Source organism: Novosphingobium album (ex Hu et al. 2023) (assembly GCF_022832385.1).
GTDB lineage: Bacteria > Pseudomonadota > Alphaproteobacteria > Sphingomonadales > Sphingomonadaceae > Novosphingobium > Novosphingobium album.
In genome coordinates this window covers 1-57,671 of the sequence record NZ_JALHLE010000013.1, presented here as the reverse complement: position 1 = coordinate 57,671, position 57,671 = coordinate 1, and the positions used below count along the sequence as shown (strand labels likewise).

General features: G+C 64.3%; 45 protein-coding genes (1 of these 45 running past the window's edge). 22 read left to right on the top strand and 23 right to left on the bottom strand.

Annotated elements, in window-relative coordinates:
• Window positions 1–552, top strand: partial view of a 4-carboxy-4-hydroxy-2-oxoadipate aldolase/oxaloacetate decarboxylase gene (locus tag MTR64_RS10290; RefSeq protein ID WP_243993479.1) — the 3' portion only. Its footprint begins 171 nt before the window's first position; 552 of the gene's 723 nt are visible here — the last part of the coding sequence; its start codon lies beyond the left edge, outside the window; its stop codon occupies window positions 550–552.
• Between the two features lie 48 nt (window positions 553–600).
• Here the strand turns inward: MTR64_RS10290 and MTR64_RS10285 are convergent, their stop codons facing one another.
• Genes MTR64_RS10285 through MTR64_RS10270 form a run of 4 tightly spaced genes read right to left on the bottom strand, consistent with a single transcriptional unit; the run spans window position 601 to window position 4,906 of the window.
• Entirely contained in the window at window positions 601–2,394 is a 1,794-nt protein-coding gene (locus MTR64_RS10285) for a DUF389 domain-containing protein (protein ID WP_243993477.1), read from the bottom strand.
• Window positions 2,391–3,668 (bottom strand): cation:proton antiporter, encoded by a 1,278-nt coding sequence (locus MTR64_RS10280; RefSeq protein ID WP_243993475.1) that lies wholly within the window; start codon window positions 3,666–3,668, stop codon window positions 2,391–2,393. The genes MTR64_RS10285 and MTR64_RS10280 overlap by 4 nt, the downstream gene beginning before the upstream one ends.
• Before the next feature lie 59 nt (window positions 3,669–3,727).
• On the bottom strand, window positions 3,728–4,153 hold the full coding sequence (locus MTR64_RS10275) for a nuclear transport factor 2 family protein (protein WP_243993473.1): 426 nt from the start codon (window positions 4,151–4,153) through the stop codon (window positions 3,728–3,730).
• Window positions 4,154–4,171: 18 nt separating this feature from the next.
• Window positions 4,172–4,906 (bottom strand): enoyl-CoA hydratase/isomerase family protein, encoded by a 735-nt coding sequence (locus tag MTR64_RS10270; protein WP_243993471.1) that lies wholly within the window; start codon window positions 4,904–4,906, stop codon window positions 4,172–4,174.
• Window positions 4,907–5,223: 317 nt separating this feature from the next.
• Between MTR64_RS10270 and MTR64_RS10265 the strand changes: the two genes are divergently transcribed.
• Genes MTR64_RS10265 through glgX form a run of 5 tightly spaced genes read left to right on the top strand, consistent with a single transcriptional unit; the run spans window position 5,224 to window position 14,400 of the window.
• Complete coding sequence (locus tag MTR64_RS10265) at window positions 5,224–7,653, top strand: glycogen/starch/alpha-glucan phosphorylase (RefSeq protein ID WP_243993469.1); 2,430 nt, start codon at window positions 5,224–5,226, stop codon at window positions 7,651–7,653.
• Window positions 7,650–9,815, top strand: a complete 2,166-nt coding sequence (glgB, locus tag MTR64_RS10260) for a 1,4-alpha-glucan branching protein GlgB (RefSeq protein WP_243993468.1) — start codon at window positions 7,650–7,652, stop codon at window positions 9,813–9,815. Before MTR64_RS10265 ends, glgB begins: the two co-directional genes overlap by 4 nt.
• Window positions 9,816–9,846: 31 nt before the next feature.
• Complete coding sequence (glgC, locus tag MTR64_RS10255) at window positions 9,847–11,109, top strand: glucose-1-phosphate adenylyltransferase (RefSeq protein WP_243993466.1); 1,263 nt, start codon at window positions 9,847–9,849, stop codon at window positions 11,107–11,109.
• A gap of 10 nt (window positions 11,110–11,119) precedes the next feature.
• Window positions 11,120–12,583 (top strand): glycogen synthase GlgA, encoded by a 1,464-nt coding sequence (gene glgA / locus MTR64_RS10250; RefSeq protein WP_243993463.1) that lies wholly within the window; start codon window positions 11,120–11,122, stop codon window positions 12,581–12,583.
• Window positions 12,580–14,400, top strand: coding sequence for a glycogen debranching protein GlgX (gene glgX / locus MTR64_RS10245; RefSeq protein WP_243993461.1), 1,821 nt, complete (start codon window positions 12,580–12,582; stop codon window positions 14,398–14,400). Before glgA ends, glgX begins: the two co-directional genes overlap by 4 nt.
• Window positions 14,401–14,409: 9 nt before the next feature.
• On the opposite strand, the gene MTR64_RS10240 is transcribed toward glgX, so the two are convergent.
• Window positions 14,410–15,882 (bottom strand): oligosaccharide flippase family protein, encoded by a 1,473-nt coding sequence (locus MTR64_RS10240; protein ID WP_243993459.1) that lies wholly within the window; start codon window positions 15,880–15,882, stop codon window positions 14,410–14,412.
• A 126-nt stretch (window positions 15,883–16,008) separates the two neighbouring features.
• Here MTR64_RS10240 and MTR64_RS10235 point away from each other — a divergent pair, with 126 nt between their 5' ends.
• Together MTR64_RS10235 and MTR64_RS10230 are read left to right on the top strand one after the other, a co-directional pair.
• Complete coding sequence (locus MTR64_RS10235) at window positions 16,009–16,854, top strand: sulfotransferase family protein (RefSeq protein WP_243993457.1); 846 nt, start codon at window positions 16,009–16,011, stop codon at window positions 16,852–16,854.
• 239 nt (window positions 16,855–17,093) lie between these two features.
• Window positions 17,094–17,864 (top strand): sugar transferase, encoded by a 771-nt coding sequence (locus tag MTR64_RS10230; protein ID WP_243993455.1) that lies wholly within the window; start codon window positions 17,094–17,096, stop codon window positions 17,862–17,864.
• A gap of 156 nt (window positions 17,865–18,020) precedes the next feature.
• On the opposite strand, the gene MTR64_RS10225 is transcribed toward MTR64_RS10230, so the two are convergent.
• From MTR64_RS10225 to MTR64_RS10215, 3 genes are read right to left on the bottom strand one after another with little or no spacing between them, the layout of a single operon-like run.
• Window positions 18,021–19,268: a TolC family protein gene (locus MTR64_RS10225; protein ID WP_243993453.1), complete on the bottom strand. Its 1,248-nt coding sequence runs from the start codon at window positions 19,266–19,268 to the stop codon at window positions 18,021–18,023.
• Entirely contained in the window at window positions 19,261–22,395 is a 3,135-nt protein-coding gene (locus tag MTR64_RS10220) for an efflux RND transporter permease subunit (RefSeq protein ID WP_243993451.1), read from the bottom strand. The genes MTR64_RS10225 and MTR64_RS10220 overlap by 8 nt, the downstream gene beginning before the upstream one ends.
• A gap of 4 nt (window positions 22,396–22,399) precedes the next feature.
• Window positions 22,400–23,509 (bottom strand): efflux RND transporter periplasmic adaptor subunit, encoded by a 1,110-nt coding sequence (locus tag MTR64_RS10215; protein ID WP_243993450.1) that lies wholly within the window; start codon window positions 23,507–23,509, stop codon window positions 22,400–22,402.
• A gap of 116 nt (window positions 23,510–23,625) precedes the next feature.
• Between MTR64_RS10215 and MTR64_RS10210 the strand changes: the two genes are divergently transcribed.
• The 4 genes from MTR64_RS10210 (at window position 23,626) to MTR64_RS10195 (ending at window position 28,446) form a co-directional block, all read left to right on the top strand.
• Window positions 23,626–24,282 (top strand): response regulator transcription factor, encoded by a 657-nt coding sequence (locus MTR64_RS10210; protein WP_243993448.1) that lies wholly within the window; start codon window positions 23,626–23,628, stop codon window positions 24,280–24,282.
• A complete protein-coding gene (locus MTR64_RS21470) occupies window positions 24,279–25,658 on the top strand; it encodes a sensor histidine kinase (protein ID WP_243993446.1) in 1,380 nt (459 codons plus the stop codon). Before MTR64_RS10210 ends, MTR64_RS21470 begins: the two co-directional genes overlap by 4 nt.
• A gap of 178 nt (window positions 25,659–25,836) precedes the next feature.
• Complete coding sequence (locus MTR64_RS10200) at window positions 25,837–27,927, top strand: phosphocholine-specific phospholipase C (RefSeq protein ID WP_243993444.1); 2,091 nt, start codon at window positions 25,837–25,839, stop codon at window positions 27,925–27,927.
• Between the two features lie 27 nt (window positions 27,928–27,954).
• Entirely contained in the window at window positions 27,955–28,446 is a 492-nt protein-coding gene (locus MTR64_RS10195; RefSeq protein WP_243993442.1) for a DUF123 domain-containing protein, read from the top strand.
• A gap of 27 nt (window positions 28,447–28,473) precedes the next feature.
• Here the strand turns inward: MTR64_RS10195 and MTR64_RS10190 are convergent, their stop codons facing one another.
• On the bottom strand, window positions 28,474–30,183 hold the full coding sequence (locus MTR64_RS10190; protein ID WP_243993440.1) for a CHASE4 domain-containing protein: 1,710 nt from the start codon (window positions 30,181–30,183) through the stop codon (window positions 28,474–28,476).
• On the opposite strand from MTR64_RS10190, the gene MTR64_RS21345 reads away from it, so the two are divergent.
• On the top strand, window positions 30,172–30,300 hold the full coding sequence (locus MTR64_RS21345) for a hypothetical protein (RefSeq protein WP_268740853.1): 129 nt from the start codon (window positions 30,172–30,174) through the stop codon (window positions 30,298–30,300). The genes MTR64_RS10190 and MTR64_RS21345 overlap by 12 nt on opposite strands.
• A gap of 43 nt (window positions 30,301–30,343) precedes the next feature.
• Here the strand turns inward: MTR64_RS21345 and MTR64_RS10185 are convergent, their stop codons facing one another.
• Window positions 30,344–32,212, bottom strand: coding sequence for a putative bifunctional diguanylate cyclase/phosphodiesterase (locus MTR64_RS10185; RefSeq protein WP_243993438.1), 1,869 nt, complete (start codon window positions 32,210–32,212; stop codon window positions 30,344–30,346).
• A gap of 186 nt (window positions 32,213–32,398) precedes the next feature.
• Window positions 32,399–33,784: a PLP-dependent aminotransferase family protein gene (locus tag MTR64_RS10180; protein WP_243993436.1), complete on the bottom strand. Its 1,386-nt coding sequence runs from the start codon at window positions 33,782–33,784 to the stop codon at window positions 32,399–32,401.
• A 102-nt stretch (window positions 33,785–33,886) separates the two neighbouring features.
• Here MTR64_RS10180 and MTR64_RS10175 point away from each other — a divergent pair, with 102 nt between their 5' ends.
• Window positions 33,887–34,216, top strand: a complete 330-nt coding sequence (locus MTR64_RS10175; protein WP_243993433.1) for a UrcA family protein — start codon at window positions 33,887–33,889, stop codon at window positions 34,214–34,216.
• Between the two features lie 15 nt (window positions 34,217–34,231).
• The gene (locus MTR64_RS10170; RefSeq protein WP_243993431.1) at window positions 34,232–35,068 is read left to right on the top strand and encodes a PhzF family phenazine biosynthesis protein; all 837 of its coding nucleotides are present in this window, start codon (window positions 34,232–34,234) and stop codon (window positions 35,066–35,068) included.
• 12 nt (window positions 35,069–35,080) lie between these two features.
• Here the strand turns inward: MTR64_RS10170 and MTR64_RS10165 are convergent, their stop codons facing one another.
• From MTR64_RS10165 to MTR64_RS10145, 5 genes are all read right to left on the bottom strand, one after another.
• Window positions 35,081–35,782, bottom strand: a complete 702-nt coding sequence (locus tag MTR64_RS10165) for a 2OG-Fe dioxygenase family protein (protein ID WP_243993429.1) — start codon at window positions 35,780–35,782, stop codon at window positions 35,081–35,083.
• Between the two features lie 355 nt (window positions 35,783–36,137).
• Window positions 36,138–36,923, bottom strand: coding sequence for an SDR family oxidoreductase (locus MTR64_RS10160; protein ID WP_243993427.1), 786 nt, complete (start codon window positions 36,921–36,923; stop codon window positions 36,138–36,140).
• Between the two features lie 13 nt (window positions 36,924–36,936).
• A complete protein-coding gene (locus MTR64_RS10155) occupies window positions 36,937–37,692 on the bottom strand; it encodes an SDR family NAD(P)-dependent oxidoreductase (protein ID WP_243993424.1) in 756 nt (251 codons plus the stop codon).
• A gap of 13 nt (window positions 37,693–37,705) precedes the next feature.
• Window positions 37,706–38,491: a carboxymuconolactone decarboxylase family protein gene (locus tag MTR64_RS10150; RefSeq protein ID WP_243993422.1), complete on the bottom strand. Its 786-nt coding sequence runs from the start codon at window positions 38,489–38,491 to the stop codon at window positions 37,706–37,708.
• A gap of 12 nt (window positions 38,492–38,503) precedes the next feature.
• Window positions 38,504–39,976 carry an aldehyde dehydrogenase family protein gene (locus MTR64_RS10145; RefSeq protein WP_243993420.1) on the bottom strand — a complete coding sequence of 491 codons (1,473 nt, stop codon included), beginning with the start codon at window positions 39,974–39,976 and terminating at the stop codon, window positions 38,504–38,506.
• A gap of 154 nt (window positions 39,977–40,130) precedes the next feature.
• On the opposite strand from MTR64_RS10145, the gene MTR64_RS10140 reads away from it, so the two are divergent.
• Entirely contained in the window at window positions 40,131–40,844 is a 714-nt protein-coding gene (locus MTR64_RS10140) for a FadR/GntR family transcriptional regulator (protein ID WP_243993418.1), read from the top strand.
• Here MTR64_RS10140 and MTR64_RS10135 read toward each other — a convergent pair.
• Window positions 40,841–41,884, bottom strand: coding sequence for an AraC family transcriptional regulator (locus MTR64_RS10135; RefSeq protein ID WP_243993416.1), 1,044 nt, complete (start codon window positions 41,882–41,884; stop codon window positions 40,841–40,843). The two genes, MTR64_RS10140 and MTR64_RS10135, sit on opposite strands and share 4 nt — an antisense overlap.
• Before the next feature lie 181 nt (window positions 41,885–42,065).
• Here MTR64_RS10135 and MTR64_RS10130 point away from each other — a divergent pair, with 181 nt between their 5' ends.
• From MTR64_RS10130 to MTR64_RS10115, 4 genes are read left to right on the top strand one after another with little or no spacing between them, the layout of a single operon-like run.
• Complete coding sequence (locus MTR64_RS10130) at window positions 42,066–42,605, top strand: nuclear transport factor 2 family protein (RefSeq protein ID WP_243993414.1); 540 nt, start codon at window positions 42,066–42,068, stop codon at window positions 42,603–42,605.
• A complete protein-coding gene (locus tag MTR64_RS10125) occupies window positions 42,602–43,498 on the top strand; it encodes an SDR family NAD(P)-dependent oxidoreductase (protein WP_243993412.1) in 897 nt (298 codons plus the stop codon). Before MTR64_RS10130 ends, MTR64_RS10125 begins: the two co-directional genes overlap by 4 nt.
• Window positions 43,488–44,042 carry a nuclear transport factor 2 family protein gene (locus MTR64_RS10120; RefSeq protein ID WP_243993410.1) on the top strand — a complete coding sequence of 185 codons (555 nt, stop codon included), beginning with the start codon at window positions 43,488–43,490 and terminating at the stop codon, window positions 44,040–44,042. Before MTR64_RS10125 ends, MTR64_RS10120 begins: the two co-directional genes overlap by 11 nt.
• Before the next feature lie 7 nt (window positions 44,043–44,049).
• A complete protein-coding gene (locus MTR64_RS10115; RefSeq protein ID WP_243993408.1) occupies window positions 44,050–44,982 on the top strand; it encodes an SDR family NAD(P)-dependent oxidoreductase in 933 nt (310 codons plus the stop codon).
• 21 nt (window positions 44,983–45,003) lie between these two features.
• Here the strand turns inward: MTR64_RS10115 and MTR64_RS10110 are convergent, their stop codons facing one another.
• Both MTR64_RS10110 and MTR64_RS10105 read right to left on the bottom strand, forming a co-directional pair.
• Window positions 45,004–46,623, bottom strand: coding sequence for an alkaline phosphatase D family protein (locus MTR64_RS10110; protein WP_243993405.1), 1,620 nt, complete (start codon window positions 46,621–46,623; stop codon window positions 45,004–45,006).
• A 21-nt stretch (window positions 46,624–46,644) separates the two neighbouring features.
• The gene (locus tag MTR64_RS10105) at window positions 46,645–48,852 is read right to left on the bottom strand and encodes a TonB-dependent receptor (RefSeq protein WP_243993631.1); all 2,208 of its coding nucleotides are present in this window, start codon (window positions 48,850–48,852) and stop codon (window positions 46,645–46,647) included.
• Window positions 48,853–49,115: 263 nt separating this feature from the next.
• On the opposite strand from MTR64_RS10105, the gene MTR64_RS10100 reads away from it, so the two are divergent.
• Complete coding sequence (locus MTR64_RS10100) at window positions 49,116–49,985, top strand: ROK family protein (protein ID WP_243993403.1); 870 nt, start codon at window positions 49,116–49,118, stop codon at window positions 49,983–49,985.
• A gap of 124 nt (window positions 49,986–50,109) precedes the next feature.
• Complete coding sequence (acpA, locus tag MTR64_RS10095) at window positions 50,110–51,762, top strand: acid phosphatase (RefSeq protein WP_243993401.1); 1,653 nt, start codon at window positions 50,110–50,112, stop codon at window positions 51,760–51,762.
• Between the two features lie 50 nt (window positions 51,763–51,812).
• Here the strand turns inward: acpA and MTR64_RS10090 are convergent, their stop codons facing one another.
• The 4 genes from MTR64_RS10090 to MTR64_RS10075 form a co-directional block, all read right to left on the bottom strand.
• The gene (locus MTR64_RS10090; protein WP_243993399.1) at window positions 51,813–53,684 is read right to left on the bottom strand and encodes an AMP-binding protein; all 1,872 of its coding nucleotides are present in this window, start codon (window positions 53,682–53,684) and stop codon (window positions 51,813–51,815) included.
• 25 nt (window positions 53,685–53,709) lie between these two features.
• Window positions 53,710–54,219 carry a GNAT family N-acetyltransferase gene (locus MTR64_RS10085; protein ID WP_243993396.1) on the bottom strand — a complete coding sequence of 170 codons (510 nt, stop codon included), beginning with the start codon at window positions 54,217–54,219 and terminating at the stop codon, window positions 53,710–53,712.
• Window positions 54,220–54,303: 84 nt separating this feature from the next.
• On the bottom strand, window positions 54,304–55,971 hold the full coding sequence (locus MTR64_RS10080; RefSeq protein ID WP_243993394.1) for an MFS transporter: 1,668 nt from the start codon (window positions 55,969–55,971) through the stop codon (window positions 54,304–54,306).
• A gap of 56 nt (window positions 55,972–56,027) precedes the next feature.
• Window positions 56,028–57,434 (bottom strand): DcaP family trimeric outer membrane transporter, encoded by a 1,407-nt coding sequence (locus MTR64_RS10075; RefSeq protein WP_243993392.1) that lies wholly within the window; start codon window positions 57,432–57,434, stop codon window positions 56,028–56,030.
• Between the last annotated feature and the right edge of the window lie 237 nt (window positions 57,435–57,671).

The following is a 57,671-nucleotide window of genomic DNA, read 5'->3' as shown; positions in this document are numbered from 1 at the left end:
AAAGTCTGCGGGCCCGCCGTGACCGCGTGGAACTTCCCCGGAGACAACCTCGCCATCCATGCCGCGCTTTACACCGCGCAGGCGGGCGACGTGCTGGTGCTGACCAATGGCGGCGGCCATCAGGGTGCGCTGTGGGGCGATGTCGCCTGCACCTTTGCGAAGAAGAAGGGCCTCGTCGGCACCGTCGTCCATGGCGCCACGCGCGATGTCGATGCGATCCGCGCGCTGGGTTACCCGGTCTGGTCCACCGCCGTCTCGGTTGAGCACCCCAAGAAGCGCGGCCCTGCCGCCGTTAACGTACCGGTGGTGATTGACAACGTGCTGGTGGAACCGGGCGACGTGATCGTGGGCGACAGCGATGGTGTGCTGGTGATCCCGCAGGCCCTGCTGGAAATGGCCGTCACCAATGCAGAGACTCGCGCGGCCAAGGAAGTCGAATTCCGCCGCCGCATCGAGGAAGGCGAGGTCCTGTTCGACGTGCTCGGCATGCGCGCCGTGATTGAGGACCTCGGCATCGAGATCAAGGACTGCACCTGGGAGGAGGACCGCTAATGTCCATGCAGCGGACCGGGGCTGCCCGCTGCGAGCAGTCCCGGTTCGTTACTCCCGCTGCGCCTCTGCCGCTTGGGCGGCGGCTTGTTCTGCTGCGGCCTTTTCCTCAGCAGCTTTCGCTGCTTGTGCGGCCGCGATCTGCGACGGGCTCTGGGCATAGACGCCGATCGTGGCGACAGGCGCGGGTTCGGGCGTGAGATCGCTGCCGTCATTCTCGTCCGCTTCGCTTTGCGGTGGTGCGATGACGCGCGCTTCGATGCCGGCATCCGAAAGCAGCTTGGTAAGGCTGCCCACATAGGCGGGGTCTGCGCCGGAGATCGTCACTTTGCTGATTCCCCAGCGGGCCAGCGCCCATAGTGCCAGATCGGTGCGAATGGCATTGGGCGGCGGCGGGGCGACGGCTTCGCCTTCGGCCGGTGTGGCCCTGGCAAGGAGCACGGTCAGGTTGGGCTGGGGAGGTGGCACGATCCGCACGGTCCAACCGGTTATGCCCTTGCTGGCCTGGCTTTCGACGATGCGGTAGTCGTTCAGCGTCCAGCCGGGCGCGGGCACGGGATCGACATAGACCATGCGCTGGGCCCGGTCGCTCCAGAGCGAGCGGGTTGGCAGGCCCACGGCTTCGCGAATCGTCTTGAACGGGGGGACATCAGCGGCGATGCCGGCCGTGGTCCGTTCCATGGCGGCGTCCACCATCGCGCGGGTCTGGGCCTGCACGTCGGCGGCGAGCACCTGCTGCAGATTGATGGTGACCTCTTCGCCGAGGCTTTGCCGGAGCAGCGCTTCGGCCTGCTTGGCTGCGTTGGTCGTGTAGCTGGGGGCAATGACAAGCGCATCGACCGTGGGCAGGCTGAACATCCCGGTCTTGACGTCGAGCTGCGCGATGGTGACGCCTTGCTTGCCGCAGGCTTCCGCGATCGCGCTGCGCGCGGCGATGCGGATGCGGGCTTCGTTCGAGAGCTTCATCAGCGTCATCGACAGTGGTGTCGCCAGCGCGAGAAACGCAGCGATCAGGATCGCCACGTAGCGCGGTGTCCATTCCACTTTGCCGAGCGGGCGGGCGGCGCCGGACAGGCGCGCCACCAGCGCAAAGGCGAAGGTGATCGCGGCAAGGTTGGTAAGGAACAGCAGCAGCGCGCCCATCGCGAACATCGGCTGGAACACGCCGATGCCGTATCCGATCACCGTGAGCGGCGGCATCAGGGCGGTGGCGATGGCCACGCCAATGGCGGTGCCGCCTTTGCCGATGACGGTCGAATAGCCGCCGGCAAGGCCTGAGAACAGCGCAATGGCAAGGTCCAGCAGGTTGGGCTCGGTGCGGGCGAGAATTTCCGGCGTGGCGTTGCGGATCGGCGAGAGCCAGGTGAGCAGCATGCCGGTAGCGATGCCGATCAATGCGCCAATCGCGACGACCTTCACCGCGTCGCGGATGCGGTGGCCGTCGAGCGAGGCGAAGCCGAATCCCATGGCGGCGATCGGGCTCATCAGTGGCGAGACGAGCATCGCGCCGATGACCACCGCAGTGGAGGACTGCAGCAGGCCGAGCATGGCGATCCCGGCGGCGAGCGCACACATCAGGATATAGCCATTGGTCAGTTGCCCGTCCCTGCGCACCGTCTGGCGCAGGTCATACGCCTGATCCGGCGTCAGCTCGGGAAGCAGGACGGCGTGGGCGAAGCGAATGCGCATGAGGTGGAAAAGGGCCTGGGCGCGGCGGACCCAGATCGGGCGGCGGTGCCACATCGCATCGATCTTGGCCGCAAGATTGGCGGGGGGCGGTGGTACTGCATCGCCGGCTGCGTCGGGCTCCGCGCCGGGATCGGGGGAGGGGGGCGCATCGCTCACGCGTTCAACTCCAGTTCCGGTGCAAACTTGTCCTTCATGCGGCGGATCAGCCAGCCGATCGAGCCGCCCTGAACCACCACGGCGAAGATCACCACGATATAAGTCGCCACCAGCAGCTCGGTGCGGATGTCGGATGCGGGCAGGGCAAGGGCCAGCGCGACGGAGATGCCGCCGCGCAATCCACCCCAGACCAGCGTCGGAATGGCCATCGGTCCCATGTTGATGATCCGTGTCATCGCCACCAGCGGAACCCCGACCGAGATCATGCGCGCGGCCAGCACGATCAGGATCGCGCCTGCGCCTGCCGCGATGTAGCCAGGCTTGAATTCCAGCGCGATCACTTCAAGGCCGATCAGCAGGAACAGCACGGCGTTCAGGATTTCGTCGATCAGCGCCCAGAACTTGATGACATGATCGCGCGTCACGTCGCTCATGGCGTGGGCGATCCCGGCATTGCCGATGATGAGGCCGGCAACCGCCATGGCAACCGGGCCGCTGACGTGCAGGCCCATGGCCAGACTGTACCCGCCCATCACCACGGCAAGGCTGATCATGACCTCGATGATGTATTCGTCGATCGATTTCATGGCTACATAGCCGATCCAGCCCACCGCCAGACCCAGCGCGGCGCCGCCCAGCGCCTCCTGCAGGAAGTGGCTGACGGCGAAAGACCAGCTGAAGGTCTCTGTACCGGTGGCGATGGCAATCAGGATGGTGAAGACGACGACACCGATGCCGTCGTTGAACAGGCTCTCGCCCGCGACCGTCGCCTGCAGCGTATCGGGCATCGCTGCCCGCTTCATCACCGCCATCACCGAGACCGGATCGGTCGGGCTGATAAGGGCGCCGAACACGAGGCACCAGATCAGCGGAATCTCGACTCCGAGCGCGCGGGTCAGGAATTGAAAGGCGAAGCCGACGATCGCGGTGGAAAGCAGAACGCCCACCGTGCTGAAGACCAGGATTGGCCAGCGCCCCTTGCGCATGTCGGCCCAGTTCACGTGCATGGCGCCGGCGAAAAGCAGGAACGAGAGCATCCCTTCCATCAGCGTCGTCGAGAAATCGACGTCGGCGAGAAACCCGCCCAGTTGCTCTGCCAGCGTGCTGGAGGGCACCAGCCGGTCGTAGGCCACCACCATGAGCGAGGCGAGCGTGCCCATCACGGTCAGGCCGACTGTCGATGGCAACCCGAGCACACGGTGGTTGAGATAGCCGAGACCGGCGGCAAGCACGATGAGGATGGCGGCCGCGTCGAACGCTGTCAGGTCATGCATGAGCCGATGCTTAGCGGCACCGGTTCCGATTTCCTAGCTTTCTCGGGAAGTGTCAGGATCTAACTCCAGGGAAGCGCCTCGGCGCGGGCTTCCAGCAGCGGTCCGATCGCCGCATCGGCGAGGATCGTGCAGTAGTATTCGTTGACGCTGACGATCCGTCCTTCGCGCAGGGTGAAGACCATGCAGTACTGGTTGCAATAGGGCGTGCCATTGGCCAGCACGGCATTGCCTTCGAATTCCACCACCACGCGGTCGTTCTCCGACGTCACAGAGTGGATTACGGGATTCATGCCCTCGGGCATCAGTTCGCGGAAGGCGCCGATGGTCCCGACAATGGTGCCATAGCGGCGTTCGCCCGAGAGCTTGCCGAAGCCCTTGGCGATCGTGACCGCTTCCGGATCGAGGCAGCGCGCCGCGGCTTCCGTGTCGCCCTTGTCCATGGCCGTGATGAAGGCCAGCGCGACGTCCTTGTTGCTTTCAGTCATCGATTTCTCTCCCTTATTTTATTTCCTAGCAAATCGTGCCAGCCGCTCGGCGTGGTCGGGCGCGAAGCCGGGGTAGTGCTCGAACTCCCAGGCGAGCCCGGCCTCGAGGCTCATCCCCTCGGTGGCGGCCAGCAGTTTCTTGGTCTCGAAATTGGTGTGCCAGGAATTGGAAAGAGCCTGCGATGTGAATTCGCCCACGGTGGCGTCGAGCGCATCGTCGTCGGCCAGTATGTCGACAAGGCCAAGATCGCGGGCCTCCACAGCGTCGACAGGCTGCGCGGAGAACATCATGCGCTTCGCCTGGCTCATGCCCACGCGGCGGGGCAGGCGCTGGGTCATGCCCCAGGCGCCGACGAGGCCCCACTTGCCGTGGGTGTCTGCAAATCGCGCCGAGCGCGCGGCAATGATCACGTCGGCCGCCAACGCCAGTTCCAGCCCGCCGGTGAAGCATACGCCGTGGATCGCCGCGATCACCGGCTGTGGCAGGCAGGCGAGGCGGGCGATGACGCCGGGCTTGAAGCGGCTATCGGTAAAACCGGCGTCGATCCCGGTAATGTCGGCTCCGGCACAAAACGCCCGGCCGTTCGCCTTCAGGATGACGCAGCCGGTGCGGTCCGTTTCCTGCTCGAGCGAGGCGCATAGGGCGTCGAGTTCTTCGAATGTCCGGGTGTCGAGCGCGTTGAGCTTGTCCGCGCGGTCCAGCGTCAGCGTGCACAATCCGCCATTGTCCTCTCGCCGGATGCGTGTGCTCATGGCTGTCCTCCTCACCTGTCTTGTCAGGCGTACCCTATCCGGCAGGGCCTGCAAGGCCCGTTGCCGCAAGAAAAACGCCTTCATCCGCCGACGGGTTTTACAGCAGTTTGCCGAAACGCGAGCCTCGAAGACTTGACCGCAGCAGCGAATATTTTTTGCGGCGCAGCACAATCAGTCTTGCCGCGATCCGGGCCTGTGCTAGCCATGGTTCAGAAGATTGGGAAGAGAGCGGGATGTCGCCCCCGCTAAGGCGATAACCGGTGCCGCATGCGGGGCCTGCGACAGGTCATCGGGGCGGTCTGTCAAGGAGTGCTTTCGTGGCTACCGATCCCGTCTCCTCACCGAAGGTCTCTGCTCCGTCCGAATTCGATCAGCATATCGTCCGTGTCCTGCGTCACCGTGTGGGCAAGGATGAACGGGCTGCCAAGCAGCATGACTGGTACACCGCCTCGATCTATGCGCTGCGCGATCAGATCATCGACCGCTGGATCGCCTCCACCCGGCGCACGTACGACGAGGGTGGCAAGCGCGTCTATTACCTCTCGATGGAGTTCCTGATCGGGCGGCTTCTGCGCGATGCGCTGTCCAACATGGGCATGACCCGCGAGATGGAAAAGGCGCTGGCGGCCCATGGGCTGGACCTTGCGGCGATCGAGGAACTGGAGCCGGATGCCGCGCTGGGCAATGGTGGCCTGGGCCGCCTTGCCGCCTGCTTCATGGAAAGCCTCGCGACGCTCGACATTCCGGCCTACGGTTATGGGATCCGCTACGTGAACGGTATGTTCCGCCAGCGCATCGACGATGGCTGGCAGGTGGAACTGCCCGAGACCTGGCTGGCGCACGGCAATCCCTGGGAATTCGAACGCGTCGAAAGCACCTACCGCGTTGGTTTTGGCGGCTCGGTCGAAGCCGAAGGTGATGGGGTGATCTGGAGCCCTGCCGAAGAAGTCGATGCGACCGCGGTCGATACCCCGGTCGTCGGCTGGCGCGGGAAGCGGGTAAACACCTTGCGCCTGTGGACGGCCAGTCCGCTCGACCCCATCCGCCTCGATGCTTTCAATGCCGGCGATCACGTTGGCGCGCTGGAGGAACAGGTGCGGGCGGACAGCCTTGTGCGCGTCCTTTATCCCGCGGATTCCAGCCCTGCCGGGCAGGAACTGCGGCTGCGGCAGGAATATTTCTTCACCGCCGCGTCGATCCAGGACATCGTGCGGCGCCACGTCCAGTACGAAGGTGATATCCGCACGCTGCCGGAAAAGGCTGCGATCCAGCTCAACGACACGCACCCATCGGTCGCGGTGGCCGAACTGATGCGCATGCTGGTGGACGCCCACGGCCTCGAATTCAACGAGGCCTGGGAAATCTGCAAGCAAACGGTCAGCTATACCAACCACACCCTTCTGCCCGAAGCGCTCGAGACCTGGCCGCTGCCGCTGTTCGAACGGCTGCTGCCGCGCCACATGCAGATTATCTATGCGATCAACAGCCGTATCCTTCGCGAAGCGCGCAAGGCCGGTTGCACCGATGAGCAGATCGCCGCGATCTCGCTGATCGACGAGGGTGGGGAGCGCCGCGTGCGCATGGCCAATCTGGCATTCGTGGGCGCTCATTCGGTGAACGGCGTGGCGGCGTTGCACACCGACCTGATGAAAGAGACGGTCTTCGCCGATCTCCATGCGCTCTATCCCACGCGGATCAACAACAAGACCAATGGCGTCACGCCGCGCCGTTGGCTGCAGCAGTGCAATCCGGGCCTGACCAAGGTCATCCGCGATGCAATCGGCGATGCCTTCCTTGACGATGCGGAAAAGCTCACCGATTTAAATGCCTTGGCAGACGATGCCGCGCTGGGTGAACGGGTGCACGAGGTCAAGCGCGCCAACAAGGTGGCACTGGCCGACTACATCAAGAAGACCATGGGCATCCGGCTCGATCCCGACGCCCTGTTCGACGTGCAGATCAAGCGCATCCACGAATACAAGCGGCAGCTTCTCAACCTGATCGAGACCGTGGCGCTCTATGACCAGATCCGCAGCCACCCGGAGCGGGACTGGGTGCCGCGCGTGAAGATTTTCGGCGGCAAGGCGGCGCCGAGCTATCACAATGCCAAGCTCGTCATCAAACTGGCGAACGACATTGCCAGAAGGGTCAACAGCGATCCTTCGGTTGGCGGGCTGCTCAAGGTTGTCTTCGTGCCCAATTACAACGTCAGTTACGCTGAAAGGATCATTCCGGCGGCTGACCTTTCGGAGCAGATCTCGACGGCAGGCATGGAAGCCTCGGGCACCGGCAACATGAAGTTCGCGCTGAACGGAGCGCTGACCATCGGTACGCTCGATGGCGCCAACGTGGAGATCAAGGATCACGTGGGTAACGAGAACATCGTGATCTTCGGCCTGACCGCAGAGGAAGTCGCCCACAAGCGGGCCAGCGGCTACAACCCGCGCGAGATCATCGAAGGCTCGCGTGAACTGGGGCAAGCACTTTCGGCGATCGCGTCCGGTGTGTTCTCGCCCGATGACCGCAATCGCTACGCCGGTCTGATCGGCGGCATCTACGACAACGACTGGTTTATGTGCGCGGCCGATTTTGACAGCTATGCGGCCGCGCAACGTTCGGTCGATGCGCGCTGGGAAGACACCGCCCACTGGCGTGCTGCAGCCATCCGCAATATTGCCAATGTCGGCTGGTTTTCGTCCGACCGTACCATCGGTGAATATGCGAGGGATATCTGGAAGGTCCTGTGAAGCCAGCTGAAAGCGCCATCGAATCCCTGTTGCAAGGCACTCACGCAGATCCGTTTGCGCTTCTCGGCACCTATTCAGGACCTGACGGCACGTTTGCCCGGGCGATCCTGCCGGGTGCAGAGGAAGTGGAGGCGTTCAGCCTCGACGGACGCAGCCTCGGCACGCTTGGAAAGGTCGACGAGCGGTACCTGTTCGAAGGGCATCTGGGCGTCAGACCGCAGCCGATCCGCTACCGCTGTTCCGCGCACGGGCATGACTGGCTGGTGACCGATCCCTATACCTTCGGGCCGGTGCTGGGGCCGGTAGACGACCTGCTGATTGCGCAGGGCACGCATTTTCGCCTGTTCGACAAGCTGGGGGCCCACCTGATCGAGCATGAAGGCTGCGCGGGCGTGCATTTCGCGGTCTGGGCGCCCAATGCACAGCGGGTGAGCGTTGTCGGCGATTTCAACGACTGGGACCCGAAGCGCCATGTCATGCGCAACCGCAGGGACATCGGCGTGTGGGAAATCTTCGTTCCCGACATAGCGGACTACCGGGCCTACAAATATCATATCGTCGGTGCCGACGGGGCGGTGCAGCCGCTCAAGGCCGACCCTTTTGCCTTTATGTCGGAAATCCGCCCCAACAACGCCTCGATGACGGCAGTTCCCGCCAAGTTCGACTGGGGGGACGCGGAGCACCGGGCACACTGGGCCTCGGTCGACTCACGCAAGGTGCCGGTCTCCATTTACGAGGTCCATGCCGGGTCCTGGCAGCGTGATCGCTGGAACTGGTTCCTGCAGTGGGATGAACTGGCTGACCGGCTGATCCCCTATGTGGTCGAAATGGGCTTCACCCACATCGAGTTCCTGCCGATCAGCGAGCATCCCTACGATCCCTCGTGGGGCTACCAGACCACCGGCCTTTATGCCCCGACGGCGCGTTTCGGCGAACCGGCAGGCTTCGCGCGCTTTGTCGATGGCGCGCACCGCGCCGGGATCGGCGTGATCCTCGACTGGGTGCCTGCCCATTTCCCGACGGACGAACACGGTCTGGTTCGTTTCGACGGGACGGCGCTCTACGAGCACGCGGACCCGAAGCTGGGCTACCAGCCGGACTGGAATACTCTGATCTACAATTTCGGACGGCGCGAGGTGTCGAGCTTCCTCGTCAACAATGCGCTGTTCTGGGCCGAACGCTATCACGTCGACGGGTTGCGCGTCGATGCCGTCGCCTCGATGCTCTATCGCGACTATTCGCGCAAGGAAGGGGAATGGATCCCCAACCAGCAGGGCGGGCGCGAGAACTGGGAAGCGGTCGATTTCCTGCGCGCCACCAACCGCGCGGTCTATGGCCAGCATCCGGGCTTTATCACTTTCGCAGAGGAATCCACCGCCTGGCCCGGCGTGACCCGGCCTGCAGATGAACGGGGCGGGCGTTCGGCGCTTGGCTTCGGGTTCAAGTGGAACATGGGCTTCATGCACGACACGCTGCGCTACATGAGTCGTGATCCCGTGCACCGGCGCTATCACCACAACGACATCACCTTCGGGTTGATGTATGCCTTCTCGGAAAACTTCGTGCTGCCGCTCAGTCACGACGAGGTCGTGCATGGCAAGGGCTCGCTGCTTGGCAAGATGAGCGGGGACGACTGGCAGCAGTTCGCGAACCTGCGCGCCTATTTTGCGCTGATGTGGGGATACCCGGGCAAGAAGCTGCTGTTCATGGGGCAGGAGTTCGCCCAGCGCCGCGAATGGAGCGAGGAGCGCGCGCTCGACTGGCATTTGTGCGATGCGCCCGCGCATGAGGGCGTGCGCAACCTGGTGAAGGACCTCAACCGGCTCTACCGCGCCAAGCCCGCGCTCCACGCCGGCGATTGCGAGGCGGACGGCTTCGAATGGCTGGTCGTGGATGATGCTGAAAATTCGGTGTTCGCCTGGTTGCGCAAGGCGCCGGACGCGCCCCCCATCGCGGTGATCGCCAACATGACTCCGGCCCTGAGAACCGGCTACCGTGTGCCCCTGCCGCTGGCGGGCAAATGGAACGAGGTGCTGAACAGCGATTCTCTTCACTACGGTGGTTCGGGCAAGGGCAATATGGGGCAGGTCGCGGCCGGGGACGGGCATGCCACTGTCACTTTGCCGCCATTGGCGACAATCATGCTGGAATACGCAGGCTGACACGCGGCCTGAAAGGAGAAAGAGACGTAAGATGAGGACGCCGACCGGACAGCCGCTCGCCCGCGACGCCATGGCCTATGTTCTGGCCGGGGGGCGAGGGAGCCGCCTCAAGGAGCTGACCGACAACCGCGCCAAGCCGGCGGTCTATTTCGGCGGCATGAGCCGGATCATCGACTTTGCCCTGTCCAACGCGATCAATTCCGGCATCCGCCGCATCGGTGTTGCCACGCAGTACAAGGCGCATAGCCTCATCCGGCACATGAACCGGGCCTGGAACTTCATGCGACCCGAGCGTAACGAAAGTTTCGATATCCTGCCCGCCAGCCAGCGCATTTCCGAAATGCTGTGGTACGAAGGGACCGCCGATGCGGTCTACCAGAACATCGACATCATCGAGGCGCACAGCCCGAAGTACATGGTGATTCTGGCGGGCGATCACATCTACAAGATGGACTACGAACTGATGCTGCAGCAGCACGTCAATTCGGGCGCGGACGTGACTGTGGGCTGCCTCGTCGTGCCGCGCATGGATGCAACGGCGTTCGGCGTGATGCACGTCGACAAGGACGACGTCATTACGTCGTTCCTCGAAAAGCCGGCTGATCCGCCTTGCATTCCCGGCGACCCGGATCACGCGCTGGCTTCCATGGGCATCTATGTGTTCGAGACGAAGTTCCTGTTCGAGGAATTGCGCCGCGATGCTGCGGATCCCCATTCGAAGCGCGATTTTGGTGGCGACATCATCCCGCATATCGTCAGGCACGGAAAGGCGCAGGCGCATCGCTTTACCCATTCGTGCATCCGCGCTGCCGAGGAGATAGAGGAATACTGGCGTGACGTCGGCACGGTGGACGCCTACTTTGAGGCCAACATCGACCTTACCGACACGGTGCCAAAGCTGAACCTGTACGACCGCGACTGGCCGATATGGACTGACACGATCGTCGCTGCGCCGGCCAAGTTCGTGCACGACGAGGAAGGGCGGCGCGGCGAGGCGATCTCATCTCTGATCAGTCAGGACTGCATCGTCTCGGGTGCGCTGGCGCGCCGCTCGTTGCTGTTCACCGGGGTCAAGATGGGCAGCTGGTCCAGTGTGAACGAGGCGGTGGTCCTGCCCTATTGCAACATCGGCCGCCATGCCCGGCTGAGCCGTGTCGTGATCGATTCCGGCGTGCGGATTCCCGAAGGGCTTGTCGTCGGGGAGGATCCGGAACTTGACGGGCGCCGTTTTCGCCGTACCGAAAACGGGGTGTGCCTGATAACCAAGCCGATGATCGACCGGCTGGAGCTGTGATCCCGCGCTGATGCCGCTGAAAGTCCTGTCCGTCGCTTCCGAGGCCGTACCGCTGGTAAAGACCGGTGGGCTGGCTGATGTCGCAGGGGCCTTGCCTGCCGCACTTGCGCCCCACGGCGTGGAAACAACCACACTGCTGCCCGGCTATCCGTCCGTCATGCAGACGCTGAAGCGGGCGAGGGCAGTTCATGTCTGGGATTCGTTGCTGGGCACACCGGCGCGCCTGCTCGCGGGCAAGCTCGATGGAACCCTTCCTTTGCTCGTGCTTGATGCGCCTGTGCTCTATGCGCGCGAAGGGGCTCCCTACACCGATACCACCGGGCGCGACTGGGGCGACAACTGGCGCCGCTTTGCCGCACTGGGCCGTGCGGCGGCGGACATCGCAGGCGGCGCCATGGTCAAACGCGGCAAACCGCAGCGTTTCGATCTTGTCCACGCGCACGACTGGCAGGCGGCGATGACAGCGTCCTATCTGCGCTTCGCCCCTTTCGGCAAGGATGAGCGGGTGCCATCGGTCATGACCATCCACAACATGGCGTTCCAGGGCTGGTTCGGTGCGGAGGTCTTCCCGCAGCTGGGCCTGCCATCGGAGGCCTGGACGATGGACGGCGTGGAATATCACGGCGGGCTAGGCATGCTGAAGGCCGGGCTGGCCTGCGCCGATGCTGTGACAACGGTCAGTCCGACATATGCGCGCGAGATTCGTTCCGCCACGTTCGGCATGGGGCTGGAAGGGTTGATCGTTGCCCGCGGCAATGCCGTTTCGGGCATCCTCAACGGGATCGACACCAGCCTTTGGAACCCGGCGAAAGACCTGGCGCTGGCGGCGTCTTACAACCACCACAGGCTCGAAAAGCGAACAGCCAACAAGCGCGCGCTGGAGACCGAATTCGGTCTCGACGAGGCTGCGGGACCGCTGTTCATCGCCGTCTCGCGCCTGACCTGGCAGAAGGGAATGGACGTGCTGCCCGAAGTGCTCGACCATTTGGCGGGCATCGGAGGCCGGCTGGCGCTGCTCGGGTCGGGCGATGCGCAGATCGAGCAGCAATTGCTGAAGGGCGCGGCGCGGCATCCCGGCCGCATCGGCATCCGTATCGGTTATGACGAGGACCTTTCCCACCGGATGCTGGGCGGTGGCGATGCCATCCTCGTACCCTCGCGCTTCGAGCCTTGCGGGCTGACGCAGCTTTATGGGCTGGCTTATGGCTGTCTGCCTGTGGTGGCCCGCACCGGAGGGCTGGCCGACACGGTGATCGACGCGAATCCGGCAGCGCTGGCTGCCGGCTGCGCGACCGGAGTTCAGTTCGACGGCGTCAACTACGACAGCCTGGCCGCGGCGCTTACGCGCACCGTCGACCTGTTCCATGAGACCGGGACCTGGGAGCACATCCAGAAGAACGCCATGACATGCGATTTCTCCTGGGCTCGCAGTGGCAAGGCCTACGCGGACCTTTATGGATCGCTGATTGCATGAGGGAACTGGGTGCCGTTGTTGGCGCGCATGCCACGCGTTTTGCCGTGCGCGCGCCGCAGGCCGATGCCGTGTGGCTGTGCCTTTTCTCTGATGGCGTGGAGACGCGCCATGTCATGCAGCGGGCCGGTCCCGAGTGGGAAATCGAATTGCCGGGCAATCTTGCCGGAACCCGCTACGGCTACCGGGCTTCGGGTGAATGGTCGCCGACGCGCAAGCACTGGTTCGATCCTGCGAAGCTTCTGGTTGATCCCTATGCGGTCGAGCTCGACCGGCGTTTCACGCAGAATCCGCGGCTCGGTATCTATGGCCAGGACACTGCCGATATCGTGCCGCGCGCGATCGTACCCGCACCGTCTCTGCCATTGCCCAAGGAACAGCCGTGCTTTGCCCGCGGCGGGCTGGTTTATGAACTCAACGTGCGCGGCTTCACCATCCGGCATCCGGAGGTGCCAGAGCATGTGCGCGGCACCGTTGCCGCACTGGCACATCCCGCAGTTCTCGCGCATTTGAAGAAGCTCAGCGTCAATGCCGTCGAACTGATGCCGATTATCGCATGGATCGATGAGCGCCACTTGCCGCCGCTAGGTCTCGTCAATGCCTGGGGCTACAATCCGGTGGCGATGATGGCACTCGATCCCGGCCTGTGCCCGGGCGGCGTCAGGGAACTGCGTGAAACGGTTGCTGCGCTTCATGCTGAGGGGATCGGCGTGCTGCTGGACGTGGTCTTCAACCACTCGGGCGAAAGCGATACCGGTGGCGGGGTGCTGTCGTTGCGCGGGCTCGACAACTCGGCCTATGCCCATGCGCCCGATGGCACGCTGATCAACGATACCGGTTGCGGCAACACGCTTGATTTCGCCAATCCGGCAGTGCGCCGTCTGGCGCTCGATACCATGCGTCATTTCGTGGCCCATTGCGGGATCGACGGGTTCCGCTTCGATCTGGCACCGGTCATGGCGCGCGGGCCCGGCTTCGATCCGGCCGCGCCCATCTTCGCCGAGATCGAGGCCGATCCGCTGCTGGCGGACCGGGTGCTGATTGCTGAGCCCTGGGACATCGGTCCGGGCGGCTATCACCTCGGCAATTTCCCGTTGCACTGGCTTGAGTGGAACGACCGGTTCCGAGACGATGTGCGGCGTTTCTGGAAAGGCGAGGAAGGCATTGGCACACTGGCGACCCGGCTGGCCGGGTCCTCCGACGTGTTCGGCCCGCATCAGCCCCATTCGGACTGCCGCTCGGTCAATTTCATCGCGGCCCACGATGGTTTCACGTTGGCCGACGTCGTTTCCTATGAGCATCGCCACAACGAGGCGAACGGGGAGAACAACCGCGACGGTCACGGCGAGAACTACAGCTGGAACAACGGTGTGGAGGGAGCCACGAGCGATCCCCATGTCAGAGCCGAACGCAAGGCGGACTTGAAGGCGCTGATCGGCACGCTGTTCGCTTCGACCGGAACGATCATGCTGACGGCCGGTGACGAGTTCGGCCGCAGCCAGCAGGGCAACAACAATGCCTATTGCCAGGACAATCCGATCGGTTGGGTCGACTGGACCGCGCGCGACACGGAACTTGAGGACTACGTTGCCGGACTTTCCGCAAAACGGCACGGGCGTATGCGGTCCTTTGCCCGTTTTCCGGACAAGGTGCGCTGGCTGACGGCGAGCGGGCATCTGATGACCATTGCCGACTGGGAGCACATGAACGGCCATTCCTTCATCTACGACGCCGAGCCGGAGGAAGGGACGGGCGAAGGCGAACTGCGCGTCGAAATATGCCGCGCGCGACATCTGGTGGACATCGACTTTACGGCCTGAGCTGCGGCCTCAGCCAGAAAATGCCTGCAGGCTGAAGATGCGCAACCGCGTGGCAACGCTCAGCACAGCCACTGCGAGAAGCGCGGCGAAGGCCAGCCCCAGAGTCAATGTTTCCACCGGGCGAAGCTGCATTGCCGCGATGCCCAGCCGGTAGACGCCGAGCAGTATCAGGCCGTAAATCACGCAAAGAGCCACGGCGCCTGCGAAATTGCGCAAGGCGCTGCCGATGCGGATGTGTCCGCGCCAGTGCAGCAGGCCGAACGCCCAGCCAGTGGTGCCCAGCACGACGGCCGCCTGCGTCCAGGCCAGTGCCTCGAGCCCGAACGGGGAGGCTGCGAAGATCGCGGCGACGGCGATCACGGTCGAAACGAGATCGAACATCATTACCCAGGCGGTCTTGCCCAGTGCGGCAAAGACCGGCTCGATCAGCATCTGTCCCACGCTCGCCGCGCCGCGCAGAGCCATGGCATAGGTGACGGTCAGTGCGGCAAGATAGCTGGGTCGGAAGAACAGCGTGACGGCGTCGTGTGCGAATACGATGATTACCGCGCCGGTCAGACCACTCAGCATCGTGATCGTGCCGGAAAACTGTGCCAGTGGCATTGCAAAGTCCCGGTCGCGCCGCGCAGCCACGCCGAACTGGGTGGCGGCGAAAGTGGTCATCGGCTGGTTGAACACGTCGGTTGCCCCGGTCGCGACGCGGTTGCCAAAGCGGTAGAGGCCGACCGCCGCCGGGGAATGGAGCATTCCCAGCAGCAGGTCCGCTGCATAGCGCGCGAGAAAGCCGAGGAATCGCGATCCGTAAAGTGCGCCGGAAAAGGCCGTGGCCCTGCGCGCAAGGTCCCGCCGGAACAGGCGTTGTGGCTGGTCGCGCCCAAGCAGGGCATGGAGCACCGTGCCGGTCAGCACCCGCACGTAGCGGAAGGCGACCAGCGCGAAGATCGAATGCCAAAACCACAGCAGCGCGGCTCCTCCGATCAGGGCAACGATGTTCTGCACGAACATCACGATGAAGTTGCGCATGATCTCGCCGCGCCGGAGGAGCGCGGCAGAAGACCATGCTCCGATGCTCGCCAGCGGCTGGATCAGGGCAAGCAGGAGGAGCAGAGTGCCCAGCGAAGGGGCCTTAAACATCCATTCCAGAGGAAACGCAGCCAGTGCCAGCACAAGCGAGGCGAGCGAGGCAAGGCCGATGATCAGCCAGAAGCAGGTGGACAGCACGGCGCCGTCCTCTTCCCTGGACGTCAGGATGAACTGATAGAAACCGGTGTAGGTCATCGTCTGCACCAGCACGATGAACACAATGCCGAGGCTGTAGACGCCGTACTGCGAAGGTGGCAGGAAACGCGCGGCCAGCAGGGTGATGACCAGCGTCGATACCTGCTGCAACGAGCGCGCCGTGAAGGCAAACAGCGCTTTTCCTCCATGTTTGCCGGCTGAACGCAGCCGCTGCCTTGCCGGGACCATACTCGTCGTCGTCATAGGCAGGGCCTCGTCAAATGGAGTCACAGAGTCCCGGGTGCAGCGACCGGGTCGCCGCCACGGGCTCTGGCGGGCCGGGCATTTTTACCATCCCCTGACTTCTGCAGAATCCGAATTGCCGCCGGGATGGAGTCAATTGCGCGCGCGTGCCCGCACCGGACGGATATCGTTGCGGCCATGCTGCAGACCTTGCGTGAATCCGGGAAGAACACGGCCGGCTGGCTGATCAGCCGATCACGGCCGGGATACCGTTACCGCAATTGCCTGTTCCTTCTCGCGCACATGCGGTGCGGTTCCACGGCGCTTTCCAATATCCTGTGTTCGCGGTCGGACGTCAGCGGATATGGGGAGGCGCATATCCGCTACGACGGGCAGGGTACGCTGGGACGCCTGGCTCTCAACCAGATGCGCCGCGGTGGATGGAAGCCGCAGGCGGGTGCCCTGTTCGACAAAATTCTCCACTCCCGGTACGATAGCAGGGTGCCGTGCGAATTCTTCGAGGCGCGTGCGATCTTCGTTGTGCGCCGGCCCACCGATGCCATCCGGTCGATCGTCAATCTCTACACCAGGCTGGGCCGGGTAGAATATCGTACGCAGGAAGAGGCTGCCGGCTACTACGTCGAGCGGCTCGCGGCGCTGGAGGCCCTGTGGCATCGTTTTCCCGCCCGGCGCCGGTCCGGCCTGACGCATGAGGCGCTGCTGTGCGATCCCGATGGGACACTGGCGGCGATTTCCCGGCGGATCGGGATCAATCCGCCGCTTGAAAACCATTACGTCAGTCTGGCGGCCTCGCGCCACGGTGGCGGCGGCGATCCCCTGCAGAGCGGACGGCATTCACGGATCGAGTCTGCCTTGTCGCGCGCTGCCGGTGGTGACGGACCGTTGTCCGGCGTCTCCGCAAGCCTGATCAGTGAGGCGTACGATCGTTTTCAGAGGCTGAGCACCCTGTTCGACGATGACTGCGCAGGGTGATGAAGCCGCCGTGCGCCATCACATGCAACGGCTCCTTCCATTCTCGACCGTTTCCGGCATTCAAATTCCATGTTGCGCTGCAGAAAGGATGTCTCCGAAGTTGCGTGATTTGATGGCCGATAATTATAATTTCAGAAAATAATATATGTGTTATCACATAAATAAATTGTCATAGTATTATCTAAAAAATCCCAAATATATTATACCGTATTGAATGAAATTCCAGTTGTTGGTGCGAAATGTGGAATGATACCCATTTCTGGAAGGGTGATATTTCATCCATATCTGGCTTCAGGGAGGCTCATGTGGGCATGAATATTGGTCGGGGGTCTTCTTTTCCGGGTTCATTTGCGCGGCAGACCGACTGGAACAGTCATGCTCCACGCCCGGTATCTTTATGGGAAAGCAGGGCGTGGCGGGGGTTCGACATCGTGCTGGCAACGGCGATCCTGATCGCCGTTCTCCCCTTCCTGATACTGGTGGCAGTGTTGTTATTTCTCAGCGATCCGGGACCGGTATTCTTTGCCCATCGCCGGATCGGTTATCGCGGACGCTATTTTCATTGTCTCAAGTTTCGGACGATGAAAGTGGATGGAGACGCGATCCTGCGCGCTCATCTGGAAACGGATGAGGAAGCATGCCGCGAATGGGAAACGGCGCGCAAACTCAGGACAGACCCACGTGTGACGCCCGTTGGAGCCGTGATGCGCAAGCTCAGCCTTGACGAGCTCCCTCAACTCATCAACGTCTTGATGGGGGACATGAGCCTCGTTGGTCCCCGCCCGATCGTCGACGACGAAGTGGTGCATTACGGCCGTCATTTCGAGCATTATTGTCTGGTCAGGCCGGGGCTCACCGGTCTGTGGCAGACCAGCGGACGCAGCAACACATCCTACCAGCTGCGTGTCGCGATGGATGTGTCCTATATCGCCCGCAAAAGCCTCGCGTTCGACGCCTGGCTGTTATGCAAGACCGTCCCGGCAGTCGTGTTTGCCCGCGGTTCTTACTAGGGATACGGTCCTCGCGTACGGGTGTCCCAGCTCGAATGCCTGTGCGATCGCGGAGAAATTCTGCGCAGGTGGAGTGGGCATCGTTGCGCGGTAGCATCCAACCGGCCGTGCGACAGTCAGTTCGAACAGTGCGCGCCGCATAATGCGCCGGCGAGGTCAGTCGTTTGGATCGCCGATCCAGATCGCGTGGGAATCGATGCGCAGACGGGTGATGGCCCGCATCGCATCGATGCGGGCCGCGGCCTCCGTACGAAAGGCGTCGTGGACTTGGCGTTCACCGAAGAGTTCGTCTGACAAGTCAATCTCGCCGGCCTTGTGGCCTTCCCTCAGCTTGGCCAGGGCCGCGACCTGCGCATTGAGTCCGTCGCGCGCGCGTTGCCAGGCGGCATAGCGGAAACGGGCCTCGGTCATGTCGGTCTCGGCCATTTCCTTGACAGCGAAGCGTACTGCCATGGCTTCCGAACGCGCGGCACCGGCCTCGGCATCCGCCTGGTCGGCGAGGGCAGACCGGTGCCCGCCGCCGAGCGGCATCGAAAACAGCACGCCCGCGCCCCTTTCGGCGCCGCCGCGTTCAGAAAACATCCGCACGCCGAACGAAGGATCCGCGATCTTGTCGGCATGTATGCGTGACGCGGAAGCGTCGGCCCGGCCTGCACCGGCTTCGGCCGCTGCAATCTCGTGGCTGTGTTCGATCACCTTCCGCCCCAGCGCCTCGATCCCTTCTGGCGGGAGATCGGGACGGGGCACGTCAGGAGCAGCATCGTCCAACGGCAGGGTCGGGAACTGGGTAGCGAGGCGTGCGCGCGCCAGCGCTTCCCTGCCCTCCGATTGCTGGGCCGCAACACGGGCGGTTCCCAGCGCGGCTTCCGCCTGATCGGCATCGAGTTGGGCAGCGTCGCGCACGGCTACCCTGCGGCGCACGGCCTCCAGCAGCCGCTCGTAGTTGGCGACGGCCTGTTTATCGACACGCGCTTCCGCAGCGGCGCCGAGCCAGTTCCACCAGCTTTCGGCCAGCAAGGTAGCGGCCTGATGGCGGGCGTCCTCGGCACGGTTCTCGGCAGCGGTGACGCCGTACCTGCCGATCTCCTTGTCAAGCCGGGCCTTGCCGGGCAGGCGGAAAGGGCGCAGCAACTGGCCATCGAACTCGTCGAACGACCCTTCGCGGTCGACCGAGCGGTTGATGTAGCTCCCCGTGAACGTGATCTCATGGCTGCCCCGCGCCAGAGCACGGGCCTCGGCGCGGGCGGCGCAGGTGCGGGCGCGGGCGGCCTGAACCGAAGGATGCGCGTCGAGTGCCGCAGTGACATCGGCGGTGGGGGGCAGGCCCGGTTCGGCGTCGGAGGCAAGCACCGGCGTCGCGAGGGCGCTCAGCAGGGCCGTACCGGCCAGCAAGAGCTTACGCATCGGTCGTCTCCCCATGTTCGCCATCCAGTTGTGGGTGCTCGCGGTCTCCCGCCTCACGTTCGGATCGGCTTTCGCCGAAGCGTTCGTAGAGCATGGGCAGCAGGATGAGCGTGAGCAGCGTGGAGGACACCAGCCCGCCGATTACCACGATCGCCAGCGGCTTCTGAATTTCCGAGCCCGGCCCGCTGGCGAACAGCAGCGGGACGAGGCCGAAGGCGGCGATGGTGGCCGTCATCAGCACCGGCCGCAGGCGGCGTTCGGCCCCGCGTCGCACGGCCTCGGCCAGAGGCACACCCTCTTCGCGAAGCTGGCGGAAGTAACTGACCATGACGAGGCCGTTGAGCACGGCGATGCCCAGGAGTGCGATGAAGCCGACAGAGGCCGGGACCGACAGGTATTCACCCGAGACCGCCAGCGAGACCATGCCGCCCACCAGCGCGAAGGGGATCATCGCGATGATCAGCAGCGACGCGCGCAACGAGCTGAGCGTGGCGTAAAGGACTATGAAGATCATCACGAGCGAGATCGGCAGCACCACCATCAGCCGGGCCGAAGCACGCTGCTGGTTTTCGAACTGGCCGCCCCAGACGATGCGGTAGCCTGGCGGCAGCTTTACGTGCGCGCCGATATCGGCCTTGGCTTCCTCGACATAGCCGACGAGGTCGCGGCCCGAGACGAAGGCCTGCACCAGTGCGTAGCGCGAGCCGTTCTCGTGCTCCAGCTTCACCGGGCCTTCGACGCGGGCGACCTGGGCAACATCACTGGCGCGCACGAGCTGGCCGGTGGGTGAGCGATAGAGTGTGTCGGCGAAAGTCTGCGGCGTCAGCTGCTGCCCGTCACCGCGAATGACGATGGGCACGCGGCGAATGCCATCGGCGACGACACCGGCGCGCACGCCTTCGACTTGCGCCCGCATCGCGTCCTGCAACTCGTTGACCGGCATTCCCGCGCGCCCGGCGGCAACGCGGTCGATGTCGAGCTGCAGGTAATCGACGCGGTCGTCAGCGACGGTCATGGCTTCGCTGGTGCCCTTGATGCCCTGCAGGCGGCCCTGGATCTGGGCGGCGATGCTGGACAGCTCCTTGAGGTCCGGGCCAAAGATCTTGATCGCAAGGTCCCCGCGCGCGCCGGTGAGCATTTCGGAAATGCGCATTTCGATCGGCTGGGTGAAGCTGGGTTCGATTCCCGGCAGATTGACCAGCGCCTTGCGGAGCTGCTCGACCAGCCATTCCTTGTCGGGGACGCGCCATTCGTCGCGTGGTTTGAGCTTCAGGAAGGTGTCGGTCTCGTTGAGGCCCATCGGATCGAGCCCGAGCTCGTCCGAACCGACGCGCGCGACCACTTCCTCCACTTCGGGGACATTGGCCAGGATCGCCCGCTCGACCTTGAGGTCTCCTTCCACGCTGTGCTCAAGCGAAATCGAGGGCAGCTTGGTCAGTTGCACGATCACCGAGCCTTCGTCCATTGTCGGCAGGAAGGTCCTGCCGGTCACCGAATAGGCCAGCACGGCGGCCACCAGCGACAGCCCGGCCACGCCGTAGACCACTTTCCGGCGCGCGAAGGCCGCAGTCAGCAGGGTGTGATAGCGCGGGCTGATCTGGCGCATCAGCCAGGGTTCGTGATGGCCCTCATCGGCTTTCACCTTGAGCACGAAGTAGGCCATCACCGGCACCAGCGTGAGCGACAGCACCAGCGCCGAGAGCAACGCGAGGACGATCGTAAGTGCGACCGGGGCGAACAGCTTGCCTTCCAGCCCCTGCAGCGTGAGCAGCGGCAGGAACACCAGTGCGATGATCGCCATGCCAGAGGCCACCGGCTTGGATACTTCTGCAGCCGCGACGATGACGTTGTGCAGTTTGCCGCCGCGCGCATGTTTGGGATCGGACAGCCGCTCCACCACGTTCTCGACAACCACGACCGCACCATCGACCAGCATACCCACGGCAATGGCAAGGCCGCCAAGGCTCATCAGGTTGGCGGTAAGGCCGATCGAGCGCATGAAGATGAACGTCAGCAGCGCCGCCATCGGCAGGGCCAGCGCAACGATCACCGAAGCGCGCACATCGCCGAGGAACAGCAGCAGCAGTACGACGACCAGCAGCGTCGCTTCCACCAGCGCTTCCTCGACGGTTCCCACCGCGCGTCCGATAAGGTCGGAGCGGTCGTAGAACACCGAGATGCTCATGCCCTTGGGCAGGCTGGTCTGCACTTCGGCAAGGCGTTCCTTGACGCCTTCCACCACTTGCGCCGCGTCGGCGCCGCGCAGGCCGATGACGAGGCCCTCGACCGCTTCGCCCTTGCCGTCCTTGGTTACCGCGCCGTAGCGGGTGAGGCTGCCGGTGCGCACTTCCGCGACGTCGCCCACGCGCACGATCTTGCCGTTTTCACTGCGCACCACGACGGCGGCAAGGTCGTCCAGCGTGCGGATTGCGCCGGTGGCGCGCACGATCAGTGCTTCCTCGCCGGAGACGAGACGTCCGGCGCCATCATTGCGGTTGGACGCCTCGATAGCGGAGGCCAGATCGGAGACGGTCAGGTCGGCGGTCGCCAGCGCCGAGGCGTCTGGCACCACTTCGAAGGTCTCGGCACGACCGCCCAGTGCGTTTACATCCGCAACGCCGGGCACGGTGCGCAGCGCCGGGCGGATCAGCCAGTCGAGCGTGCGGCGTTTCTCGGCAAGGCTTTGCGGCCCTTCGATCGTAAACATGTACATGTCGGACAGTGGGGTGGAGATTGGCGCCATGCCGCCGCTGACGCTGGCGGGCAGGTCTCCCATCACGCCGTTCAGACGTTCCGAAACCTGCGTGCGGGCCCAGTAGATGTCGGTGCCGTCGGCAAAGTCGATGGTGATGTCGGCGATCGCGTACTTGGCGACCGAGCGCAGCGTCGCCTGATGGGGAATGCCGAGCATTTCCATCTCGACCGGCGCGATCACGCGGCTCTCGACTTCCTCGGGCGTCATGCCCGGCGCCTTGAGGATGATTTTCACCTGTGTGGAGCTGATATCGGGGAAGGCATCGATGGGCAGGCGCATGAAGGCCCATGCCCCCAAACCAGCCAGCCCCAGGGCAAGGCCAAGGACAGCGAGGCGCCAGGCCAGCGCGCGTTCGACAAGCTTGCGCAGCATGGGCCTACTGCTCCGCCAGCAGGGATTTGAGTTCGGCCACGCCGCTTACCGCGACCTGTTCGCCTGCCTTGAGGCCGGACGTCAGAATGGCTCGGCCACCAGCATCTGCGACGACAGTGACTTCGCGCCGCACGAAACGCCCGCGTTCCTGCACGAAGACGACGTCATCCTCGCCCATGCGGGTGACCGCCTGCGAGGGCACGGAAACCCCGGACTGTTCCTTGCCGGACACGCCGCTGATGATCGCCATGACGCCCCGGCCCGGAACCAGTCCGTCCGTGGAGTGGAGACGGGCCTTGGCGGCGATGGAGCGGGTTGCCGGATCGATCGACGCGCCGACCGAAATGATGCGGCCGCTGACCGGACTGCCGCCGGACAGCGGAACAGAAACACTCATACCCGGCCGCACCTGTCCGGCCAGCCGTTCGGGCAATTGCAGGTCAAGGGTCAGCGCAGCGGTATTTTCGATGACGAAGGGCGCCATGTCGCCGCCGACCGGCCCGCCGGTCTCGACGGAGACGCTCGCCACACGGCCACTAATCGGCGCGCGCAAGGTCACGGTGCCATCGCGTCCGGCACCGGCGAGGGCCAGCAGGCGGTTGTTTTCGGCCACGGTCGCTTCGGAGCGGCGCAGCGTCGCCATCGCCTCGTCGGCACGGGCTCCGGCAACGATGCCGTCGCGCGCCAGTTTGTCGAGACGCTGCGCGCGCGCGCGGTCGACGGCGAGGTCAGCCTGCGCGCGGGACAGGTCGGCACTGAACTGGACCGGCTCGGCGGCTTTGACGATCGCCAGCGGCTGGCCGCGCGTGACCTGTTCGCCCTGCAGGACCCTGACCTGGGTGATAGTGCCGCTGAACGGCGTGGTTACGGCAACCTTGGCCTCGGGCGGGAGCGACACCTGCCCCGGCACGGTCCCCAGCGGCACCGCATCGGCGGCGGTGGCCGCCTGCGTGCGGATACCCAGCTTTTTTACCTGCTCAGCACTCAGGGCTCCGGGATCGGCGGTGGGCGTCTGGGCAGCCTCCTGCGGCGCGTCACCGGGTTTCAGGACATAGTAGGCCCCGCCCGCGACAGCGAGCAGAGCGGCGGCACCGACGAGGAGGGGCTTGTTCATGCGGGGGGACATGACCTGCCAAGCTGACAGCATCCTGTCAGTTTCGGTTTTTATTGACAGGTTTCAGCGTCGCCGCCGATGACGCTCGATACGAGGAAACAAGAGAGGATACCGCCTTGCGGCTGCTGCTTGTGGAAGACGACGAACAACTGGCCGAGCGCCTGTCCGACCGCCTGCGCGGCGCGGACTTTGCCGTCGATGTCGCCCGCAGCCGCGAGGAAGGCGAGGCCTGGCCCGACATGGACAAGATGGCGGCGGTCGTGCTGGATCTGGGATTGCCCGACGGGACCGGCATGGACCTGTTGAAATACTGGCGTCAGCGCAAGGTCGATTGCCCGATCCTGATCCTGACTGCGCGCGGAAGCTGGCAGGACAAGGTCGAGGGGCTCAATGCGGGGGCCGACGATTTCGTGGTCAAGCCCGTGCGTTTCGAGGAACTGCTTGCCCGGCTGCATGCGCTGCTTCGCCGGCAGTCTGGCAGCCGCGACACATGGATAGAGGAATCCGGCATCCGGCTCGATCCGGTCGCGCGCGAAGTGCAGTGCGACGGCGAGTCGCTGGCGCTGAGCAAGCAGGAGTTCCGCCTGCTCAACCTGTTCATCCGCCGTCCCGGGCAGATCCTGTCGCAGGGCGATATCGGCGAGCACCTCTACGATCTGGACAGCCACCGCGATCTCAACGCGGTCGAGGTGCTGGTTTCGCGCCTGCGCCGCAAGATCGGCAGCGACCGCATCCGCACGGTGCGCGGGCTGGGCTACAGGTTCGGCAAGTGACCACTACGCGCCAACCGTCGCATCGCCGCTGGCACTGGCGTTCGCTGCGTGTCCGTATCCTGCTTGCCACGCTGCTGTGGGTCGCGCTGGGCATCGGCGGCATCTGGTATTCGGCGACACGGCTGTTCGCCAAGCATGTGGAGGCAAGCTATCACGACGAGCTGGAAGTCCACATCAAGGAACTGGCCGGTCTGGTGAAAGTGGGTCCGGACGGCGTCCTGAAAATGGACCGTCCGCTCTCAGACCCGCGCTATCTGGTGCCGCTCTCGGGCTTCTACTGGCAGGTCAGCCTGCACGGCCACGAGACGATCCGGTCCGCCTCGATGACGCGCGGCGAGCTGGACGATCGGGTCGCGCATGACAGCACCATTCACCATCATATCGAAAAGGGGCCGACAGGGCCGACCATCACCTATGGTTTCATCCGCGACGTGCCGGGGGCAGGCGAAGTCCACTATGTGATCGCGACCGATGAGCGCCTTCTCGACGAGACCATTGCCAGCTTCACCCGCGAGCTGACGCTGTGGCTGACGGCGCTGGCGGCTGCGCTCGTGGCGACCGGGTTCCTCGTCGTGACGATCGGGCTGCGGCCACTCGATCGTCTCGCTAACGCAACGGCGCGGCTGCGCAGCGGTTCTGCCTGCCGGCTGGAGGGCGACTATCCCACCGAAATCGAGCCATTGGTGGACGATCTCAATGCCTTTATCGAGCGCAGCCACAAGACGGTCGAGCGAGCGCGGGTGGAAGCTGGCAACCTTGCCCACGCGTTGCGCACGCCGCTTGCGGTGATTACCGACGAGGCGGAGAGGCTGGCTCAGGCCGAGCGTACGTCCGCCGCAGCGCAGACACTGCTCGAACAGAGTCAGGTCATGGTGCAGCAGATCGACTACCAACTGGCGCGCGCGCGCTCTGCCGCAAGCGCACGCAGTCCGGGGACGGCCAGCCGGATCGATAGTGTCCTGCCTCCCATCCTTTCGGCGATGCGCCGCCTGCATCCGGACAAGTCCTTCGATGTCCGTCTGCCCGAGGGGCTCGATACGACTGTGCCGATCGAACCGGTCGATCTCTCCGAGCTTCTTGCTATCCTGCTGGATAATGCCGGCAAGTGGGCGCGCGGGCATGTCTTGATCGGCGCGGCAGACACACCGGACGGATTGCTGGTGCAGATCATCGACGACGGTCCCGGCCTGGCGCCGGAGCTTGCGGCAGAGGCATTCCGCATCGGCACGCGCTTTGATCCCGAAATGCGCGGTTCCGGGCTGGGGCTTGCGATCGCGCATGACATCGCGGAAGCCTATGGCCTGCGGATCGCCCTTGGCCCGCGCGGCGACGGGCAGAGCGGCCTTGAAGTCAGCCTCGAGATCGACCGCGCCTGATAGATCGCCCGGCGGCAGATGATCTTCAGATTGCAACAGAAGGCCGGTACGACTCGAAATTCCACCCTTGCCACAACGGGATGCAGAGTGGCGCGGTCGCCGAGGCGGGCGTGAGCTTCGCGTTTTTGTGTTTACCTCCGGGGTCGCGCCCCATGCCAGACGAGACAGGACAAGATTGATGGTATTGCCCCACGACCGCCGCAGTTTCATCCGCAACATGATCGCGAGTGGAGGTGCTGCGGCAGGGTTCATGCCGTCGATTGCACGGGCACTGGAGATTCCGGCGGACCGGCGCACGGGGACGATTCAGGACGTCGAGCACGTGGTGATCCTGACGCAGGAAAACCGCGCTTTCGATCACTACTTCGGCACCATGCGGGGCGTTCAGGGTTATGGCGATCGCTTCGCCATTCCCGCCCCGCCGCTGGCAGACGCGCCGCGCCGCACGGTTCTGGTTCAACCCAACGAGAAGGAGGGCGAGAGCCCCGCGCTGATCGCGCCGTTTCGGCTCGACACCCAGGCTGATTTCCGGCTCTACCGGCCGCTCGGCACGCCGCACGGTTTTCCCGATAGCCAGGCCGCGTGGGACAATGGCCGCATGGGCGAATGGCCGCGCCACAAGCATAACCACGCCATGGCGCATTTCTCGCGCGAGGATCTGCCGTTCCAGTACGCGCTCGCCGAGGCTTTCACGCTGTGCGATGCCTATCACTGCGCGCTGCATCTCTCGACCAATCCCAACCGCCTCTACATCTGGACCGGCACGCACGATCCGCAGGCGAAGGCGGGCGGTCCCGCGATCGACAACGGCTATGACGACATGGGCGCGGACCCGCGCGGCAACGGCGGCTATACATGGACGACTTATCCCGAACGGCTGATGGCGGCGGGGATTGGTTTCCAGGTCTATGAGGACATGGCCGACAATTTCGGCGACAACCCGCTCGTCGGCTTCCAGCGCTACCGGGCGGCGGACAAGGCCAGTGACGGGCCGCTGGCTGATCTGGCCTCCCGGTCGATCCGCACGCGTGATCTCGACAAGCTCAAGGAAGACGTCGAGCAGAAGCGCCTGCCGGCGGTTTCGTGGGTGGTGGGGCCGACGCGCTTCTCGGAGCATCCCAGCGTTTCCACGCCGTTGGAAGGCGCCGAATACATTGCCCGCGTGCTCGATGCGCTGACGGCCAACCCCGAGGTCTGGGCGCGCACTGTGCTGCTGATCAATTTCGACGAGAACGACGGGCTGTTCGACCATGCGCCGTCGCCTGCACCGCCGGCCCGCTCGCGCGGCGCGACGACCGTTCCGGCGGACGACGAATACCACACCCATCCGCAGGACGAGGCCGATGCACAATATCTTGGCCGTCCTTACGGCCTTGGCCCGCGCGTGCCGATGTACGTGGTATCGCCATGGAGCAAGGGCGGTCACGTCGCCTCCGAAGTCTTCGACCACACCAGCGTGATCCGTTTCCTCGAAACGCGTTTCGGCGTGCGTGAGCCCAACATCAGCGCATGGCGCCGCGCGGTCTGCGGCGACCTGACGTCGTGCTTCGACTTCTCGAAGACCGACGCCGATGAATTCATGGCCGCGCTGCCGCCGACCCGTGCGCTGTCGGATCGGGCGGCCGGTCTCAAGAACATCGCGCCGCCGCTGCCGTCTGGCATCGTGGCCCCGGTTCAGGAAACGGGCGTAAAGCCCCGCCGCGCGACGCCGTACCGGCTCGACGTCTGGCTTGGGGGCGATGCCGGGGCACCGTCGCTGGTCTTCGCCAACGCCGGGGAAGAACGCGCGGCCGTGTTCCATCTCTACGACGTCAACGATCTCGGTGCCGATCCCGCGCGATATACCGTGGGTGCGCGCCAGCGGCTCACCGGTGCCGTCCCGGCGGCGCCGGAGGGCAGGCAGACCGATCTGTTCATCGTTGGCCCGAACCGCTTCCATCGCAGGCTCCGCGGCCGGGCAGACCGGTTTTCGGCGCGGATCGAGGTTAGCCATGCCGGGAAGGCCGAACTGGTGCTGGTCAATATCACCCGCGAGCCGCTGCCGGTTGCGCTGGCGGACATGGCTTATGGCCAGACCTATGCGGCCGTTGCCCTGAAAGCAGGGGCGACCGTGCGCCAGCCGTTGGATCTTTCCGCCAACCATGGGTGGTACGATCTCGGCCTTGCCGCGTCAGGCCAGTCCTGGCGGATGGCGGGACATGTCGAGAACGGAAAGGGCTCGTTCTCAGATCCGGCGGCCGGCGGGGCAGGGCCACTCACACTGGCCTGAGCCCGGACAGCAGCGTACTGTCGGGCCATGCGGGAAGAAGACGTCCTCCTGGCGATCCGGCAGCATGTGCCCGGCTGCGCCTGTGTGAACGCCGAAACGGGCGAGGGACTGGACAGGTCGCCCGGGGCTTATGTTCTGGTGATCGATCCGGCGGTGCCTGTGACTTTCGCGCGCAAAGGCATTGCCGCCACACCGCTTTCGGGCTGGCTCGTCTATGCCGGCAGCGCGCGAGGTGGCGGTGGCATCGGAGCACGGCTGCGGCGGCACTTGCGGCAAGACAAGAAAGTCCACTGGCACGTCGATGAACTGACGAACGCCGCCGCCCGTATTTCAGCGCTCGCCATCCCCGGCGGCTCCGAATGCGAGATCGTGGACCGGCTTCTCGCATCGGGCCTGTTCGAGACCGCACTGGTTGGCTTCGGCAGCAGTGACTGCCGAAGCTGCGATGCCCACCTTCTCAGACCGATGGCCCGAACCGGGGGGCTCCGCGCAAACGCCGCGACCGGATATTCCTCCTAGAGCGGGACCTTTTCATGAAAGTTTTCGCTAGGCAGCATCCGCATTCCGGACGTCGTGATCATGCCACAAGGGCAGGTGGACAATCGCTCGCGCGCCCGCTCCCTTGCCGTCGCTTTCCAGTTTCAACGCTCCGTTCATCGCTCGCACCGTGTTCGCGCACCAGTGCAGGCCGAGGCCGCCCGATCTGGACGTGCGTGTCGAGAAACCACGTTCGAACAGTTGGGTTGCAACTTCCTGGGCGAAACCGGCGCCATTGTCTGCCACGGTGATGGTGCATCGGTCCTGCGCGGGGTTCTGCGTAACCTGAAGCAAGATCCTGCCATCCTGTCGGCCACTGTCCTGGATTGCCTCCAGCGCGTTGGTTACCAGATTTTCAAGGACCTGGCTGAGGAGCACACGATTGCCGGATGCAGCGATATAGCCGTTGCACTGCACGTCGACCGCGACAGTGATATTCTCTGCGTACCGTGCGACATTGGCCGAGTGGCTGAGCAGGCCGGCAAGGTCGCAGCGCTCGTCGAAGCGGGTATCGCGTTCATTCTGCGCGGCGGCATCAATCGCATCCAGGGCATTCATCAGGTTGCGGGCAGCTTCGCGAGCCTGCTGGCGTACAGCGGCATTTCTGGCTTCGACCCGTTCATGTGCAGCGGACAGAAAGCTGACCAGCTTTTCGCGCCGTTCCGGGGCGAGGGCGTCGTCTGACAGTTCTCTCAATGCCCGCGGTGCGTGCGTGGGCAGGCTGTCACTGCAGGTCTGATCCAGCGCTTCGAGAATGACGCGGACAGGGCTCAGGCAGTTGCGCAGATTGTGCATGAGGCCGATGGCACTCTGCGACTTGCCCAGGGTGAAGGACTGGGATTCCAATTGCGAACGCAGTTGTTGCAGTTCGGCGGTCATGCGGTTGAATTCGGCTTGCATGGCTCCGAACTCGTTGGAAGGCACTGGCCCATCGATCTCCCGCAGTTCCCCGGACTCCCTGATGCGGCTGACATGCTGGTGCAAACGTTCGACCGGATCGAGCACCAGCGTCCTGACGCGCCGGCCAAGTACGGTGAGCAATGCGGCAATCAGGCAGAAAACGCCTGCAAACGTGATCAGCAGCAGATTTTGGGCCGCTTTCGTCAATGGACGCGTGAGGTGGAGGCGGATGGCAGCAACTGTGGTCCCATCCGGCCCGTTGAGTGGCGCTGCGATTTCGATCGTGCTGGTATCTGCCGCAATCTGCGTATCCGCCATGCGTGCGCTGAGATCGACATCGGCAGGCACCTGAAGGGCTGCGCTCGCCATTTGGGCCGTGATGTGCTGAATGAATGTCAGAAAGCCGGGCGGTGTGCCGGTGCCGTCACTCCTGTACAGTTGCACGCTGGCTATGGCGTATAGCTGGCCATTGAGGACGATGAAGCTCTGCACGTAGTCCTTCTGCCGCATCCGTTGCACGAAGTCGGACCGGATAATTTTTGCCAGAAGCGCTTCAGCCAATTCGGGCTCTTTCCTGCCCTCGTCGCGGTCGAACGCGAAAGCCCGCGCGGTTCCATCATCGAACCGGACAATAGCCAGGCCATCGACCTCCGCATTCTGAAACGATTCCAGATTGACGTTGTCTGTTTCAAAGCCGGTGTTGAAATTCCGGGCGTAGTAATAGCTGTCGTCCCAGATCCCCCAATCCTTCGCCCGCGCCATCAGAGTGCCGAGGCTTGTCTTCTGGAAATCGGAGACACGGCCGACATGGCCCTGCAAGTCCTTGTGCTCCAGCGCGGAAAAGCTCTTGTTGATCGAAAAACCCAGCAGGAAGAACAGCGCTGCCGTGGCGATAAGGCCGATGAAGGCCAGATTGCGGAGCAGTGTACTGCCTAACCGGCCCTCCCGGTTCCATAACTGGGTCAGGCGCCAGGCCACTTTATCGCCCGATCACGCCGGCGCGGGAAGTCCCATCGTTTGTACCGGGCAGACTGTCGGCATGGGCCGCCGCCGCTTGGGCAGCCGCGGCGGGCTTCCCGAACAGGAAGCCCTGCATGTGGGAACAGCCGGTCAAGCGCAGCATCTGGCACTGCTCGTCGGTTTCGACACCTTCCGCAACGATGTTCAGGCCAAGCGCCCGCGCAAGATGAACAATGGAACTGACGATGGCTGCGCTGTGTTTGTCGTGCCCCAATCCTTCGATGAAGCTCTTGTCGATCTTCAGGCAATTGAGGGAGAAGTTCTTGATATTGAACAGGCTGGAATAGCCCGTGCCGAAATCGTCGAGGGCAATGCGGTAGCCTTTGCTGTGCAGTTCGCGCAGCACGTCCGCAGCCCATTCGGTATCCTCGAAAATCGCGGTCTCGGTGATCTCAATCTGTACGTTCCCGGGCGTGACTTGTGCTTGCGCCACATGCGCGTCCAGCCATTCCACAAAGTTCGCCCGCTTGAACTGGCGGGGGGAGAAGTTGATGGACACGAACAGACCCGGCCAGTCGCGGCAATCGTTCAGGGCACGATTGAGCACCCACTCACCCAGATCATCGATCAGACCGCTTTCTTCGGCGATGGGGATGAAGACTGCAGGCGAGATCGGCCCATGATCGGGGCTGTTCCAGCGGAGCAGGGCTTCGAAGCCCACGGTCCTGAGGTCATTGCGTTCGACAATTGGCTGATAATGGAGAGCCAACTCGTCGCCTGCGATGGCGTGGCGCAGCCCCGTTTCGATGATCTGACGGAACCGCTGGCTCTCGTCCATTGCTGCATCGAACAGGCAGACCCTTTCGCGTCCGCCGCGCTTGGCGGCAAAAAGCGCAAGATCGGCACACCGCATGAGTTCGCTGGCATCCCGGCAAGGCAGGTCTTTCGGCATCATCAATCCGCATGACGCGCCGATACGAACGGAATTTCCGAAGATTGAAAAGCTGCGCGAGCAGCTTTCGATCATGCGGGCACATTTAGTCCTGGCCTCCTCCAGACCGGCAGTCGGCAGGAGCAGGCCGAATTCGTCGCCGCCAAGGCGGGCAACCATGCCCCGTTCGGGCAACTGGTCGTGCAGGATGTCATGGACGGCAATGAGCAGGTCATCTCCTGCGCCATGCCCGAACGTGTCGTTCACGTGCTTGAAGCGATCGAGATCGAGAATGGCGAGTGCATAATCGGTATCGCCCCGGGCAACACGGCAGGAAAGCTCCTGCAGAAAGGCCATCCGGTTCGCGGCGCCGGTAAGGGAATCGTGCAATGCCGCGTGGCGTGCCCGCGCTTCACTGGTCGCGAGTTCGGCGATCTTCTGCCGCAGCAATTCCAGTTGGCCGGTGTCGTGGTCCCAGCGCTGGCACAGCGCCAGGGCCATCTGCCGGACTTCCTCGTTCGAGAATGGCTTGTTGATGTAGAAGATCTTGTCGGCAGGGCCGGCTACGGCGGCGATGTCGGTGGCCGAATGGTCGGAATAGGCTGTGACGATAACGAGGTTAATGTTGCGATCGATCGCCCGGATGCGGCGAGCGGTCTCGCGCCCGTCGATGCCCGGCGGCATGCGCACATCGATGAAGGCGACCTTGAACGGATCATCCCGTTCGAGAGCCGTATGGACCATAGCGACGCCGTCGAGGCCCTGCGACGCAAAATGGACGTCGAAGACCGCATCCCGGCGGGCGGCAACATGTCCGCCTCCGGCATCGTCATCGCCGAACAATTCCAGCGCCAGCGCATTCATGCCGTCAGAAGCTGCGAAGTCCTTCTGTCCGGCCAAGACATGACGATAAGCCTCTCGCACCGCAGGCTCATCGTCCACGACCAATATTTTCATTTTATTGCCTGTCAGAACAAGGGCGGTTGTGAGGCTTATGTGCCATTCGCTAATATTTGCTTGTCCGTGATCTAGGTTGTGAACCCGCGTTCCCCGATCGTGACCGGCAGAGTAGCATCGCCTGGAGAGAGGCTGCTTTCCGCGGGGTCGGCATCTTCTGCTATCGGAAGTTCCCCGGGGCGGGTCTCAGCGGCAAGCCCTTGCGAGGAAGTCGCTGACCCGATCGTTGTCGCTCATCACCACGTTGAAGCGCATGTAGTCGCTCCACATTCCGTTCGTGCTGAACACGTTGCCCGGCGCCAGCACGATATTCTCCGCCAGCGCGGCGCGGGCAAGCTGTGCAGCATCGAGCCCACCCGGCAGGCGTGCCCAGATGAACAGGCCGGCGGACGGCTCGATCCAGGGGATGATCCCGGCTTTGCGCAGCCGGGCCATCGTCCGGGCCGTTGCGCGGGCCAGATGCGTGCGCACGCCATCGATGTGGCGGCGGTATCCACCATCGGTCAGTACCGCATGGAGAATTTCTGCCGAAAGCGGGTTGCCAGACATGGAGGTGGCCACGCGCAGGTCCGCCAGCGCTTCGATCCAGTCAGGCCGCGCGGCGATATGTCCGCAACGGATCGCGGCTGTCACCGATTTCGAGAAACTGCCGATCCGGATCACCCGGTCCAGCCCGTCGAAAGCGGCAAGGCGCGGTGAGGGCGTATGTTCGAAATCGGCGAAAATATCGTCCTCGACGATCACCAGATCATTCGCATCAGCCAGCTTCAGCAACTGGTGTGCGGTAGAGGCGGACAGAGTCGCGCCGGTCGGATTGTGGCAGGCCGAATTGGTAAGGTAGAACCGGGGCCTGTGCTCCGCCAAGGCCGCGGCAAAGGCGGCCATGTCCGGTCCACCGGGTGTCATCGGCACGCCAATGACGTTCGCCCGGTGTGCACGCAGCAGCGCAAGGAAATTGAAGTAGCACGGGTCATCGACCAGCACCGTGTCTCCCGGCTCGAGCAGGAATCGGCTGACGAGGTCGAGCGCGTGAGTGCTGCTTTCGGTAAGCAGGATCTGGTCGGGGGCGGCAGGTGTACCCTGTTCCTCAAGCCGCCGGGCGAGCAGCGCGCGCAGCGGCGCAGACCCCAGCAGCGAGGCATAGCCTGTCAACGGGCCGTCAGCATCGCTGCGCGCGGCGGCGCGCAGGGCCTTGCGGATCGGTACCCCGGCCAGCCAGCTGTCCGGGAGCCAGCCGCAACCGGGCTTCAAGGCATCCGGGCGATGCGTGAGTGACTGGCGCAGCATCCACAGGGGATCGACCTCGCGTTCGACAGGCGTGCCGATCCGGTCGAGCGCGAGCGGCGAGAGCGGCGCCGAGACATAGAAGCCCGCGCCGGGGCGGGAGCGGATCGCGCCGTCGGCGGCCAGACGGTCGTAAGCTTCGACCACGGTCGATTTCGAATAGCCGGTCGCTTCGGCCATGGCGCGCACCGAAGGCAGGCGTGCGCCCGGCGTCAGGTCTCGGCGCTCGATGCGGTCGCGGACCAGTTGCATGACCTGTTCGGTTCGGGTGGTATGGGATGTTGCCACTGTACTGCATTCCTGATCGGTACGGTTTTTTAAAATTGTATCGATCTGTTCCTGTCTTGACCAGCCCTTTGCGCGCATTGGGGGCGCACACAGGAGGTCAACATGAAGAACTTGCTCAAAACGTCCCTTGCCGTCGCCGCGCTTGGCCTTGCGCTGACCGCCCCTGCCGTCGCGCAGGACCGGATCGGCGACAATCGCTATGCTGTCACCCTGGATGCGGTGGACACGCATCCGGCAACTCCGGAGGCGGCAAAGCGTACGCTGGTCCGCATCGAGAATGCCGCGCTTGTGGTCTGTGGAGCATCCTCATCCAGTCTGCGGGAGGTGAAGTCTGCCGTTCGCCGGTCGGTCTGCTGGCATGACGCCATGGCGGATGCCTTGACCCGTATCGGTGACCCGCAGCTCGCGCTGGCTTACAACAACAAGCACTGATCCGAAGGAGATTGCATGAACCGCCCTTTCAAACTCGTCGATGTGTTCGGCATCGATCCCTTCACAGGCAACCCGCTTGCCGTGATCAGCAATGCCGAAGGTCTCACCACCGAGGAAATGCAAGGCATTACGCGATGGCTCAACTTGTCAGAAACCACGTTCCTGCTGCCGCCGACGCAGGATGAAGCGGATTACCGCGTGCGGATATTCACGCTGGCGCATGAATTGCCGTTTGCCGGGCATCCGACGCTGGGTACCTGTCACGTCTGGCTCGAAGCCGGCGGCAAGCCGAAGCGTGAAGGCGTGGTCGTGCAGGAATGCGGGGCGGGCCTGATCGAGGTCCGGCAGGGCGGCCAGGGCCTCGCATTCGCCGCCCCGCCGCTGATCCGCGAGGGGGCGGCGAGCGAGGCAGATATCGCGCGGGTTGCCGAGGCCTTGCAGATCGATCCGGATGCGATTGTCGAGGCCCGATGGGTGGACAACGGCCCGGGCTGGATCGCGGTGCTGCTGGCTTCCGCAGAAGCGGTGCTGGCGGTCGAGCCGGTGGGGAATTCGTCCGAACGGCTGGATATCGGCCTGGTAGGCGCGTATCCGCCGGGGAGCGACGCGGCGTTCGAACTCCGTGCGCTCTTTACCGGACAGACCGGAAACATGATCGAGGACCCGGTCACAGGGAGCCTCAATGCTTCGGTCGGGCAATGGCTGTTCACCAGCGGCCGGGCGCAAGGGCACTATGTCGCTTCGCAGGGCACACGTCTCGGTCGGACCGGCAGAGTTGATCTGATGCAGGATGCGAACGGTCAGGTCTGGGTTGGCGGACGTACGCTTACGCTTTTTTCCGGCCAGGGGTAGCCGGTGTGTTCGTCAGGGCGCTGGCACCTCGGCGAAGGTAAGGACAAGCGTGTCCCGCCATGCGGGCGTGCCGGCCGGCGCGGCCTCGACCGGAGAAGTGCCGTGGCGCAACGCCCGGTCATTGAGCAGCAAGGCTTCGCCGGGTTCGGACAACCGGTGTCTCAGCAGGATCTGGCCTGACTGATCCTCGACACAAGTCTCGCCGCCGGTGAAACCGCAGCCGCCCATCAGCAGGATCAGGACCCAATCGCGCCCGTCGCGGTGCATGCCTTCGGGGGTCGGCAGGCCCGGCTGCTCGGGCTGCGCTTCGATACGGAACTGATGGGCTTCGACGATCCAGTGCCGCGGCGTCAGCGAAGCATTCCGCTCGATGAGCGCGGCCGTGTCTCGCAGCAGCCTTTGAAAAAGTGGTGAGGCGGCCGCGTCCTCTGCGATGGGGGCGAACCAGCGTTCGACACCGCCATTGAGCGGGTTGTAGTCGCGCGCCTGATAGTGGGGACGGTGGGAAAGGCGTTCGCAGCGTCCATCCCCGACCTCGAATGCGGCATAACGCCTGCGCCGGTAGGTGCCGCCGTCGCCCATCCATGTGTCGAGCGGCATGTCGTCCCAGCTGCGGACGAAGGCCTGCCACGTTGGCTCGCCGGGGCAGGCCAGTTTCCCGGGTGAAAGAAACAGGGGCCCCGGCTCGGCGAGGCAACCCGAAGGTGTGTTCATTCTTTAGCGTTCCGGCGACCGGTGATGTCCTCGCGCCGACCGCCGCTGGCTTGGTCTGGCACAAGATGGTCTTGTCAGGGGGGATGTCTCATGTACCTAGCGGAGGGGGCGTCGGTCGGCAAGGCAGACGGGATTTCGCCGTTTCAACGCCCGCGTCTTGCCGCGTTCGTCAGCTTGCCGCGCTGCGGACGGCATCTCCTGGGAGAGAATGGCAGGGGACGGGTTTTCCGTGTCCCGGTGCCAAACGGACCGGCGGGACGAAAGTGTGTGTCCTGCCGGCCAGGGTAGAGGCGGCGCGAGGACGAGCACGCCGAACAGCGAGACGCTCGAGTTGGCCGAGGCGCTTGTGCGCCCTTTATGGACGCAGAACCCACCCGCCATCGACGTGGATCGTCTGGCCGCTGATCCACTGACCTGCCTCGGAGCAGAGCAGCAGCAGCGTTCCCACCAGTTCGTCGGGCTCCCCGCGCGGGCGAAGGGCACAGGACATTTCCAGGAACTTGATGAAAGGGGAATCGTCCGGCACCAGCAGCTTGCCGGCGTCGGATTTCACGTTGCCCGGCGCGATCGCGTTGCAGGTGATGCCGTCCTTGCCGAACTGCTTCGCGAGCGCGGTGGTGAGGCCGACCAGCGCGAGTTTCGAAATGCCGTAGAGCCCGGTCGCCGGGAAGGCGCCGCCGCTGGTCTGGTTGACGATACGCCCGCCGCCGCGCTCGCGCATCGAGGGGATCACGGCGCGGGCGCAGAGCAGGGCGCCATTGAGGTTCACGGCAAAGGCCTTGTTCCAGGCGTCGAGGCTGATCGTCTCGCAATTGTCGTAGCTGATATCGACCATCAGCGCGGCGTTGTTGACGAGGATATCGACCCCGCCGAAGGCCTCGATGGCTGCTGCTCCCATGGCAAGGGTGGAGGCTTCGTCGGATACATCGACCTGAACGGAGACGGCCTTGCCGCCAGCTGCCGTGATCTCATCAGCTACGGCCTTCGCGCCCTCGCCGTTAAGGTCAGCAACGACGACCGAGGCACCCGCTTCGGCGAGGCCCAGCGCATATGCGCGGCCGATCGAATTGCCCCGCCCGCCGGCGCCAGTGACGATCGCGGCTTTGCCATTGAGGCGGAACTGGTCGAGTGTGAATGTCATGGTGGAACCTCCCTCAGCCGGCCGTGATGCCGGCATCGATGTCTATGCAGGCGCCGTGGAACCCGCGCCCGGCTTCCGAGGCGAGCATCAGGATCATGTCCGCGACGTCCGCCACTTCGACCGTGCCGCGCATTCCGGAAAAGCGCTTGATGAGGTCGAAGTCGCAGCCTTCCGGCGGCACGAAATTGGCGGCGATGTTGGTGACCATGCCCCCCGGTGCGACCGCGTTGATGCGGATCGGGGCTTTCTGAAACTCCATCGCCATGGCCTTGGTCATGCCCAGGATGCCCCATTTGCTGGCGCAGTAGGCGGCAGCATAGGCCTCGCCGATATGCGCGGCGGAGGAGGCGACATTCACGATCGCACCGTGGCTTTCAAGCAAGTGGGGGATCGCGGCCTGCGAGAGGTGGAACGGCGCTGACAGATTGACGTCGATGGTCCGCTGGTACTGGTCGAGCGGCATCTGCGGGGTGTTGGCGAGGTAGATCAGACCGGCGACGTTACACAGCGCGTCGAGCCGCCCGAAGCGGGCCACCGCTGCCACGACGGCCTGCATGCAGGCCTCGGGATCGGAAAGGTCCACGACTTCGTGGCCGATGGTGCTGCCGCTGTCGGCGAGCATCGCCACGGTCTCTTCCAGCCCGGCGGCATTGACGTCGGCCAGCCACAGATCGGCCCCTGCCGCTGCGAACTTGAGCGCGGTGGCGCGGCCGAGGCCCGAAGCCGCGCCGGTGATGAGAGCGGCCTTGCCGGTCATATCGGTGTTCATGGGTGAAGCCCTTCTACTTGGCGTGCCAGGGCAGGCCTTTGGCTACCTTGTCGATCATTTCGAGGATGACGCCCTGCATCCGCGAGGCCTTGGGCCAGCCCGCGTGAGTGCCGTATTGCAGCACGAATTCGAGCATTTCCTCTGGCTTGCAGTTGCCGCTCGCCATGGCGGCGTGGATGTGGCTGCGGATCGGAATCTCGGCCCCTGATTCGCACACGCCTACCAGCGTCAGCCAGCGGCGGGAGGCTTCGTCGAGGCCGGGGCGGCACCACATCTCGCCGAAGACGAAGTTGTTGATGCCCTGAAGGTACGGGGTGCTCGGCGGGCCGGGCGGGAACGTCATCACCTTGTCGAAGGCGGCGTGGCCCCGATCGTTGCGCACTTGCGGGTCCCACGGTTCGGGGCAGATCGACGGTACTTCGGCGGGCGGCAGGCCCAGTTCCTTGGCGACGCGGGTGATCGCCCGGTCCAGCTTGCCGCCGTTGCCCCAGCCGGAATAGACTGCCAGATGCAGTGCGCCCTCGCGCAGTTCGGCCAGCGACAGTTCCTTGTTGAGGAGAGCGCCGCGCACGAAATCTTCGATCTGGCTTTCTTCCAGTCCGCACGTCGCCGCCGTCGCCATGGCGACGAGATAGCGGGCGCGGCGGGGCATGCCCGGCCGGGTCCAGACTTCAGCCCAGATAAAATCGCGCCAGCTTTCCTCCAGCAGAGTGGTGGGTTCCTTCGCCTCGCGGCCAGTCGATTGTGCCTCGCTGGCGAGACCGGCGGCGATACGGTCTTTCGGATCGAGAAGTGTCATAATGCTTGCTCCTCAGTCCTGAAGGTTGACCCAGACGTTGCGGACCTGCTGGAATTCGCGCAGTCCCTCGATCCCGCCGAGGCGGCCGTGGCCGGAGTGCTTCATGCCGCCGAAGGGGACGCAGGGCGTCATCGCCTCGCCTGATCCATTCACCTGAACCTGTCCCGCCATCATCTGATTGGCGACCCGATGGGCGCGGGAAAGGTTGGTGGTGTGGATGTAGGCGCCAAGGCCGTAGTCGGTGGAATTGGCCAGCGCGATGGCTTCTTCCTCGGTGTCGAAGGGGGTGACGACGATCACCGGTCCGAACACCTCGTTCTTCGCGATGGTACTGCCCGGATCGACATCAGCCAGCACGGTGACCGGAAGGAAGAAGCCGGATGCGTAGTCGCCGCTCAGCCGCTCTCCGCCGCAGACCACGCGACCGCCTTCGGCCACGCCGCCTGTAACCATGCTCTGGATACGGTCGAGCGCGGTTTCGGAAATGACCGGCCCCATGAAGGTGTCCATCGCCAGCGGATCGCCGACTTTCACATAGCCGGCCATGCCTTGCAGCATCTGCAGGTAAGGCTCGTAGATGGACCGCTCGACCAGCAGGCGCGTGCCATTGACGCAGCCCTGTCCGTTGGCGCTGACGGCGCCCGACAGGCCGCGCTTGGCGGCGGCTTGCAGGTCAGCATCGGCAAAGACGATCACCGCCGACTTGCCGCCCAGTTCCAGCCCTACCGGCTTGAGGTTCTGCGCGGCATTGGCGAGGATCTTGCGCGCGGTTCCGCCCGAGCCGATGAATTCGATCTTGCCGATGCCGGGATGCGAGACCATCGCCTCGCCCACGTCGGGGCCGCCGGTGACGAGATTGACCACGCCCGGAGGGAACCCGGCAAGCTGGATGATCTCCATCAGTTTCATCAGCGACCAAGGCGCGTTCTCGGGCGCCTTGAGGACGATGCAGTTGCCCGCCGCGAGAGCGGGAGCCATGCACATGGTCGCCGCGAAGAGCGGGCCGTTCCAGGGCACGATGATGCCGACGGTGCCATAAGGCTCGTAGCTGACATAGTCGTGCGCGGGGCCGCCCCACGTGGAGATCGTCCGGCCTTCGATCTTGTCGGCCCAGCCGCCGAAATAGCGGAACTTCTGCGAGGCATCCGCGCTCATGTAGGGCGAGGCGATGAGGATCGAGCCGTTCTCGATCGCGAGCAGCGGCGACATCTCCGCCGTCTTCTCGTCGATCAGGGCGGCGAGGCGCAGCATCAGATCACGGCGCTTGTCGCCAGGCATGGCACGCCAGGCGGGAAAGGCCGAGTGCGCCGCCGCGACGGCGCGATCGACATCGGCGGCATTGGCCAATGCGATCTCACGCGTCACTTCGCCGGTACCGGGATAGATATGGGCGTATGTGGCGCCACTGCCGCCCGCTTCGGCCTTGTCGCCGATTACCAGCGCATGTTGCGGCAGGACCGAACGGTCCGGACTGAGAAAGCCCATGTTTCCCTCTCCATATTCCAGCTGGCGGCGATTCCGCTCTGGGTTCTGGTGAGAAAACTATGTGCACTTATATCCCGGATCAACTGACTTGAAATGCGTGTTTTGGGTGGATATTCGTTCCTATTGATCCAATAATATGCATTGTATTTGATTCATGGACACCTTGAGCAAGGTCCCGCGCCGGCGCGGGATCAACCTTGTCGCTGCGACCGCGGCAGTGCTGCGCGAGCATATCTTCGCGCTGGAGCCCGGGACGCTGATCGGCTCGCTGCACGATCTCGCTTACCGGCTGGAAGTGGGCATCGTGACGCTGCAGCAGGCTGCCCGAGTGCTGGAACACGAGGGCCTGCTGGAAGTGCGCCGTGGCCCCGGCGGCGGCTATTACGGCATCCGGCCTGACGACGCCGCGCTGGAGCGCGCGCTGGATGCCTACCTGCGGGTGCATCCGGCCACTTATGAAGAAGCGCTCGACATGACGTCGCTGCTGTTCAACGAACTGGTCGCGGCGGCGGCCGGTTGCCGCGACGTGGCCCTGCTCGCGCAGTTGCGTGCACTGGGGGAGCGGCTGGACGAGATGGTGCAGGGGATTACCGACCTCGGCGCCTTCGAAGTGGAGTTTCAGGAGCTTTTGTTCCGGATGGTCAGCCGCCCGCTGTTCGAAATGCTCACGCGGGTCACGCTGCACTTCGCGTCAAGTCAGGGGGACCCGCAGGCTTACCAGTTGCACACCGATACCGCCCACTGGCGCGAAGGACGGCGCAAGATCATAGGGGGCATACTGGCAGGCGATGCGGAACTGGCCCGGTTCGAGGCCAACCGGCAGAACCGGGCCGTCGTGCGTCGGCATCTGGAAATGCTGCGACCCTAAGGGCAGGCGTCCAGAAGGTCCCTGCGCAGCCGGCGTGGGGACCTTCCGAACCATTTTCCGCATTGCCGCGTAAAAATGGCTTGCTCGGCAAACCCCAGCTTCTCGGAAATGCTGCGCATGTCGAGCGTGGTTCTTTCGAGATAATACATCGTCAGATCCCGCCGGACTTCGTCCTTGACGTCCTGAAAACTGCTGCCCTCGCGTTGCAGGCGACGCCGCAGCGCGCGCTCGTGAATGTTGAGAGCACGGGCGACTTCGGCACTGGAGCAGTCGCCTGTCGTCAGCCTGCGCATGATCAGGCCGCGCACATCCGCGTGAAGGGGTGGGCGCTGGTTGGGAAAGGTTCGTTCGACATAAGCCGCCACCTCCTGATGGACATCGGCGCTGTGCATCAGGATCGGGCAGGCCAGATCCTCGGGCGAGAACATGATACCATCGACCGGTTCCCCAAAGCGCACTTCGCAGCCGAAATGGCGCCGGTAGGTCTCGCGGCCGGAAACGGCTTCATGGCGGAAATGGATGCGCCGGGCCCGGGCATAGCCGCCGGTCGTTTCCATCGCCTGCAGATGCCCGATCAGCAGAACCTGCTCAATCGCCTGCGCCCAGTTGCCGATGTTACCCAGCAGCAATTCGTGGCCCACGAATACGAGCCGTTCCTCCGGAATGGGCTGCATCCAGATCCGGGCAGCGCGGCTGTGGGCATTGCTGTGCTCGCAGGCGAATTTCACGGCGTCGCCGAAAGTCTTGGAATTGCGCATGGCCATGCCGAGCGGCCCGAAGACACTGCTTCCGCCTTGGCGGCTGGCAAGCTGCATTCCGAGGTCCGGGCACTCGAGCATGCGCGCTGCGGTTTCGAGCAGCACGATGGTCTGCCGGTACGTCATTGTCCCATCGCCGTCCGCGAATTCTCCGGGCGAGATTCCGGCGGCTCGCAGCAGGCCCGGCAGACTCCCTCCTAGTTCGCTGGCGAGAGCGGCGAACTGGCGGAGCAGGGGGGCATTGAGCCTTTCGAATGCCCCTTCTTCCTCCAGGGATCGCACGCAACTTTCCTCCCGCCTGTATTTGCGCGTATCGCCGGGTGGTCCGAACAGGGCATAACAGCGACACCGGGGCGATACAGGATGGAACCTGTTTGAAGTGTCCGAAAAAGTCAAAACGAGGGCCCGGGATTGCGGTAGGAGCGGAATACCGCTGCCGTAAAGGCAACCGAGGAGAGGAAAGATGGACCCGATCGTTCAACAACTCGCCGACCGCGAGGCCATCCGCCAATGCGTGGCCCGGCTGGCGCGTGGCGAGGACCGGCGCAGTGCCGACCTGATCCGCGCCTGCTGGTGGCCGGAGGCTGCCTTCGATTACGGCGTTTATGCGGGCGATTTCGAGGCGTACCTCGCCTGGGTGGTGCCGGGCGCGGAGGCTATCAAGGATACTCAGCATCTGCTGGGCCAGACTTACATCGAGCTGGGTGGCGATGCCGCCAAGGCCGAAACGCACGTGATCTCGTATCACCGGGTGGACATGGGAGCGGAAAACGGCGGCGAGCGCGATACCTGCATCGGCGGGCGTTATCTCGATACCTTCGAAAAGCGCGATGGCGAATGGCGCATCGCGGACCGTATCATGCTCTATGACTGGGAAGAGGACTGGGGGTGGGCCGCCGACTGGTCGAAGGGCGTGATGGGCTATCCCTTCACGGCCGAACATTTTCCGGGCCGCGCCAAGGGCGACTTCAGCGAGCGCTGGTTTGCGGGAGCGAAAGCATGAGCGCGCCGCTGGCCGGAAAAGTCGCGCTGGTAACCGGCGCAAGCCGGGGTATCGGCAAGGGCATCGCGCTGGTGCTCGCTGAACAGGGCGCGACAGTCTATGTGACCGGACGCACCGTGAAGGAAGGCGACTACTATCTGCCGGGCACGGTAGGTGGCACTGCCGCGGAATGCGATGAGCGGGGCAAGGAAAGCGGCGGCAAGGGCATTGCCGTGGCCGTCGATCATGGCGACGACGAAGCTGTCGCGCGGCTGTTCGAGCAGATCGAGCGCGAGCAGGGCCGGCTCGATATCCTCGTCAACAGCGCGACGCAGCTTTCCGAAGACCTGCTGGAGCCGTTGCCGTTCTGGGAAAAGCCGCTCTCCAACCTCGAGATGTGGGAAGTCGGCGCGCGGTCCTATTATGTGTGCTCGTGGCATGCGGCGAAGATGATGGCACGGCAGAAGTCCGGCCTGATCGCGATGATCAGCGGCTATACCGGGGTGACCTATACCTATGGCGTCATCTTCAGCGCGACCAAGTGCATCGTCGATCGCATCGCGCGCGACATGGCCATCGAACTGGAACCCTACAATGTCGCCACCGTCTCGCTGTGGCAGGGCCTGACGTTGACCGAGAAGGCCAGGGACAACCTTGCCAAGGTGTCCGACAAAATGACCAATTCGGTGGCGGGGCAGACCGGCAGCTCGGTCGAGCATCCGGGCAGAGTGATCGCGGCGCTGGCCAGCGATCCGGAGATCATGAAGCGTTCCGGCGGTTCATTCATCACCGCCGAGGTCGCCGACGACTATGGCGTGGTCGACATCAACGGCCGCCGCATCGAATCCATGCGCGAAAAGCGCGGCGCTCCCTTGTGGAAGCCGATTTCGGAGGCCGATTACCGTGGCAAGTGACCGCGACACGCGCATCGACGCGCTGCTCGACAAGCAGGACATCATGGAGTGTCTGGCCCGCTGCTCGCGCGGCATGGACCGGTTCGACCGGGACATCTACCTTTCCGCCTTCTGGGCGGATGGCCAGATGGCGGCCGGGCCGTTCGTGGGCAGTCCGGCAGATTGCTGGGACTGGGCGGTGCCGATGCACGACGCCGGTCAGATCCTGACGCATCACGCCCTGCTGCAGACCACCATCGACCTTGATGGCGATACCGCGCACACCGAGACCTATTACCAGTTCGTCGGCCGCAACAAGGATGAGAGCCTGTGGATCGCGGGCGGGCGGTATATCGACCGGTTGGAAAGGCGCAGCGGTGAGTGGCGTATCGCCCTTCGCACCAATGTGATCGAGTGGGGCTGCCTGCCTCCGCCGATGCCGATCCCGTTCGCAGACGTGCCGGACATCGCCGTCAACGGCGTGTCCACGCGTAGTAAGGAAGACCCGTCCTACCAGCGCCCGCTGCTCAACAAGCGCGCGCCGAACAATCCGGCAAAGGGGTGATCGGGCGGTGAGCGATCAGACCTCGGAGCGCCGTTTCGACGATCGCGTGGTTGTCATCACCGGCGGTGCGCGGGGGCTCGGGTGGGCCTATGCCGAACTGCTCGCTTCGCTGGGCGCGAAGGTCGTCGTTAACGACAACGGCAGCGCGCTGTCCGGTTCGGGCAGCGATGCAGGACCTGCGGAAGAGGCCGCGCAGGCCCTGCGCGCCATGGGTGCCGAAGCTGTCGCCAGCACCGATAGCGTCGCGACGCCCGAAGGCGGCAAGGCGATCATCGAGACGGCGCTGGATGCCTTCGGGCGGATAGACGTGCTGATCCACAATGCGGGCAACAACCGTTTCGCCGCTTTGGCAGAGACCAGCTACGAGGATTTCCGCGCCGTACTCGACGTGCACCTGCTCGGCGCGTTCCACGTCGTGCGACCAGCGTTTGAGCGGATGGTAAAGCAGGGTTACGGCCGCGTGGTGCTGACCGGCTCAATCGGTGGGCTCTATACCATGCCGGGCACGGTGAACTATGCGATGTCCAAGTCCGGTATGATCGGCCTCAACAACGCGATCGCGGTCGAGGGCAAGGAGTTCGGCGTGAAGTCGAACCTGATCCTGCCCGGCGCAATGACGCGGATGGCAGAGGGGCTCGATACCTCGCAATATCCGCCGATGGGGCCGGAGCTGGTGGCGCCAGTGGTGGGCTTCCTCGCGCACGAAAGCTGCCCGGTTTCGGGCGAGATGTACGTGTCGGTCGCCGGGCGCATTGCCCGCGCCTTCATCACCGAGACCGAGGGCGTCCATCGGCCGTTCTGGACGATCGACGAAGTGGCCAGCCAGCTCAAGGCGATCCGCGACGACAGCCGCCAGTGGACGTTTCATCCGGCCGAAGACGGCTTCGCCCAGCACCTTGGTCGCAGCTTCGCCATGGCGAGTGGGCAGGGCGCCGGTTGACGCAAACCGGCGCCAGAGCCCTCAGGCCTTTGTGAAGCGCCGTTCGCCCCACTTCACGCCGAGCGTGTGGTCGCGCGTGCCCACGGTGGTGCGGGCGGCGATCGTGCTCATGAAGTGCCAGGTGCCCTGCACGGCCTCTGGCGTAAGCTGCAGCGAGACGTAGCCCCTGCGGCTGGTGTCGGTGAAGGTCAGGCCGGGGTTGGTCTCGCGCAGCAGTGCCGCGAGATTGCGGGGCGCGATGGTGGGCAGGAAGGTTTCGTACCCCGATGAGGTCACCGATTGCCCGGCGAACTCGACGCCCACCGGTTCGCTGCCGAGGCTGAGCTGGTTGCCCCAGGCGTTGTGGCTGTCGCCCGAGAGCACAACCAGGTTGCAACCGGCCTCACGCGATGCGCGCAGCAGGCGTTCGCGGGCCGCTGGATAGCCGTCCCACGAGTCCATGTTGAACGGCAGCCCCATCTTTGAGGCGGCTGCGAGCACCTGAGCTTGCTGGCGGGCCGAAGCAGGCGCGTCGGCCGGGGTGAGATCCGCCAGTGCGGCGGGGGCACGCAAGTTGCCCATCACGATTTCCTGCGCGAGCACCTGCCAGCGGGTGCCTGCCTTTGCCGAAGCCGCAAGGCCCTTGTAGAGCCAGTCTTCTTGCCTGGCGCCCATCAGCGTCCGTTCGGAGGCCATCCACGGGCCATCGCGGAATGCGGCGAGGGCCTTGGCGATGTCTGTCTGGTCCTTCAGCGCATTGCCAAGGCTGAGCTGCTCGCTGCGGCCGGTGACGCGGGTTTCAGGGCGGAAGATTGTTGCCAGCGTACCGATCTGGAAGCTGTTGTAGAGGTCGTCCGAGACCGGCATCCATTCGCAGTAGGCGCGCATCGCTGCTGCCCTGCGCGCAGACCACGGGCCTTGCATGGCGGGATCGTGATTTTCGGCGCCGTTCTGCCAGTCATCGTTCGCGAACTCGTGATCGTCCCACTGCGCGATCATCGGGAACTGCTGGTGCAGCCGGCGCAGGTCCGGATCGAGCCGGTAGCAGGCGAAGCGCATGCGGTAGTCGGCCAGCGTTACGATGTCGTGGTCCGGCTCGATCATGCGGCCCGGCATCACCGTTTCGGGATAGTGGCCGGGGCGGTACTCGTAGAAGTAGTCGCCAACGTGGACCATCAGGTCGAGATCGCCGCGCTCGGCCGCGTGGGCATAGGCATTGAACCAGCCGAACGGCATGTTCGAACAGGAGAACAGGCCGATGCCAAAGCGCGAGACCTCGCCCACCGGCAGCGTGCGGGTGCGCCCCACCTCGCTCTTGGTGCCGTCGGGCGCGACGAAGCGGTAGAAGTACCATTTGCCGGGTTCGAGCCCGGTCACCACCAGCTTGGCGCAGTTATCGTGTTCCGGAGACGCCACGACGTCGCCGCCACCCGCGATCCGGCTGAAGCTTTCGTCCAGCGAGACTTCGCAGTGCAGCTTCGTTTCACCCGAGCCGACGTAGCGGGTCCACAGCAGTACCGAGTGCGCGGAAGGTTCGCCGCTGGCGATCCCATGGGTGAAGCCGCGCGCCGTCAGGATCTGCGCGGCGCCCGGGGTGGACAGTGCGGCAAGCCCGAAGGCTCCGGCCTTGATGAGCAGACGGCGGTCGATGGAAAGTGTCATGATGTCCTCCGGGGGGCGAGGTCAGTAACGGGCGGTCAGTTCGATGCCGTAGGTGCGTGGGTCGGCGGGGATGAAGGTCGGATAGCCGAAGCCGCCGCCGGTGTTGCCGGCATCGAGCAGGTAGCGCTTGTCAGTCAGGTTGCGCGCGTAGCCTGCCACTTCGAAACGGTCGTTCGCAAAGGACACGCCGCCGCGCAGGTTCACGAGCGTCACCGCATCCTGGCTGATCGGTTCGGAATTCGGCAGTTCGAAGTAGATCTTGCTGCGATAGGTCACGCTCGGCGTCAGGAAGACGCGGGTGTTTTCCGTCACCGGCGTGTTCAGCATGAAGCCGGCGGCCCACTGCCACTTGGGCTGGAGCCGGAACTGGTTGCCCGCGTAGACGCCGTTTGAGGTCTTGTCATCGACACCGCCGCTGATGAAGCCGAAGTTGCCGAAAGCGCGCAGCCAGTCGGCAAAGCGCGCCTCGATTTCGCCTTCCACGCCGAAGTTGGAAGCGGAACCGGCGCTTTCCGTGTGAGACGTGCCGCCGTCGTCGATCACTGTGACCTGAAAGTTGCTGTAGTCGTCATAGTAGACGCCCAACGAGCCGGACAGGATGCCCACGCTCCCCTTGATGCCGGCCTCATAGTTCCACACCTTTTCCGCCGGGATCAGGTCCAGCGTGGCAACCGGCCCGGCGGCGGCGGAAAGCTGGACCACCGGCGATCGGCGTCCTTCGGATACCGTGGCGTAAAGGTTCACATTCGGCGTCAGGTGATAGAGCACGTTGAAGCGCGGCAGAACCGCCGCGTAGGAACGGTCGGCGTAGAAGAAATTCCCGCCGGTGTTGACCAGCGGAAGCAGGGCAACGCCGCCCAGCACCGAGTTTGGCTGGTAGGCCCCAAATCCGGAGCGGCGCTTTTCGATCAGCACGCGCAGGCCAGCGGTCAGCTCCAGACTCGCATCGGGCTTCCAGGTGGTGTCACCGAACATGGACCATGTCTGGTTGCGGCCCTTGTTCTCGAACCAGCTGGAATAGGGAATGGCGGTGGCAAGGCCGCCCGTGGCCAGGTAGGTCGTCAATCCGGCGGTCACGGTGTTGTCGGCCGCGACGCAGCCAAGGCCGGGAATGATGTTCAGCGTGCACTGCAGGTAGGTGCCTTCCTCGGTCGAGAAGGGCACATTCTGGTAGCTGTCCTCGATGAAATAGTTCCAGCCGAACGAGGCGCGCCAGTGGTTGTCGCTATAGGTGAAGCGGCCCTCGTGGCTGGCTTCCCAGCCCTTGGCACGTTCGGCGAATTCAAGATACCAGGCAGCTGAACCATCGGCATCGAACACTTCGACCGCATCGAAATCGCGATAGCCGTTGACGGTGGTGAAGTTCCAGCCGTCGGCGAAGTCCCAGCTTGCCGTGAAATTCACGTCATAGACATCGCGAGTCAGGCCCAGCTTGTCCGCCCCGAGCACAGTGCCGGACAGCGGCGAGCCGCCGAGATAGGCTGCACCGTACACACCATCGGCAGCGGTCGAACCCAGGGCCTTGCTGAGGAACGGCGTGCCGGAATTACGTTCGCGATCATAGGTGAAGATCAGATCGGCGGTGAAATCGCTGGTGGGCGTGTAGCGCAGCGATGCGCGCAGGCCGAGCTGGTCCTGCGCATAGAGGTCCTCCTGATCCGGAGCGAGGTTTTTCACATAGCCGTCGCGCTTGATCCACTGCCCCGCGATGCGGACCGCCAGCACGTCGTTGCCGGCATTGACGTGGCCCTCGACGTTGTAGGCATCGTAATTGCCATAGCTGCCGGTCAATTCGGCCGAGACGCCCGGTTCGGGCTTGGCGGAAATCAGGCTGATCGCGCCGATCGTCGCGGCGGTGCCGAACAGGGTTGCCTGCGGGCCTTTGACGACCTCGATGCGCTCCATGTCGTAGATGCCCTGGTAGGCCCCGCGCGAACGCGAGATATCGACTCCGTTGTAATAGAGCGTGACGCGCGGTGACTGCTGGGCCGATCCGCTGTCGGAAGTGATGCCGCGGATCACGAAACCGGGGTTGTTGGCGCTCTGCACCTGCACGTTGAGGCCGGGCACGTAGTTCGACAGGTCGCCGAGGTTGGTCACGCCGAGCTGGCGGATACGCTCTTGCGATTCTACTGACATCGTGATCGGCACATCGACCGCGCGCTGCTTCACTTTCTGCGCAGTGACGACAATGGAATTGGCATCCAGCTCGATAGCGTCGGACGACATTTCCGCTTCCGCCGCGAATGCTGCCGTGTGAATGCCGCCGAGACACGAGCCCGCCAGCAGCCCCGCGAACAATGCACCTGGTTTCAAAGCCGTTTTCCTTTGGAATCGAAGAGTTGTGACGCGGGTTCCGATAGGGTGTTCGCGTGACGTTTCAATGTCGCACTGCAACAAAGGCGTGGGGGCGAAGGATGCTGGCTCACGCTTGACCCTAGGGATTCATGCGAACGGCGCTATGGTGCTGGCGAGGCAGGTCTTGAGCGGCGATGAAACAGACAACGTATGGATTGATCGAGGCTGGCGGCACCAAGTTCGTGCTGGGGATCGCGCATGGCCCGGACGCGGTTGTGAAATCGGCCCGCATTCCCACGGAGGCGCCGGAGGAAACGATCGCCGCCATGCTGGCATGGTTTGCCGCGCATGGTGCGCTCGACGCGATCGGTCTTGCCAGCTTCGGGCCTATTGAACTGGACCCGGCATCGCCCGAATGGGGTCATATTCTGAAAACCCCCAAGCCGGGCTGGAGTGGCACGAATCTCGCCGGGCCATTATCGCAGGCGTTCGCGTGCCCGGTTGGTGTCGACACCGATGTGAACGCGGCGGCATTGGCCGAAAGCCGATGGGGTGCGGGACAGGGGCAGCGCTGCGTTGTCTATCTGACAGTAGGCACCGGCATAGGCGGGGGCGCGGTGATCGAGGGGCAGACGCTGCGCGGCCTCTCGCATCCGGAGATGGGGCATATCCGCACGCCCCGCCATCCGGAGGATGCTGACTTCGCAGGAGTGTGCCCTTTCCATGGCGATTGCCTCGAAGGCATGGCGTCGGGGCCGGCGGTCCTCGCGCGCTATGGACGGTCGCTTTCGGAATTGCCTGCGGGACATCCCGGTCAAGGGATCGTGGCGTGGTATCTCGCGCAAGCGGTCGTGACGGTGCAGGCGATGCTGGAACCGGGACGCATCATCTTTGGCGGCGGCGTGATGAATACGCCCGGGCTGTTCGAACAGGTGCAGCTCGAGGCGGAAAAGCTCGGTGGCGGCTATTTCCGGGGGAAGCCGTCCGAAGTGATCGTGCGCCCGGGACTGGGGGAACGCTCCGGCCTGCTGGGCGCGCTGGCACTGGCCGAAGGGGCGCTTTGAGCTGGGCGGATTGTCTTCCAAGTATCTCTGAGACCATGGAAATACGCTTCTTTGGGGATTGACGCGGGTCATTCAGGCGTCACAAGCATCGCGCACTGCCTTTCCCCCCAAAGGAGTCCCCCCGATGTCCGATCCCGATTCCCTCCATCCCGACCGCCGTGAGTTTCTGGGCGGTCTGGCGGCTGCTCTGGGCGCCGCTGCCGTTACGGGTGGTGCTGCGACCGAGGCAGAGGCGCGTTCGTCCAAACCTGCCCATGCACCCGCGGTCAGTGATGCCCGGCTGCGCGACGCGATCGACACAGTGGTGGTAATCTACGCCGAGAACCGCAGCTTCAACAATCTCTTTGCGGACTTTCCGGGGCTGGAACAGCCGCTTTCCAAGGTGCCGCCCGAGCGATTCATCCAGCGCGATCGTGACGGTACCCCGCTGGAGAAGCTGCCGAAGATCTGGGAGGGGCTGGTCCCCGACAAGCAGGTGGTCGAACACGCGGAATACCAGATCGGACCGGACGACCTGCCGCTGATGCCCAACGCGCCTTTCGCGTTGAAGACACCGGCAGGCGATCCGCTGCCGCATGGGCTGGTCACGCGCGACCTGATCCATGCGTTCTACCACAACCAGCTGCAGATCAACGGCGGGCGGAATGACGGTTTCGCCGCCTGGGGCGACAGCGGCGGGCTGGTCATGGGGTACTACGGCGACAACCGGTCGCAGCTGCGCCTGTGGCAGATCGCGCGCGAGTTCACCTTGTGCGACAACTTTTTCATGGGCGCGTTTGGCGGCTCGTTCCTCAATCACCAGTACCTGATTGCCGCGCAGCCGCCGGTCTATCCCGGTGCGGACAAGAGCCCGGCCGCCAATCGCATCGCACAACTCGAAGGAAGCGATCCAAGGGGCATCCGCCTGAAGCTCGATCCCAAGACCCCGGCCAGCGCCATGGACGGTCCGGCCCGGTTCGTGCCCAGCTCGCTCACACCCGATTTCTGGGCGGTCAACACCATGCTGCCGCCCTATGCGCCGACCTATCAGCTTGACCCGGCGCGGCCGGGTTATTCCGATTGGTCGAGCGGGCACACGCTGGTGCCGCAGCAGCACAAGACGCTTGGCGATGTGCTTTCGGCCAAGGGCATCAATTGGGCCTGGTACGCAGGCGGCTGGAAGGCCGCGCTGGATGGGCATGCGAACGACGGTTCCTATCCGTCGCGTCCCAACTTCCAGCCGCATCACCAGCCGTTCAACTATTTCAATCGCTTCGCACCTGGCACGGCGGACCGGGCCGCGCACTTGCGCGATGCGGGTGAGGGCAGCACGGGGCGGACCAACCATTTTCTGGCCGATGCCGAGGCGGGCAAGCTGCCGCCTGTCACGTTCTACAAGCCGCAGGGCGATCTCAACATGCACGCGGGCTATTCGGACGTCGATGCGGGCGATCGGCACATTTCGGCGGTGGTCGATGCCCTGCGGGTGAGCCCGCAATGGGAGCGGATGCTGGTGGTCATTACCTTTGACGAGAACGGCGGGTGGTGGGACCATGTAGCGCCGCCCAAGGGTGACCGCTGGGGGCCGGGCACGCGCATTCCCGCGATGGTCGTTTCACCGCACGTGCGGAAGGGCAGTATCGACCACACGATCTACGACACGGGTTCGATCGCCCGCTTCATCACGCGCCGCTTCGGTCTGGAAAAGCTGCCGGGCCTCGCCATGCGCGAACAGGCGATGGTGGCGGCAGGCGGTGTGGCGCCCGGCGATCTGACCGGGGCGCTGGATCTGGCGTAAGGTTGTAACGTCAGGGAGCCTGGCACTTCATTGAGTCGGGCCCCCGAATGTCAGCCGTGAACGATACTGTGCAACGTCGCGGGCACCGATGGGTCTTCGATCGTTGCCGGTGTATCGTACTTGTCGCCGTTCACGATCTTGCGCAGCAGATTGCGCAGGATCTTTCCCGACCGGGTCTTGGGCAGTTGCGGCACGGCATAGACCGTCTTGAGCGCGGCGACCGGACCGAGTTCCTCACGCACGGCTGTTACGACGCGCTTCACGAGGGCCTCGTCCGCTTCCGCGCCTGCACGGGCAACCACGAAGGCGACCGGGATCATGCCCTTGATGGCATCGTCCGCACCAATCACGGCGCATTCTGCAACGCCGTCTTCCTGCGCGACGATCTGCTCCATCTGGCCAGTCGAGAGGCGGTGTCCGGCGACATTGATGATGTCGTCGGTGCGGCCCATGATGTTGAGGAAGCCGTCGGCATCGAAATGCCCGGCATCGCCGGTCTCGTAGTAGCCGGGGAAGCCCTCGAAGTTCTTGGCGTAGCCTTGGGGGTTGTTCCACAATGTGCGGAACGCGCCCGGCGGCAACGGCGCCTTGATGGCGACCGAGCCGCTCTCGCCATCGGGCACCGGCTTGCCGTCATCGCCGAGGATGGCGAAGGCATAGCCGGGAACCGGGAAGCCCGCACTGCCGCGCTTGCGCCGCAAGTCGCCCAGTGCGACGCAAGTGGCGATGGCGGGCCAGCCAAGTTCGGTCTGCCACCAGTGGTCGATTACCGGCAGACCGGATTTTTCCTCAAGCCAGGCGATGGTGTCGGGATCGGCACGTTCGCCCGCGAGGAAGATCGTCTGGCACGGGCCGGTGCCGATTTCGGTCAGGAACGTGGCGTCCGGATCTTCCTTGCGCACTGCGCGGATAGCAGTGGGTGCGGTGAAGAACGCCTTCACCCCGTGGCGGTCGATCGTGCGCCAGAAGGTGCCGGGATCGGGCGTGCCGACCGGCTTGCCCTCGAACAGCACGGTCGTCGCGCCCACCAGCAGCGGGGCGTAGACGATGTAGCTGTGCCCCACGACCCAGCCTACGTCCGAAGCTGCCCAGAACACGTCTCCGGCGCCGATGCCGTAGATGTTGGCCATCGACCAGGTGAGGGCAGTGGCATGGCCGCCATTGTCGCGCACGACGCCCTTGGGGGTGCCGGTCGTGCCCGAGGTGTAGAGGATGTAGAGCGGATCGTTCGACGCCACCGGCACGCAGGCGGGAGCCGGCTTATGTGCGGTCTCTTCACGCAGCGCCATCCAGTCGAGGTCGCGCGGAGCAGTCAGGTCCGCCTTGACCTGTTCGCGCTGGAACAGGACGACGTGATCGACCGTATGCTTCGCCAGCTTCAGGGCCTCGTCGACCATCGGCTTGTAGGGGATGGTGCGCTTGCCTTCGATGCCGCAGGACGCGGTGATCAGCACCTTGGGTGCGGCATCGTCGATGCGCTTGGCAAGCTCGAGCGGAGCGAAGCCGCCGAACACCACCGAATGGATGGCGCCGAGCCGCGCGCAGGCCAGCATCGCGAAGACGGTCGGCGGGATCATCGGCATGTAGATGACGACACGGTCGCCCTTGGTCACGCCGACCGAGGCCAGCATGGCTGCCGTGCGGCCAACTTCGTCCAGCAGTTCAGCGTAAGTATAAGTCTGGATCGTGCCGGTGACCGGGCTGTCATAGATCAGCGCGGCCGCATCGCCGCGACCCGCGGCGACGTGGCGGTCCACGGCGTTGTGGCAGGTGTTGAGCTGCCCGCCGGGGAACCACCCGTCTGTATCGCTCCAGCCAGAGGCGGGTGCCTCAGCCCAGTCCACGGCCTTGGCAGCTTCGAGCCAGAACCCCTGCGGGTCGTCGATGCTGGCTTGCCAGGCGGCTTTGTAGGCGTCACTCATGCTGGTCTCCGTAATGCGTCTTGTCTTAGCGCAGATTCTTCGAAAGGACGACGAGCGTCTGGTCGTCGTCGAATGGTTCGGGGGTAAAACCCTTCTCGCGCTCCAGTTCGATCGCGGCGTGGTTGTCTCGGCTTTCGATGGAGATCACGCGGCGCACTCCGCGTTCCCGGGCTTCGCCGGCGAGGAAATCGAGCAGGGCCCAGCCGACGCCCTTGCCCTTGTAGTCGCTCCGGATCGATACGGCGATCTCCCCGGTATCGAGACCGGCATCGCAGGCGAGCAGGGCCGACGCCACCAGCTCGCCGCTGTCGACGTCGAACGCCAGGAAGCTCTCGGACTGGAAGTGATCCACTTTGAGCAGCGGCGCGAGCTGTTCCTGGCTGACGTGTTCGCTGGCCGCGAGAAAGCGAAAGCGTCGGTCGTCGTCGCTGACCGCATCGAAGAAGGCGCCCAAAATGGTTTCGTCGCCCTCAGAGGCAGGGCGAACGGACAGGCTGATGCCGGTGCGGGTGGTGAGCTGCGATGTCTTGGTCATGATGACTCCGTCTGCTGGACCAAAAGAGGTGCGCCGCGCCTTGACCGGGAGCAAACCAGGTCAGGACGCGGCGCCGGAAGACACTCAGGCGTCGATGTTTCTCCTGAATGTCTCGGGGAGGAAGATGAGGCCGATGACCACCGTGGCAACCGCGACGACGACCGGGTACCAGAGGCCGTAGTAGATATCGCCGGTGGCGGCGACCATCGCGAAGGCCGTGGTGGGCAGGAAGCCGCCGAACCAGCCGTTACCCAGGTGATAGGGCAGCGACATCGAGGTGTAGCGGATGTTGGTCGGGAACAGTTCCACCAGCATGGCGGCGATCGGGCCGTAGACCATGGTGACGAGGATCACGAGGTAGAACAGGATCGCGACGACCGTGACCGAGTCCATCTCGTCAGGGTTGGCCTTGGCCGGGTAGCCTGCTTCGGTCAGGGCGGCCTTGATGCTGTCCTGATAGGCGGTGATCGCGGTGGCGCGATCCGCGCCGGTAACTTCGGCGGGGTTAGGCGCGGTCAGCGTCTTTCCGCCGATGGCGACCGTGGCGACCGTGCCGGCAGGGGCTGCGGTGTTGGTATAGTTGATGCCGTTCTTGGCCAGGAATGCCTTGGCGATGTCGCAGCTCGACGAGTCGAACTTGTTCTTGCCGATCGGGTCGAACTGGAACGAGCATTCCGCGTCGTTGGCGGTCACTACCACCGGCGCACTCTTCGACGCATGTGCGAGTGCCGGGTTGGCGGCATCGGACAGGGCGTGGAAGGCGGGGAAGTAGGTGACGGCCGCCAGAGCGCAGCCGCCGAGGATCAGGTACTTGCGGCCGATCTTGTCGGAGAGCCAGCCGAAGAACACGAAGAACGGCGTGCCCAGCGCAAGCGCGATGGCGATCAGGTAGTTCGTCGTCGCGCCGTCCACCTTGAGGATCTTTTCAAGGTAGAACATCGCGTAGAACTGGCCTGTGTACCAGACCACGGCCTGCCCCGCGACGGCGCCGAACAGGGCGATCAGCACGAACTTGAGGTTGCCCCACTTGCCGAAGGAATCCTTGATCGGCGACTTGGAGGTCGTGCCTTCGTCCTTCATCTTCTGGTAGACCGGGCTCTCGTTGAGCTGCATGCGAATCCACATCGAGACGCCCAGCAGGACGGCAGAAAGCAGGAACGGCACGCGCCAGCCCCAGCCGGCGAAAGTGTCCTCGCCCATGCCGGAGCGCACGCCCAGCACGATCAGCAGCGCGGCGAAGAGGCCGAAGGTCGCGGTGATCTGGATGAAGCTGGTGTAAAGGCCGCGCTTGTTGTTGGGCGCGTGTTCGGCAACGTAGGTCGCCGCGCCGCCGTACTCACCGCCCAGCGCCAGGCCCTGCACGATGCGGAGCGCGACGAGGATGATGGGGGATGCAATGCCGATGGTATCGTAACCGGGCAGCAGGCCGACCGCGAAGGTCGAAAAACCCATCAGGCCCATGGTGACGAGGAAGGTATACTTGCGACCGACGAGATCGCCAACCCGGCCGAACACAAGTGCGCCGAAGGGCCGCACCGCGAAGCCGGCGGCGAAGGCGCCGAGCGCGAGGATGAACCCGGTGGTCTCGTTCACGCCTGCAAAGAAGACCTTCGAGATGAAGGTGGCCAGCAGGCCGTAGAGGTAGAAGTCGTACCATTCGAATACGGTGCCGAGCGACGACGCGGTGATGACGAGCTTTTCGTCGTGCGTCGCCTGATGGTGCTTCGGCATGGCGTCATAAGTCGTAGCCATTGCTCACTCTCCCAAGTGGGGCCGGTGCCGTCGTTGCAGGACCGGGTTTGTCATCGTCAGAAGCTGTACTTCGCGGCGAATTCGATGCGGTCGAGAGCGCCATCGGCGCCGCTGACCAGTTCCCGCTCGCCGTGACGGTATTCGAGACCGAGGTCGATGTTCTTGACCGGCGAGTAGAACACGTTGGCGGCCGCGCTCCAGGCCTGCTTGTTGTAAGCGGCGATGGCGGCTGCAGTAAGGCTGTCGGCATAGTCTACGCGCTGGTAGCTGCCCATCACGTTCACGCGCCACTGCGGGGCGATGGCGATCCGTGCCGCGGCAAGCGCCGCGATCACGTTCACGTTCTCCAGCTTGTTGGCGACCGGATCATAGACCGCGTCGGGCGCGAAATTGAGGCCGATGTAGCGGCTGGCGTTGTGGCCGTACGTGACCATGGCGCGCACATCGCTGGTCTTCTTGTCATTGAGCCAGATCTTGCCTGCCGCGCTGACACCCCAGCCAAACGTGCTGTCTCCCACGCCTGCGGCATCGACGCGGACCTGACGCGCCAGCAGCGCGAGCGATCCTTCTCCGGCCTTGCCCGCATAGGCGAGGCGGGCGGCGATGTCGGGCACGCGGTCGTCGCCGTTTTCGGTGAGTGCGGGAGAACCGAGCGTGGCCGTGCCCGATTCCGGTTCTTCGATCGACGCGTGCAGCGCCAGGTTCCGGCTGAGTGGGGCACTGTAGCGGATCACGGGCTGACGCACGAAGACGGTGCCTTCGGTCGTGCCGACGAAGTCGGTGCTCTCGGGCAGCGCGCCGGTATACTGGAAGGTCGACCAGTCCTGGCCAATTGTTACACGGCCGACCTGCATCCAGGCGCGGCGCAAGGCCAGATTGTAGCCATTGGTGGTGCGTTGCGAGCCCTGCGTGCCGGGCGAGGTCTGGAAGTCGACCTCGACGTAACCCTTCACGCTGTGGCCTGCGACGGCCGTGTCGAGATTGAGCCAGAAGCGCGATTGCTTGGCGGTGAAGTCCTCAACCTTCTGGGCTGTGCCGCCACCGGTAGGGATCGCCTGCGGCAGGTAGAAATCCCGGCCGAGCGAATTAGTCGCCACTTCGCCATCGCTGAAGCGGCTCGCGGATGCGACCATCTTGATATAGCCGCCGAGTTTGACGGTTGTGTTGCCGGACTTGAAACCGTCGGGCTGCGGCTTGCTCTCGACGGCGGCGACCTTCGCCGCCGCTTCCTCGCTTTTGGCACTGGCAGCAGCGATAGCGATCTGCGCTTGTTCCGCGCTGGCAGCCTGCTCCTGGCGGGCAGCGGCAAGATCTGCGCGCATCTGCTGCATTTCGGCCTCGAGCTTTTCGAGCCGCGCTTCAAGCTGTGCTTCGCGGCTGGTTGCTGCCAGGGCGGCTTGCGGCGCGATCAGGCTGCTTGCGGCCAATAATGCGCAGGTCAGGGGCCTGTTGGACGGCATCATATCCTCTCCTTCCCATATCCGGCTGCCACCTAGTGTGCTGGGGCATTCCAAGGATTGGATATCATTGGCGCCGGGGGAGAGTTTCGCCCATCCGGACCATGGTGGGGTGACTACGACCAATGTCTAATGCCGCGGCGCGGTCAGGCTTGTGTTATTGGTGCCTGCAAAGCTGGAGACACCGGCTGTATCCATCGGAGAGGAGAAAGAGGAATGAGCGAGGCGATATATCCGGTCCCT

Coding starts and splice junctions, on each gene's coding strand:
- MTR64_RS21345 (WP_268740853.1), top strand. CDS start 30,172: ATGGCCCTGCAAGTCCTTGTGCTCCAGCGCGGAAAAGCTCTTGTTGAT.
- MTR64_RS10235 (WP_243993457.1), top strand. CDS start 16,009: ATGGAGTCAATTGCGCGCGCGTGCCCGCACCGGACGGATATCGTTGCG.
- MTR64_RS10240 (WP_243993459.1), bottom strand. CDS start 15,882: ATGACGACGACGAGTATGGTCCCGGCAAGGCAGCGGCTGCGTTCAGCC.
- glgX (WP_243993461.1), top strand. CDS start 12,580: ATGAGGGAACTGGGTGCCGTTGTTGGCGCGCATGCCACGCGTTTTGCC.
- MTR64_RS10165 (WP_243993429.1), bottom strand. CDS start 35,782: ATGAACACACCTTCGGGTTGCCTCGCCGAGCCGGGGCCCCTGTTTCTT.
- MTR64_RS10105 (WP_243993631.1), bottom strand. CDS start 48,852: ATGTCGTCCGACGCTATCGAGCTGGATGCCAATTCCATTGTCGTCACT.
- MTR64_RS10125 (WP_243993412.1), top strand. CDS start 42,602: ATGAGCGCGCCGCTGGCCGGAAAAGTCGCGCTGGTAACCGGCGCAAGC.
- MTR64_RS10170 (WP_243993431.1), top strand. CDS start 34,232: ATGAACCGCCCTTTCAAACTCGTCGATGTGTTCGGCATCGATCCCTTC.
- MTR64_RS10075 (WP_243993392.1), bottom strand. CDS start 57,434: ATGATGCCGTCCAACAGGCCCCTGACCTGCGCATTATTGGCCGCAAGC.
- MTR64_RS10220 (WP_243993451.1), bottom strand. CDS start 22,395: ATGCTGCGCAAGCTTGTCGAACGCGCGCTGGCCTGGCGCCTCGCTGTC.
- MTR64_RS10225 (WP_243993453.1), bottom strand. CDS start 19,268: ATGCGTAAGCTCTTGCTGGCCGGTACGGCCCTGCTGAGCGCCCTCGCG.
- MTR64_RS10195 (WP_243993442.1), top strand. CDS start 27,955: ATGCGGGAAGAAGACGTCCTCCTGGCGATCCGGCAGCATGTGCCCGGC.
- MTR64_RS10085 (WP_243993396.1), bottom strand. CDS start 54,219: ATGACCAAGACATCGCAGCTCACCACCCGCACCGGCATCAGCCTGTCC.
- MTR64_RS10185 (WP_243993438.1), bottom strand. CDS start 32,212: ATGAAAATATTGGTCGTGGACGATGAGCCTGCGGTGCGAGAGGCTTAT.
- MTR64_RS10215 (WP_243993450.1), bottom strand. CDS start 23,509: ATGAACAAGCCCCTCCTCGTCGGTGCCGCCGCTCTGCTCGCTGTCGCG.
- MTR64_RS10275 (WP_243993473.1), bottom strand. CDS start 4,153: ATGACTGAAAGCAACAAGGACGTCGCGCTGGCCTTCATCACGGCCATG.
- MTR64_RS10175 (WP_243993433.1), top strand. CDS start 33,887: ATGAAGAACTTGCTCAAAACGTCCCTTGCCGTCGCCGCGCTTGGCCTT.
- MTR64_RS10145 (WP_243993420.1), bottom strand. CDS start 39,976: ATGGGCTTTCTCAGTCCGGACCGTTCGGTCCTGCCGCAACATGCGCTG.
- MTR64_RS10100 (WP_243993403.1), top strand. CDS start 49,116: ATGAAACAGACAACGTATGGATTGATCGAGGCTGGCGGCACCAAGTTC.
- MTR64_RS10130 (WP_243993414.1), top strand. CDS start 42,066: ATGGACCCGATCGTTCAACAACTCGCCGACCGCGAGGCCATCCGCCAA.
- acpA (WP_243993401.1), top strand. CDS start 50,110: ATGTCCGATCCCGATTCCCTCCATCCCGACCGCCGTGAGTTTCTGGGC.
- MTR64_RS10270 (WP_243993471.1), bottom strand. CDS start 4,906: ATGAGCACACGCATCCGGCGAGAGGACAATGGCGGATTGTGCACGCTG.
- MTR64_RS10140 (WP_243993418.1), top strand. CDS start 40,131: ATGGACACCTTGAGCAAGGTCCCGCGCCGGCGCGGGATCAACCTTGTC.
- glgC (WP_243993466.1), top strand. CDS start 9,847: ATGAGGACGCCGACCGGACAGCCGCTCGCCCGCGACGCCATGGCCTAT.
- MTR64_RS10110 (WP_243993405.1), bottom strand. CDS start 46,623: ATGACACTTTCCATCGACCGCCGTCTGCTCATCAAGGCCGGAGCCTTC.
- MTR64_RS10200 (WP_243993444.1), top strand. CDS start 25,837: ATGGTATTGCCCCACGACCGCCGCAGTTTCATCCGCAACATGATCGCG.
- MTR64_RS10080 (WP_243993394.1), bottom strand. CDS start 55,971: ATGGCTACGACTTATGACGCCATGCCGAAGCACCATCAGGCGACGCAC.
- MTR64_RS10090 (WP_243993399.1), bottom strand. CDS start 53,684: ATGAGTGACGCCTACAAAGCCGCCTGGCAAGCCAGCATCGACGACCCG.
- MTR64_RS10155 (WP_243993424.1), bottom strand. CDS start 37,692: ATGAACACCGATATGACCGGCAAGGCCGCTCTCATCACCGGCGCGGCT.
- MTR64_RS10280 (WP_243993475.1), bottom strand. CDS start 3,668: ATGCATGACCTGACAGCGTTCGACGCGGCCGCCATCCTCATCGTGCTT.
- MTR64_RS10150 (WP_243993422.1), bottom strand. CDS start 38,491: ATGACACTTCTCGATCCGAAAGACCGTATCGCCGCCGGTCTCGCCAGC.
- MTR64_RS10230 (WP_243993455.1), top strand. CDS start 17,094: ATGTGGAATGATACCCATTTCTGGAAGGGTGATATTTCATCCATATCT.
- glgA (WP_243993463.1), top strand. CDS start 11,120: ATGCCGCTGAAAGTCCTGTCCGTCGCTTCCGAGGCCGTACCGCTGGTA.
- MTR64_RS10160 (WP_243993427.1), bottom strand. CDS start 36,923: ATGACATTCACACTCGACCAGTTCCGCCTCAATGGCAAAGCCGCGATC.